We start from the raw sequence: 57,671 nt of genomic DNA, 5'->3' as shown, positions 1-57,671 counted from the left end.
CGTCGACATAGCCGCGCAGCCGCCCGAGCGTAACGGCGAGAATGAACAGCGCGACGAGCTGCGTCGTGAATGCCTTGGTCGACGCGACGCCGATTTCCGGGCCGGCCCGCGTCAGGAAGCGCAGTCCTGCCTGCCGCATCATCGCGCTGGTCGGCACGTTGCAGATCGCCAGCGTATCGATATGGCCGAGCGCCTGCGCATACTTCAGCGCGGCGAGCGTGTCGGCGGTCTCGCCCGATTGCGACACGCTCACCACCAGCGTATTCGGCATCGCGAGCGCGTCGCTGTAACGGTATTCACTCGCGATCTCGACCTGGGCCGGCAAGCGCGCGATCGTTTCGAGCCAGCGGCGCGCGGTCAGGCCGGAATAGTGGCTCGTGCCGCACGCGAGAATCAGCACGTTGTCGATCTGCTCGAACGCGCGCGCGGCGTCGGGGCCGAATACGGCCGGATCGAACAGCCCCGCATCCGGAATGGTCGCGGCCACGGCCTGCGGTTGCTCGAATATCTCCTTCTGCATGAAATGCCGGTACGGCCCGAGTTCGACCGCGGCCTGCGCGGACGAAATGGTCTGTACCGCACGCTCGACCGGTGCGCCGCCGCGATCGAGTATGCGCACGCCGCCCGGCGTCAACTCGACGATGTCGCCTTCCTCGAGAAAGATGAAGCGGTCGGTGATGCCGGCGAGCGCGAGCGCATCGGATGCAAGAAAGCATTCGCCATCCGTCACGCCGACGACGAGCGGCGAGCCGACCCGTGCGCCGATCAGCCGCTGCGGCTCGTGCTTGCTGAACACCGCGATCGCGTACGCACCGTGAAGTTGCGACGTTGCCGCGCGCACGGCGGCGAGCAGGTCGCCGCGATACTTGCTGTGGATCAGGTGCGCGACGACCTCGGTGTCGGTCTGGCCGTCGAATTCGTAGTGCGCGTCGGAAAGTTGCTTGCGCAACGTTTCGTGGTTCTCGATGATGCCGTTGTGCACGAGCGCGATTTCGTCGCGCGAGAAGATCGGATGCGCGTTGCAGGTGGCCGGCGCGCCGTGCGTCGCCCAGCGCGTGTGCGCGATGCCGGTGCTGCCGGTCAGGCCGGCGGTACGCACGTGCGCGTCGAGATCGGCGACGCGCGACACGCTGCGCTCGCGGCGCGCGTGGCCGTCGACGACCGTCGCCACGCCGCATGAATCGTAGCCGCGATATTCGAGGCGACGCAAACCTTCAATCAGAATCGGGACGATGTCCCGTTGCGCGACTGCGCCGACGATGCCACACATGACACGTCTCCTTCCCGTTTAGTCATCATGGACCGCACGCGCCGTTGCGTCAGCGCGATGCGGTTGCCGTTGCCGTTGCCGCCGCCGTCGTGAGCCCGCATCGAGCGGGTATGACGGGATCGGCCATCCGGCTTTCGAATGCCAGATAAAGCGACTCCTCCAGTACGTTCCAGTGCGCGCCGTGCCGGTATGGCCCCGATCGCGCTTGCCAGCAGGCAACCGTGCTCCAATCGTTCATCTTGACCGCGACCAGCGCGATCAGGCTCCACGGGTAGTCGGTGTTGGCAAGTTGCTGCCAGCTCTTGCCGTACTTCCGAATCCACCGTGCATAGATCGCCTCGCCGGATTGTTCGGGAACCTGAATACCGGACAGGAGCGGGAGGATCTGCGCGATCTTCGCCGGATAAAAACTCGCATCGCTGACCTGCTGCGTGCTGGCGCGAAAACCGGATGCCGTGCCGCGCCAGAACACCTTCAGGATCGCGGAGGCAAGCTGGTCGGCGCGCAGGCTCCACGGGCCCGCATGCGTGTAGTCGGCGCGCCGGACGTAGTACGCCTCGAGTGCCTGGAACGCGCTGTGTACCTCGACGTTGTCCATCAGCAGCGCGACGTGCAGCGAAGACGAGATCTGATACACGCCGGAGGGCTTGTCGAGCAGCGTCTCCAGATGCATGGCGGCGCGGTTCAGGCTGAGTTCCCACGCGGTGGGCAAGCCGCCGGGCGGCGCGAAGCGGGCGAGCAATTCGATCCAGGTCGCCATCATCGCGTCGTCGGTTTCCGCTTCGGCACATGAGCGGTAGCGGCCGTCCTTCACGCAGTAGCGATCGAAGCCGCCATCCGGGCGCTGGCGCGGCAGCAACCATGCGATCCACGCGAGTGCGGCCTGACGGGCGTCGAGTTGCGCGTCGGACGCGGCGAGCAGCGCTTTTGCCGCGAAATACGGATCGATGCCGACGCCGTTCAGGCGCACGGTGATCGCACCGTCGGTGCGCTGGTACAGCCCTTCGAGCCGGAGTTCGGCGGCGCTCGCGTGCAGTGCGAAGCCGCACGCGGCGAGACAGCAGGCGACGTGCCACAGGCGGCACAGCGCGATGGTGGCCGCGACGTGCGAGCGTGCGGTCGGGGAAAGCGCGGGCCGTTTCATGTGCTGGGCTCCTGCGCGGGGTCCTGTGCAATCGTCGCCGGGCGCGGCGTTGGCCGCGTCGCGCCCGGCAAGCGTGTCGATGTTGCGGCTCGGTTCACGGTGATGCGGGTGAACCCGAGGCTCATACCGGGATGTGCGTCCACGAGGCAGTTCCCTGCATCGGAGCCTGAACCTGGCTCGCGGATCGCGCATTGCAACGGGACACGTCGGCACGTGCGGTGCGCGGGAGCGCTGGTCTTTCGCTCCCGGCGGACGTGCCGCGTTTCCTCCCGGCTTCGTTGCTTGGGCGTCCCCGTTCGTCCGCTGTCCGGCGCGTGTTTCGAGGTACACCTGACTGTCATTAAGCAAGGCGTGAGCCATCGGCCGCGATGCCGCGCGCAGCAAGGGGCAGGCACGAAGGCCGGGGGCGTGGCGCGGACGGCGGCGGCGGATTTTGATTCATCGAAGAATCAGCCCGCGTGCGACCGGGATTGCAGCGCGCACATGCGATGCGTCCAGCGAATTGTCTGTCGAACGTGTGCCGCGCTGGCAGCGTGACTGTGCGCGGCGATGCGCGCCGTGTCGTTCGTTGTGTGCGCATCGGCCGGGGTGCCGATGCGACTCATGCAGGCGCATGCGCTGCATGGACCGCGCATCGATGTATCCGCCCCGTTTCGGATCAGCGTTACACATTCGCAACATTTCGCATGCATCGATTCGTGCGACGTGAAGGACGTTGCATGTCGGTTAAATCCCTCGTGCGGGAGCGCGGACGAGCGGCCGATTGCGCCGCCCGCTGCACAGACAAAAGTGGCGGATCGAGTAAGCGCAACGCGCTTCGACAGATCCGCGAGATCCGATGCGAAACGAACGTGCGACACGCGTCCGTGATTCGTCGGACGACGACGCTGAAGGGGCGATGAAACTGCCCGGATTTTTGCCTGTATCGCGCTCGACCGGCGGTGCGACACACGTAGCAGTTGTGAAACATTTCATCGTGCGTCGCGTGTGCGCGGTGCATGCGGTGCGAACCGGACACGGCCGCAGTACGACTGGTTTGAATATTGCTGTAGTGGAGGGGACGTGACGAACGGACGTGACGCCTGGCCAAGCGAGGAACGACTCATGACGTGACTGATCAAGTGCAACGAGACGCCGGTAGTACGACGATTCGCGTGGCGCAGACCACGTGGACAGGGCGGCGCGCTCGCTCCGCGACACTGCAGCGTGTCGATCGCGTGCGAGTACGGAAGGTGCCGTCTGAATACATGCTTCGCGCCACGAGCAGGGTCATTCAGCGCGATATGGGTCAACGAGGATAACGATGAAAAAGATTTTGCTTGTGTTCGGGACTCGGCCGGAGGCCATCAAGATGGCACCGCTGGTGCGTGAATTAAAAGCACAGGCCGGTGTCGACGCCAGGGTATGCGTGACCGCGCAGCACCGCGAAATGCTCGATCAGGTGCTGACGCTGTTCGACATCAAGCCCGACTACGATCTCAACGTGATGCGGCAAAGCCAGACGCTGACCGACGTGACGACCGGCATTCTGCAGGCAATCGGCGTCGTCTTCGACGAGTTGCGCCCGGACGTCGTGCTGGTGCACGGCGATACGACGACCACGCTCGCGGTCAGTCTGGCGGCGTTCTACCGTTATTTGCCGGTCGGGCATGTGGAGGCCGGCCTGCGTAGCGGCGACATCTGGTCGCCGTGGCCGGAGGAGTTGAACCGCCGCGTGACCGACGCCGTATCGTCGTGGCATTTCGCGCCGACCGGGCAGGCACGCGACAACCTGCTCAGCGAGGGCGTGCCGGGCGGGGCGGTCGTGCTGACCGGCAATACCGTGATCGATGCGCTGCACGAGGTCAAGCGCATGCTGGACTGCACGACGGCGCTGACGGAGAAGGTCGCCGGACAGTTTCCTTTTCTCGAGCCGTCGCGGCGCGTGGTGCTGATCACGGGCCATCGACGCGAAAGTTTCGGCGAGCCGTTCCAGAATTTCTGCGAGGCGCTGTGCACGCTCGCGAAGCGCTATCCCGACGCGCAGTTCGTCTATCCGCTGCATATGAATCCGAACGTGCGGGAGCCGGCGCGCGCCCGGCTCGGTCACATGCCGAACATCTACCTGATCGAGCCGCAGGAATATCTTTCGTTCGTATTCCTGATGTCGCGCGCGCATTTCATCATCACCGATTCGGGTGGCATTCAGGAAGAAGGGCCCGCGTTGGGCAAGCCGGTGCTCGTCACGCGCGAGACGACGGAGCGGCCCGAGGCGATCCAGGCCGGTACCGCGCGGCTCGTCGGTACCGATCAGGAGCGGATCGTGTACGAAGCGTCGCGTCTGTTCGACAGCGAGAGCGCTTACGGGGAGATGGCGCGCGCGAGCAATCCGTACGGCGACGGCCATGCGAGCGAGCGGATCGTTCACGCGCTGATGCGGAATTCGGGCGTACCCACGAAAGCGACGAGTTTTTCGATGGGGGCGGCGGAAATGCCGTTCAACGCGCTCACGCTGGGGTTGCAGGCGTTGAGGTCGCGGTGAGCATCGCGGCGCGCTAGCGTTCGAACCACGCGTTGCAATCGCGGGACGATCCGGTCCGGCCGGGAGGCCGGCCGGACGTTTGCGTTTGCGCGCTCGATCATTTCCGGTTTCTCGGCCCGCTGATTGCACAGGGCGGGTCTGGTCGTCCGGTTTTTGCTACCGTCGTACCGAAGCGCCCGGCGAACGTGGACAGTCGCTGCGCAAGAACGGGAGCGAACCGCCTGCGGCCGCGCATCGAAACATCGATACCTGAGAATCACCCGCCCGCCTCTCCGGCAAGCGTGACCGGTCGCGACCCGCCATCTCCGGGCAAATTTCCCGCTCCGATTACCTGAAACGCCCGAATCCCCGCGATCCGACGGCAAATCCGAAATGGTTCGATAATGCGGATCGGCGATCCATGCGGACGAGCGAGCGGCCGGGAATTCGTTGCCACGTTGCGCAGGCAACCGGGCCGCAGCATCGTTTGCAGCATCCGCCGGGCCGTGCCTGCAGGCAACACGGCCCACGACACGGCGCCCTGCCTGGTTGTTCGGAATGTGCGCCGCGCCGTTCGAATCCCCACCCGATGCCTGCCCGAAGCGGGCATCGCAACCAGGAGGTGAACGATGATCACGCTGACCGTCAACGGTAGCGAGCAGCACTTCGACGGCAATCCCGACATGCCGTTGCTCTGGTATCTGCGCGATGTTCTCGGCCACACCGGCACCAAGTTCGGCTGCGGGATGGCACTGTGCGGCGCGTGCACCGTGCACGTCGACGGCGTCGCGATCCGGTCGTGCATCACCCCGGTCGCGGCCGCTTCCGGCAAGCGCGTGACGACGATCGAGGGCCTGTCGACCGATCTGACCCATCCGCTGCAGCAGGCGTGGCAGGAACTGAACGTCGCGCAGTGCGGCTACTGCCAGTCCGGGCAGATCATGCAGGCCGCGTCGTTGCTGAAGACGAATCCCCATCCGACCGACGCCGACATCGACGATGCGATGTCCGGCAACATCTGTCGCTGCGGCACCTACACGCGCATACGCGCGGCGATCCGCCTGGCCGTGCGCCGCGGAGGTGCCGCATGAGCGCGCCCGAACTCTCCGTCCGTAACGAAAGCCGTCGCGCGCTGCTGCTCGGCTTTGCGTCCGGCGGGTTGCTGCTCGTGTTCGGCGTGCCGTCGCTCGTGCGCGCGGCCGTGCCGAACCAGCCGCCCGTCAGTGCAGATCCGCGATATGGCGGCGCGGGAATGCCGCACGGGTTGCGCGACGATCCGCACCTGTTCGTCGCGATTGCACCCGACGGCACGGTCACGGTGACCTGCATCCGCTCCGAGATGGGGCAGGGTGTGCGCACGAGCGTCGCGCTCGTGGTGGCGGACGAACTGGGCGCGGACTGGGCGCGCGTGAAGGTCGCACAGGCCGTCGGCGACGAGCCGCGCTACGGCAACCAGAACACCGACGGCTCGCGCAGCCTGCGCCAGAGCTTCGCCGCGTTGCGCCGCGCGGGCGCGGCGGCGCGCACGATGCTCGAACAGGCTGCCGCCGCGGCGTGGGGCGTCGATGCGCGGCAGGTCAAGGCAACCGTGCATGAGGTCGTCGACATGAAGAGCGGACGCAAGCTCGGCTTCGGCGAACTGGCGGCGAAAGCGGCCGCGTTGCCGGCACCCGATACGGCGACGGTGCCGCTGAAAGCGCCAGCCGAATTCCGCTATATCGGCAAGGGCGAAACGGCGTTGATCGACGGATGCGACATCGTCGCCGGCCGCGCGCACTACGGGATCGACACGCGGCTCGACGGCATGCTGTACGCGGTCGTCGCGCGCCCGCCGGCCTACGGGGACACGATGGCGTCGTTCGACGCGTCGGCGGCGGAGAATCTGCCGGGTGTCGTCAAGGTCGTGCTGCTCGCGTCGACGCCGCTGCCGTCCGGCTTCCAGCCGCTCGGCGGCGTGGCCGTCGTCGCGCGCGACACGTGGACGGCGATCCAGGCACGCGCGCAACTGAAGATCGACTGGAAGCACGGGCCCAATGCGAACTACGATTCGGCCGCGTACCGGAAGACGCTGGAAGCGGCTGCGGCGCAACCGGGCGACGTGATCCGCAACGACGGCGACGCGGCGGCGGCGCTGGCCGGCGCCGCGAAACGCGTGCGTGCGACCTACTACATCCCGCATCTCGCACACGCGACGATGGAGCCGCCCGCGGCCGTCGCGCGCGTGGCGGACGGCCGATGCGAAGTGTGGACCTGTACGCAGGCGCCGCAGACCACGCGCGACGAGGTCGCGAAGGCGCTCGGGTTGCCGGGCGAGCGCGTGACGGTCAACGTGACGCTGCTCGGCGGCGGTTTCGGCCGCAAGTCGAAGCCCGACTACGTGGTGGAGGCGGCGCTGCTGTCGAAGGCGGTTGGTGCGCCGGTCAAGCTGACGTTCACGCGCGAGGACGACCTTGCGCACGACTACTTCCATGCCGTGTCGCTCGAAGCGTTCGACGGCGGGATCGATGCGTCGGGGAAAGTGGTCGCGTGGCAGCATCGCACGGTTGCGCCGTCGATCCAGTCGACCTTTAGGGCCGGCGTCGTGCACGAGCAGCCGGGCGAGCTGGCGCAGGGGATCGCGGACCTGCCGTTCGCGATCCCGAACGTGCGGATCGAGAATCCGGCCTCGCAGGCGCACACGCGGATCGGCTGGTTCCGCTCGGTCTACAACATCCCGCATGCGTTCGGAATCCAGAGTTTCGTGTCGGAGCTGGCGCACGCGGCCGGTCGCGACCCGAAGGATTTCCTGCTCGAACTGATCGGGCCCGCGCGGCGTTTCGAGCCGCACATCACGGTGAAGAACGTGAACTACGGCGAGGATCCGGCGCTGTATCCGGTCGACACAGGGCGGCTGCGGCGCGTGGTCGAGACGGTCGCGCGCGAGGCGGGCTGGGGGCGCAGGCTGCCGAAGGGGCACGGGCTCGGGATCGCCGCGCACCGCAGCTTCGTGTCGTACACGGCGGCGGTGTGCGAGGTGCAGGTCGATGCCGACGGCAAGATCACGGTGCCGCGGGTCGACATCGCGATCGACTGCGGGCCGCAGGTCAATCCGGAGCGCGTACGCTCGCAGCTCGAGGGGGCAGTGGTGATGGGGCTCGGCATCGCGCTGCACGGCGAGATCACGTTCAAGGACGGCCATCCGGAGCAGAGCAACTTCAACGGTTTCCAGGTGCTGAGAATGAACGAGGCGCCGCGTGAAATCCGCGTGCATCTCGTCGCGCCCGACGATTTCGCGACACCGCTCGGCGGCGTGGGCGAGCCGGGCCTGCCGCCCGTCGCGCCCGCGCTGACCAATGCGATCTTCGCGGCGACCGGCACGCGCATCCGCAGCCTGCCGGTTGCCGATCAGCTTGCGAAGCCCCGCGCGGGGTGACGCAATCCCCGGGCCGGGCCGTATCGTGCGGCCCGGTACGCATCCATCCTTGAACAAGGAGTGTCGACGTGGCCTCATCCGATATCAGCGTGAAGCAGGCAGTTTCCCCGACCGAATGGGACGCGCGAGTCAACCTGGCGGCGGCTTACCGCCTCACCGCGCTGTTCGGCTGGGACGATCTCGTGTTCACCCATATTTCCGCGCGCGTCCCCGGCCCGGAGCATCATTTCCTGATCAACCCGTACGGCATGATGTTCGACGAGATCACGGCATCGTCGCTGGTGAAGGTGGATCTCGAAGGACGCAAGGTGTCCGAATCGCCGTACGAGATCAACCCGGCCGGCTTCACCATCCACAGCGCGGTGCACGCGGCCCGCGACGACGCGCTGTGCGTGATGCATACGCATTCGGTCAACGGCGTCGCCGTGTCGGCACAGGAGGGCGGGTTGCTGCCGCTGTCGCAGCAGTCGCTCGGCGTGCTGGCGTCGCTCGGCTATCACGACTACGAGGGCATTGCGCTCAACGAAGGCGAAAAGGCGCGCCTCGTGCGCGACCTCGGCGCCCACACGAACCTGATGCTGCGCAACCACGGCCTGCTGACCGTCGGGGCGACGCCGGCAGACGCGTTCGTCGCGATGTACTTCTTCGAAGCGGCCTGCATGATCCAGGTGCGCGCGCAGGCCGGCGGCACCGCGCTGCTGCCGATCGCACAGCCGATTCTCGACGGCATCAAGCAGCAGATCGCCGCGGTGACGCGCGGCATGGGGGCCGGCGCGCTCGTCTGGCCCGGGCTGCTGCGCCGGCTCGATCGGCGCAATCCGGGGTACACGGACTAGCGCATCCGTCGTTGTTGTTTGCGAACGACCGTGCTAAATTCCTGCCAGCATTCGCAATCACGGAACCCTTCATTCGGCTGACGAAGCCGGCCCCCGGGAGGCAGCACGATGAGCTTGTTGATGTCGCGACGCGATCTCGCGTTCCTGTTGTACGACTGGCTCGATGCGGAGGCGCTCGTCGCGCTGCCGCGCTACGCGGAGCACAGTCGCGAGACGTTCGACGCGGTGCTCGATACCAGCGAGCGGATTGCCGAAGACCTGTTCGCGCCGCATGCGGCACGAGGCGATCGCGAGGAACCGCACTTCGACGGCGAGCGCGTGACGCTGATCCCGGACGTCGAACCGGCCGTGCGCGCCTTCGCGGACGCCGGCCTGATCGCCGCGGGCCACGACGAAGCGCTCGGCGGCATGCGCTTGCCGAAGCTGGTCGAAGCCGCGTCGTTCCTGTTCTTCCAGGCCGCGAACATCGCGACCGCCGCCTATCCGTTCCTGACCGTCGCCAACGCGAACCTGCTCGTCGCGCATGGCACCCCCGCGCAGATCGACGCGTTCGCGCGCCCGGAGCTGGAAGGGCGCTACTTCGGCACCATGTGCCTGTCGGAGCCGCAAGCCGGGTCGTCGCTGTCCGACATCGCGACGCGCGCGGATTTCGAGTGCGACTCGCCGCTCGGCCCGCGCTACCGGCTGACCGGCAACAAGATGTGGATCTCGGGCGGCGAACACGAGTTGACGGAGAACATCGTCCACCTCGTGCTTGCGAAGATCCCCGACGAACACGGCCGGCTGCTGCCCGGCACGCGCGGCATCTCGCTGTTCATCGTGCCCAAGTACCTGCCCGGTACCGACGGCGCCGCGCAGGGCGAGCACAACGACGTGGTGCTCGCCGGGCTGAACCACAAGATGGGCTACCGGGGCACCACCAATTGCCTGCTGAACTTCGGCGAAGGCACGCGCTACCGGCCGGAAGGGCGGGCGGGTGCGATCGGTTATCTGGTCGGCCAGCCGAACCACGGCCTCGCGTACATGTTCCACATGATGAACGAGGCGCGCATCGGCGTCGGCGCGGGCGCGGTGGCGCTCGGCTACACGGGTTATCTGCATGCGCTCGACTACGCGCGGAACCGGCCTCAAGGGCGTCCGCTGGGGCCGGCGGGCAAGGATGCCGCCGCGCCGCAGGCGCCGATCGTCGAGCATCCGGACGTGCGGCGCATGCTGCTCGCGCAGAAGGCCTATGTCGAAGGCGGTCTCGCGCTGATCCTGTACTGCGCGAAGCTGGTCGACGAAGCGCGCGCGCACGACGACGCGACCGTGCGCGCCCAGGCCGGGCGGCTGCTCGACATCCTGACGCCGATCGCGAAAAGCTGGCCGTCGCAGTGGTGTCTCGCGGCGAACGACCTCGCGATCCAGGTGCACGGCGGCTACGGCTACACGCGCGATTACGCGGTCGAGCGGCTCTATCGCGACAATCGGCTCAACCCGATACACGAAGGCACGCACGGAATCCAGGCGCTCGACCTGCTGGGCCGCAAGGTCGCGCAGGACGATGGCGCGCTGCTGCGCGCACTCGACGGGAGAATCGGCACGAGCGTCGAACGCGCGCGGGCGCTCGATGCCGGCCTGCGGGAGCAGGCCGATGCGCTGGCGCGGCGCTGGTCGCGGCTGGTCGACGTCACGCGACAGCTCGGCGCGATCGGCGATCAGCAGGCGCGGCTCGCGAACGCGAGTGTCTATCTGGAAGCGTTCGGCCATCTCGTCGTCGCGTGGCTGTGGCTCGACGTGACGCTCGCCGCGCACGGGCAAGCCGGCGATTTCCACGACGGCAAGCGTGCGGCCGCCCGCTACTTCTTCCGCTGGGAGTTGCCGAAAGTGGACGCACAGCTCGATCTGCTGTCGAGCGTCGACACGACGACGCTCGACATGCACGACGCGTGGTTCTGAACGTAGCCGCACCGACATTCCGGAATGCTGACGATATCGCGAAGGCCGGTTCGGATGGCCGTCGCCCACGCGTCGTGAACCGGGCGCGCGGGAGTATCCCGCAAACCGCATCGATGCGCGGCCACGCCGCGCAAGGAGAGAGAAGCGCATGAAAGCCCTGTTGTGTACCGCATTTGGCCCGATCGACAGCCTGCGCATCGAAGACGTCGCGATTCCCGAACCGGCGGCCGGCCAGGTCCGGGTCAACGTGAAGGCCGCGTCGCTCAATTTCCCCGACGCGCTGATCGTCCAGGGGTTGTATCAGGTGAAGCCGGCGTTGCCGTTTTCGCCGGGCGCCGAGTTTGCCGGCGTGATCGACGCGGTCGGCGACGGCGTTACCGCATGGCGGCCCGGCGATTCGGTGGTCGCGTTCACGGGGCACGGCGGGTTCGCGCAGCAGTGCGTGGCCGATGTGCGCCAGATCGCCCCGTTGCCGCCGGGGATGACGTTCGAGCAGGGCGCGGCGCTCGTGCTCGCGTACGGCACGTCGCTGCACGCGTTGCAGCAGCGTGCGCGACTGCAGGCGGGCGAGACGCTGCTCGTCCTGGGCGCGGCGGGTGGCGTCGGGCTCGCTGCGATCGAGATCGCGAAGGCGCTCGGCGCGCGCGTGATCGCGGCGGCGTCGAGCGCGGACAAGCTCGCGCTCTGCCGCGAAGCCGGCGCGGACGAGACGATTGACTATGCGACCGAAGACCTGCGCCGCCGCGTGGACGAACTGACCGGCGGGCGTGGCGCCGATGTCGTCTACGATCCGGTGGGCGGCGCCTACACCGAGGCGGCGCTGCGCGCGACCGCGTGGCGCGGCCGGTTCCTCGTCGTCGGGTTCGCGGCCGGCGAGATTCCGAAGATCGCGCTGAACCTCGCGCTGCTCAAGGAGCGCGACATCCTCGGCGTGTTCTGGGGCGATGCGGTGCGCCGCGACCCGGCGCAGCATGTCGCGAACATGCGCTTGCTGGCGGAATGGTTCGCGGCCGGCAAGGTGCGGCCCGCGATCACCGAGCGCGTGCCGCTGGCCGGCGCGACCGACGCGATCGCGCGGATGGCGAACCGGCAGGTGAAGGGCAAGGTGGTGATTCTGCCGGACGCGTGACTACGGTATGGCGCGTCGCGGCGAAATGCGCGCCACGACGGCCGCGTGCGCCGGCGCGACCCCCGGTGCAGCCGAGCCGGTGGCCGCCGCGCGCACCCGGCTCAGTCCTTCGGCAGGCGCAGCGTGTCGAGCGCATGCTGAGAAAACTCGACCCAGAACCGCTCGTTCGCAATGCCGGCCTGCAGCACCAGATGCTGCAGGCGCTTCGTGCGTGAATCGTCGGGCGTCGAAAAATCGCGCGCCTCGATCTGCAGATAGAGATCGAGCTTTTCCTGGTGAAGCGCGATGCGCCGCCTGATTTCGTCCTCGAGGCCGGCCGGCCCGAGCACCGCTTCCGCGCGCAGGCGCACCATCAACGCTTCGCGCAGCGGCGTCGGATCTTCCGGTTCGGCGATCCAGCGCCGCAGCTCCTTTTTGCCGGCCGGCAGGATCCGGTACGCGCGCTTGCGGCCGCGCCCCGATTCGGCGGGCAGCGATTCGATCCAGCCCGTTTCCTCGAGGCGCCCCAGTTCGCGGTAGATCTGCTGGTGCGTGGCCTGCCAGAAATAGCCGATCGAGCGATCGAAGCGGTCGGCGAGCTCGGACCCCGAACCGGGACGTTCGGCGAGCGCGGTGAGGAGTGCGTGAGGCAGGGACATGTCGGATCGGCGGAGGCAGCGGAATGAACCGCATCTTGCCATATCGGGGCCACAGTACAAGTCGCGGGTCACGTTTATGCAACTTGTTGCGTAAACGAACGCGGTGAACTACCATCTGTGCAACTTGTTGCATAAAAATGGAGACGCCCGATGGCATCCCGCTATCCGCATTTGACGACCCCGCTCGAACTGGGCTTCACGTCGCTCAGGAACCGAGTACTGATGGGGTCGATGCATGTCGGCCTCGAAGAGGCGCCGCACGGATTCGAGCGAATGGCGGCGTTCTATGCGGAGCGCGCGCGAGGCGAGGCCGGCCTGATCGTCACGGGTGGTTTCGCGCCGAACGAGCGCGGCCGTCCGGCGCCGGGCGGCGCGATGCTGACGACCGAAGCGGAAGCCGAACGCCATCGCGTCGTGACGCGCGCGGTGCATGCGGAGGGCGGCAGGATCGCGCTGCAGATCCTCCACTTCGGGCGCTACGCATATCACCCGGCGCTCGCCGCGCCCAGTGCGCTGAAAGCGCCGATCAACCGGTTCACGCCGCATGCGCTGAGCGGCGACGAAGTCGACGAGACGATCGCCGATTTCGTCCGATGCGCGGCGCTTGCGCAGCATGCGGGCTACGACGGTGTCGAGATCATGGGGTCCGAGGGTTACCTGATCAACGAGTTCATTGCCGCGCGCACGAACCATCGCGACGACGCGTGGGGCGGTGCCTACGAGAATCGCATCCGTTTCGCGGTCGAGATCGTGCGGCGCGTGCGCGAGCGGGTGGGCAAGAACTTCATCGTCATCTACCGGCTGTCGATGCTCGATCTCGTCGAAGGCGGCTCGACGCTCGACGAGGTGATCCGGCTCGCGCAGGCGATCGAGGCGGCCGGCGCGACGATCATCAATACCGGCATCGGCTGGCACGAGGCGCGCATACCGACCATCGCGACCAAGGTGCCGCGCGCCGCGTACGCATGGGTCACGCGGCAATTGATGGGCAAGGTCGGCATCCCGCTCGTGGCGACCAACCGGATCAACACGCCGGAAGTCGCCGAACAGCTGCTCGCCGACGGCTATTGCGACATGGTGTCGATGGCGCGGCCATTCCTCGCCGACGCCGAATTCGTGCGCAAGGCGCGGGAAGGGCGCGCGGACGAAATCAACACGTGCATCGGCTGCAACCAGGCGTGCCTCGACCATACGTTCAGCGGCAGGATCACGTCCTGCCTCGTGAATCCGCGCGCCTGCCACGAAACCGAGCTCGTGATCCGCCCCGCACGGCAGCGCAAGCGCATCGCGGTGGTCGGTGCCGGCCCGGCGGGCCTCGGTTTCGCGGTCACGGCGGCCGAGCGCGGCCACGCGGTGACGCTGTACGAAGCGGGTGCCGAGATCGGCGGCCAGTTCAACATCGCGAAGAAGGTGCCCGGCAAGGAAGAGTTCAACGAAACGCTTCGTTACTTCCGCCGGCAGATCGAGCTGCGCGGCATCACGCTGCACGTCAATACGCGCGCGAGCGCCGAGATGCTGCTGCAGGGCGAATTCGACGAGGTGGTGATCGCGACGGGCATCGTGCCGCGCACGCCGCCGATCGACGGCGTCGGGCATCCGAAGACGCTCGGTTATCTCGACGTGCTGCGCGACGACAAGGCCGTGGGCCGCAGCGTCGCGATCGTCGGCGCCGGCGGCATCGGTTTCGACGTCGCGGAATATCTGGTTCATCGCGATGGCGGCGAACAGGTGGACGCCGACCGGTTCTTCAACGAATGGGGCGTCGATCGATCGTATGCGAGCGCCGGCGGGCTGGGCCGTGCGCAACCCGAGCCGGCCGCGCGGCAGGTGCATCTGCTGCAGCGCAAGGCATCGAAGATCGGCGACGGGCTCGGCAAGACCACCGGGTGGATCCACCGCACGGCGCTGAAGGCGCGCGGCGTCGGCATGTCGACGGCGGTGACGTACCGTCGCATCGACGACGAAGGATTGCACGTGACGATCGACGGCGTCGAACAGACGCTGCCGGTCGACAACGTGGTGATCTGCGCGGGGCAGGAGCCGTCGCGCGAACTGGCGGAGCAACTGCAGGCCGCGGGATGCCGCGTGCATCTGATCGGCGGCGCACACGAGGCCGCCGAACTCGATGCGAAGCGTGCGATTCACCAGGGCACGACGCTGGCCGCGACGCTTTGACGCCGATTCGTTTCTTTTCCGTCCGATGAGTCAGGAGACTTCGATGACACACGCACCGCTGCAAGTTCATCCCGCCGTCGCGAAATCGCTCGACGCGTGGCATGCGATGATCGACAACAAGGATTTCAGTACACTCGAATCGATCGTTCACCCGGATGCGGTGTTCCGTTCGCCAATGGCGTTCAAGCCGTACGGGCCGGCACCCGCGCTGTTGATGGCGCTACGCACGGTGATCACGATCCTCGAGAATTTCGTCTATTACCGCCCGTTCGTCACCGACGACGGCCTGAGCGTGGTGCTGGAATTCAGCGCGAGCGTCGGCGACAAGGCGCTGAAGGGGATCGACATGATCCGCTTCGACGAAGAAGGGCGGATCGTGGAATTCGAAGTGATGATCCGGCCGTTCAATGCGCTGCAGGCGCTCGGTACGGAAATGGGCGCGCGGGTCGGGCAGCAGTTGCCGGCGTTCAAGGTTGGCAGTTGAAGCGGGTCATGATTGCGCAACTGCGCGCGTATCCCGGTTCGGCCGGCCGTCGTGAACGGATGGCGAAGTACGCCTTCACGCACGTGGAAATCGACGGCGTCGCGGCAAGCGGCGACGCGACGTCGTCATGCCTGATGCCCCGCGCGGTGTCGACCGTCGGCACGGCCGGCACCGCATGCGTCTTCACACCACTGCCGCCCGCGCCAGCCGCTCGGCGAACCAGTCGCAGACGAGCGCGGTGCGCTCGGACGCGTGGTTGTAGATCGTGTGCTCGCCGTCCGGCCAGACCTTGAGCGTCGCATCGCCGGACGTCGCGGCATCGAGAAACGGCTGTTGATCGTCGATCCGGATCAGCGGATCTTCACCGCCGTGCAGCACCAGCAGCGGACACACGATACGGTCGCGTTCGGACGAGAAACTCATCCGCGCGAAGTTCGCCGCCACGGCATCGGGATCGTCGTTGCCGAGCATCGCCGCGGCCTGCTCGACGAACGTGCGGAACGGCAGCAGCGTCGGCGCCGCGAGCGCGCCGTTCACGCAGCAGGCCGCGATCCGTCGGTCACTCGCGGCAGTCGACGCCGCCCACAACCCGCCGATGCTGTTCCCCCAGATACCGATCGGCCCGGGCACATGATCGGCGACGTGATCGACGAAGCGCCGATAGGCGGCGCTCATGTCGACGTCGACGAAGATCCGCTGTTCGAGCCGCGTCTCGCCCTGGCCCGGCCCCTCGGCGAGCAGCGTGGCGAGGCCGCGTGCCGCGAGTGCGCGCGCGATCGGCCAGTACGCGAAGCCCCAGCCGCTCTGGCCGCCGAACACGATCACGGTGCCGCGTACGTGCTCCGCCGGCGGCCGCACCAGCCAGCCGATCAGGCGCGCATCGCCGAACGGCGCTTCGACACGTTCGATGCGCTTGTCGGACCAGCGCGCGAGGCCGTGCGATGCGTCGACGAGCCGCGCATAGAGCGCGCGCTTGCGCGGCACGTCGTGGTTGAACGCCATCTGCGCGAACAGCAGGTTCGCGATGGCCATCGCCTGCGCGTCGGCGGCCGTGACCCGGTGGCCGGCATCCGCCGCCTGCGCGGCGCGCGCGAGCTGCGCGTCGGCCAGCGCTTCGGCCGCGACGTCCCAGGGTTCGCCGGTGGACGTGCGGGCGTGCAGCGCGGTTGCGTCCGCGTAGTCCATCCCGCAATCGAGCAGGCGCGTGACGGGCATCGCGCGCTGCAGCGACAGCGCGAACGGTGACAGTTCGGTCGTCATGCGTCGGTCTCCTTCACGATGCGTGGGTGACGGCTGCCGAAGCTGCCGAAGCCGCGGCAGGCTCGCTCGAAACGGCGGACCAGTGCAGTGTGTCGCGCAGCGCGTCGACGAGCGCTCCGAGATCGCGCAGGTCGGTCACCGAACCGAACACGATGAAATCGGGCCGCTTGATATACGCGGCGATGCCGTGCGCGTGCATGAACGCGTGCTGCTCGCCGTCGAGATCGACCACGGCATCCGGCGCGCACACGTCGTCGGCCAGCACGGCCACGTGACAGCCGAGCTGCGCGAGGAATGCGCGTTGCGCGTCGTCGAGATGGCGGGCAGGGTGCTCGCGCGTGACGAGCTGGAAACCCTGGCCGACCACGTCGTCGAAACGGCCCTCGGCCGCGCCGCGCCTCGCGCGGCCTTGCGGGGCCGGTGCACCCGTCGACGGCAGCAGCGTGCCGTCGGCTTGCGCGTGCACGATGCCGTGGCCGAGCTTCGGGAACGGCGGCATCGGCGGCATGTTGCCGGAGCGGAACGCCGCGTCCCGTTCGGCGACCTTGTGCGGATCGTCCTCGTTGACGACCTGCCCGAGAAACAGCGACATCTGCGTGATCGCCGTCACGTGCGGGCGGCGCTCGGCTTCGTAGGTGTCGAGCAGGTCGGCGGACGCGCGCCCGGTCAGCACCAGGTCGAGTTTCCACGCGAGGTTGATGCCGTCGCGCATGCCGGAGCACGCGCCTTGTCCCATGTACGGCATCATCGTGTGCGCCGCATCGCCCGCGAGCAGCACGCGGCCGGCGCGCCAGCGTTCGGCCATGCGCGTCTCGAACGTGTAGACGACGTGCCGCAGCAGCTTCAGGTCGTCCGGGCCGTAGCCGTAGTGGTCGTTGAGCCACTTCCAGCCGGCTTCTTCCGTTTCCCATTCGGCCGTCGATTCGTTCGGCAGCACGCGCAGCTCGAAACGCGTGCGCTTCGTGCCGATCGGCATGTGCATGTACGCGCGCGCCGGATCGCAGTAGATCGTCGTGCGCGCGCAGCCGTCGCCGAGATCGCGCTTGTTTTCCGAATCGAGATTGAGCCAGCGTTCGTTGTAGCCGAAATCGGAGCGTTCGATGCCGAGCGTGCGGCGCACGAGGCTGTTCGCGCCGTCGGCGCCGATCACGTAGCGCGCACGAAAAACGCGCGGCCTGTCGGTCCATTGCGCGTCCTGGGCGCAGCGAGACGGATGCGCGGTCAGCGTCACGCCGTCGTCGTCCTGCTGCAGCGTATCGACTTCCCAGCCGCGCAGGATCGTCACGTTCCTGAAGGCGCTGGCGCGTGTATCGATCGCGTCCTCGATGTCGGGCTGGTAGATCGAGATGTGCGCGGGATAACCGCATGCGCGGCCGGTCCAGTTCAGTTCGAGCAGCAGGTCGCCGTTCGCGTCGCAGTAGTGATAGGTGTCGACTGCCTTCGCGTTGCGCAGCGCGTGATCGACGTCGGCACTGGCCTGCACGATGCGGGCGGTTTCGCCGTCGATGTGCGTGAGGCGCGGCAGGCCGTAGGGCGTCGGCCAGCGTTCGAGGACGATCACGCGATGGCCGGCGCGGCCCAGCATCGATGCGGCGACGAGGCCGGTCGGGCCGTAGCCGACGATCGCGACGTCGCAGTGTTCGGCGGTGCTGTCGCCGTGCGCGCTCGATTCGGTATTCATGTGGGGTGTCTCCATGACTGTGGCGTTTGTTGGATTGTCGTGTGTTCGATTCAGCGCGCGGTCGTGCCGGGCAGGTTGCCGTCGAACGCGTCCTGCAGCAGCGCGCGCAGGCCGTCGCGTTCGATCGGGCGAGGGTTCCAGTACGGATTGGCGGTCGCGAGATCGGCCGCGCGATCGAGATCGGCTTCCTGCATGCCGATCGCCTTCAACGAGACGGGCGCGCCGTTGTCGAGCGCCAGTGCATAGAGGCCGCGCGCCGCGTCGTTCGTGCCGATCGCGCGGGCGATGCGCTGCATCGCGTCCGGCGCGTGCGCCGCGTTGTACGCGAGCGCATGCGGCAGCACGACCGTATGGGTCGGCGCGTGCGGCAGGTTGAAGCTGCCGCCGAGCGTATGACAGAGCTTGTGGTGCAGCGCCATGCCGACGTTGCCGAGCACCATCCCGCACAGCCACGCGCCGTAAAGCGCGTCGCCGCGTGCGCCGAGATCGGCGGTGTCGCGACGCACGCCGGGCAGGCCGCGCGCCAGCGCGCGGATTCCTTCCTCGGCGACGAGGCTCATCACCGGGTTCGCGTTGTTCGCGTAGAGACCTTCCGCTGCGTGCGCGATCGCATTGAGCCCGCTCGTCACGGACAGCTCGACGGGCAGCGTGACGGTGAGCGCGGGATCGTAGATCACCGTTTTCGGCAGGACGCGCGCGTCGGAGCCCGTGCGCTTGATGCCGCCTTCCGTCAGGCCGTAGATCGGGGTCATCTCGCTGCCCGCATACGTCGTCGGGATGGCGAGGATAGGCAGGCTGCTTTCGAGCGCGATCGCCTTGCCGAGGCCGATCGTCGAGCCGCCGCCGATCGCGATCGCGCAATCCGCACCGCACGACCGGGCGAACGCCTGCGCATCGCGGGCGATTTCGATCGGCACGTGCATCGTCGCCCGATCGTACAACCCGGCCGCGCGCGCGCCGAGCCGCTCGACGATGTATTGCGCGAGGTCGCGCTGCTCCGGCGTGCAGAGCACGAGCGCACGCTGCGCGCCCAGTTCCAGCACTTCGCGTTCGAGATGGTCGAGGCTGCCTGCGCCGAAGATCACGCGTGCGGGGCGTGCGTGGTAAATGAAATTCATGTCGTCGTCACTCCATTGCGTAGTCGACCTGGTGGCGCGCGATGCGCAGGCCGGCCAGTGTGTCGCGTACGCGTGCGTGTTCGGGATGCGTCGTGTATCCGTCGAGCGCTTCGCGCGACTCGAATTCGGCGACGAGTATCAGGTCGCACGCGTAATCGGCCGCGCTGAAATCCGCGCCGACCTCGAGGTGCGTCATGCCTGGAATCCGGCCGCGCAGGCTTTCGAATGCACGCTTCACGCTGACGCGTGCCGCCGCGCGTTCGCTGTCGGTTTCGCCTGCGACGTTCCACATCACGACGTGCCGGATCATGCGCCGCGCCCGGCGGGATTGAGCACGAAGTCGTAATCGAGCGTGTAGAACGGCGTGTCCATGCGCGAACCGTCCGGCGCGATGCCGGGCGCGTGCCGCACCCAGTCGGCGACGAGCGTCGACCGTACGCCGAATACCGCGTCGGAGTCGAGATAACGATCGCCGTCGCGAAACACGTGCGTGATCAGCGTTTCGTAACCGCGCGCCGCGATCATGAAGTGCAGGTGCGCCGGGCGCCACGGATGACGGCCGAGCGCGTCGAGCATGGCGCCGACGGGGCCGTCGTGCGGAATCGGATACGGTTCGGCGAGGATCGAGCGGAACGCGTAACGGCCGTCGGCGCCGGTGTGCAGCCGGCCGCGCGCGCGATGCGTGACCGAACCGTCGTCGGCCGGCAGTTGGACGTCGTAGCGCCCGTCCTCATCGGCTTGCCAGACTTCCAGCGACGCGTGCGCGACCGGCATGCCGTCGATGCTGCGCACATGGCCGGAGACGAAGCAGGGTTCGCCGCATGCGCCGTTCGCGATGTCGTCGAACATCCCGAAGTCGCGGCTGCCTTCGACGTAGAACGGGCCGAATACGGTCGCCTCCGTGCAGCCGGCCGGCTTCGCATGGTTCTGCGCGGTGACGAGGGTCGACAGCCCGAGCACGTCGGAAAGCAGGATGAATTCCTGGCGCTTGTCGTCGGTAATGTGGCCGACCGCGGTCAGGAAGCCTATCGCGGCCTGCCATTCGGCCTCGGTGAGCCGGGTCTCCCGCGCAAACGAATGCAGGTGCTGGACGAGGCTGGTCATGACCGTGCGCAACCGCTCGTCGCGACAGCCGGAGAGCGATGCGATCACGGCCTGCGTGATGGTGTCTTCGTTGAGATTGCGCATGGGGTTGTCTCCTGATGTCGTTGGATGGCGCGTTGACGTAACATTAATTCCTCCCCGGATCGTAAAAAAGATGGTTTGGAGGAGTTTTGTTCTCCGCCAAGTGGAAGAATCCAACGCATGGACAAGTGGACGCAGATCGAATTTTTCGTGCAGGTCGCCGAGCTGGGGAGCCTGTCGAAGGCCGCCGAGCGGCTCGGCATGTCGAGCGCGGCGGCGAGCCGCTGCCTGAATGCGCTGGAGGAGCGGCTGGGGGCGCGGCTCGTCGAGCGGACCACGCGCCGCCTGTGGCTGACCGACGCGGGGCACGAATACCACCGGCGCTGTGTCGCAATCCTGACGGAGCTGTCGGAGGCCGATGCGGCCGTCAACGAAACGAGCGTCAATCCGGCCGGCACGCTGCGCGTGACCGCTTCCGTATCGTTCGCGTCGATCTATATCGCGCCGGCGTTGCCGGAGTTTCACCGGCGCTACCCGAACCTGAAGGTGCAGATCATCGCGGCGAACCGCTACCCGGATTTCATCGAGGCGGGCATCGACGTGGCGATCCGCACGCGCGAGCATGAAGCGGATTCGGGCATCACCGTGCGCAAGCTCGCCGAGACACGGCGCGTGCTGGCCGCGTCGCCCGGGTATCTGGCGAAGCACGGCGCGCCGGCGACACCCGATGCGCTGTGCGACCACCGGTTGCTGGTCTACAACCTTGCGAACGATCCGTACGCGCTGCATTTCCGCCGCGGCGCGAAGAAGCAGTCGGTCACGATCAAGAGCGTGCTCGATGCGAACGAAGGGCAGGTGATCCGCGCGGCGGCGCTTGCCGGGCTCGGCATCCTGATCCAGCCGCTCTACATCATCCACGAGGATATCGTCGCGGGGAAGCTGGTGCCGGTGCTCACCGACTGGCAACTGCCGGCACTCACCGTCAACATCGCGTACCAGAGCCGTCGTCACCAGCCGGCGAAGATCCGTGTCTTCACCGAATTCCTGATCGAGCGTTTCGAACGCCTCGGGCTCGCGCGCAAATGGAAGGAAGTCGGCCGCTGATCGCGGGTCGTCGCCGCACCGCCGCGCATTTCTCCGTGTAACGAAGAACTGTTCTCCTGAAGGTCGTCTTTTTCGCCGCTGTCGTGCGCTTTACATTGCGTCTCCCCGGGCCTGCGATGCCCGGCCCGCGATGACACGATAACAATCCGGTCTGGAGACGACATGAAATTCACCTTGCGACGGGTACCCTTGGCATTCCTGATCGTCGGCGCCATGCAGGTTCCGGCGTCGGCCACGGAGAACGGGCAGATCAGCTATCCGTTCGGCGTCAACACCGTGCTGAACGGGCTGCTTCCGCCGCCCGGCAACACGCAGTACTTCAACTACGCGCTGTACTCGGTATCGAACCGGTTTGCCGGGCCGGACGGCGGCAGCGCGGTGCCGGGCTTCCACCTGAGCGTCGTCGCGGAAACGCCGCGCGTGGTCCACACCTGGGGCGCGACGTTCGGGCCGTTCTCGCTGTCGAGCAGCGCGATCGTGCCGATCGTGCACCTGCACCTGTCGACGCCGAGCGGTACGGGAAACCGCACGTCGCTCGGTGACGTGATCCTCGAGCCGTTCATGATCAACTACGCAAACGCATCGAAGACCTTCTTCGCGTTCTTCTCGCCGTCGTTCGCGGTGCCGAGCGGCGCGTATGCGGCGAACCGGATCGCGAACACGGGGTTGAACACGTATGCGTTCCTGCCGTACGTCAGCACGACCTGGTTTCCGGGTCGCGACTGGGAGATCTCGACGACCACGCTGCTGGAGCTGAATTCGCCGAACCATGCGACGCGGTACCACTCGGGTGCGGTGGCCGTGCTCGATTACCTGGTCGGCTATTCGATCGACCGGCGCGTGCAGGTCGGCGTGCAGGGCACGTTCCTGAAGCAGTTCACCGACGATACGCAGGACGGCATCAAGGTCGCGTCGGACGGTTTTCGCGGGCAGTCGGTCGCGCTCGGCCCGCAGCTGCGTTACATGTGGGGGCCGGCGTCGGGCGTGGTCGTGAAATACCAGCACGAGTTCGCGGTGCGCAACCGGCCGCAGGGCGACAAGCTGTGGGTGCAGTTCAGTTTTCCGATCTAGGCGGCGACGTTGCGCCGGCCGGTCGCGGCGTGCGTCATGGGCGCGAGTGGCCGGTCGACGAGGGCCGGCGCGCTTTTGCGATTGCGTTCGCATCGCGGCGTCGAAACCGGCATGCCTCGGGCAACTGCCTTCCCGGCGGCCGACGCGGTCGTGTCGTCGCCACGTGAGCCGGAGTACCGGCCGATTTATCCAGGGATGCTGCCGCTGCGACCCGTCGCGGGTCCCAGCCGCGAGCCGGGCGTACTGATCCACGAATCCTGACAAAACCCTGACGGGATAAATTGATATAACGTATCATCCGACGTTTGGATCGACGGCTGTCCGAGGCTGTCGGGCAAGCCACGTGCGACGAAACCACACGAAGACCGATACGAAGTGACGAAGACGAAACACAGGCGGGCGCGCGACGCGCGGCTGCACGCCGGCTCGCGCCGGTACGACGGGGGATGGCGCTCGCGTGCCGCGTATGGTTGCGCAACCTGGGTGGGGTGTGCGATGGCGACGTCCGCCGCGCTTGCCGCGGAAGCGGCCGCACCTGCACCCGACGACCGCCATGCGCTGCCGGCGATCAACGTCAGCGCGCGATCCGCACCGGCCGACCCGCTGACCCGACCGCTCGAGACGGGCTCGCGGCTCGGGCTGGCAAGTCTCGATACGCCGGCAAGCGTCGAGTCGGTCACGGCCGACACGATCGAGGCGCGCGGCGATCGCACGGTGCTCGACGCGGTGACGCGCACCGCGGGGTTCGCGAGTGCGATGGCGCCCGGTACCGGCGGCACTGCCTTGAGCGTGCGCGGTTTCAGTGGGCAGGAATCCGTGATGACGCTGCTCGACGGCGTGCGGCTGATGCCGGCGGCCGGCACGATCACCTTTCCGTTCGACACGTGGTCGGTCGAGCGCATCGAGGTGCTGCGCGGCCCGGCGTCGGTGCTGTATGGCGAAGGAGCGATCGGCGGCGTCGTCAACGTGGTGCCGAAGCGGCCGCAGCGCACGCGCGAGACGACGCTGCAGGCCGGCGTCGGTGCCGACGGCGCGAAGCGCTTTGCGTTCGATACGACAGGTGCGCTCGGCCCGCGGCTGTCATATCGCTTCTACGCGAGCGATGCACGCGCGAACGGCCTCGCCGAGCGGGCCGATACGCATGCGACGGCCGTCGGCGGCGCGCTGAAATTCGACGTGAGCCCGAAGCTCACGCTGACGCTCGACTTCGACTACGGCCGCCAGATGCCGGCGACCTACCATGGCGTGCCGGCACCGAACGGCGTGCTCGATCCGTCGCTGCGCAAGCTCAACTACAACGTCGGCGATGCGACGATTGCCTACTACGACCAGTGGACGCGCCTGTCGGCCCGCTACCGGCCGACGGCCGGCGTGACGATCGACAACCAGCTCTACTACCTGACGTCGAACCGTCACTGGCGCAATGCCGAATCGTATGCGCTCGACACCGCGACGGGTCTCGTCACGCGCGGCGACTATCTCGACATCGGCCATCACCAGCGGCAGATCGGCGATCGGCTGAGCGCACGCTTTGACGGCACGCTGTTCGGCCGCGCGAACCGTTTCGTCGTCGGCACCGAATTCAGCCAGGTCACGTTCAGTGGTACCAACAATTCGCCGTATGGCGGCGAATCGACGGTGCCCGCGCACGGCTTCGATCCCGGCGTGTTCACGAGCCCCGACCCGACGGTGCCGCAGTTCAGCACGCGGGCACGGCAGGCGGCGGTGTTCGCTGAGAACCGGCTCGACGTGCTGCCGCGGCTCGCGTGGGTGAGCGGCCTGCGCTACGACCACATCGCGTTCAGCCGCGAGCAGGCCGCGACCGGCGCCGGCTTCGACAAGCGCTTCGCGAACGTCGGCTGGCGCACGGGCTTCGTGTTCGAAGTCGCGCCGACGCTCAGCGCGTATGCGCAGTACACGACGGGCGCGGAAGGGCTCGGCTCGCTGTTGACGCTGTCCGCGTCGCAGGCGAACTACCGGCTCGCCACCGGCGAACAGTGGGAGGCCGGCGTCAAGCAGACGCTGCTCGACGGCCGCGCCTACTGGACCTTCGCCGTGTACGACATCACGAAGCGCAACCTGCTCGGCACCGATCCGTTCAATCCCGCGCTGCGCCAGCAGGTCGGCCGGCAATCGTCGCGCGGCATCGAGCTGACGGGCGGCGCGCGGCTGCCGCACGGCTGGACGGTCGACGCGAACGTCGCGCTGCTGCGCGCGCGTTATGACGAGTTCAGCCAGAAGGTCGGCAGCGCGACGGTGTCGCGCGCCGGCAATGCGCCGGCCAACGTGCCGCAGCAGACGGCGAACCTGTGGCTCGGCTGGGCGTTTGCCGAGCGCTGGCAGGCGAATGCGGGCATGCGTTACGTCGGCGCGACGTACGGCGACGACGCGAACCGCATACAGGTGCCGTCGTACACGGTGTTCGATGCGTCGCTGCGCTGGCAGCCGACGGCGCGCACCGAGCTTGCGCTGTACCTGCGCAATCTCGCGAACCGCACGTACGCGGTGACGACGTCGAACGGCGGCGAGCAATGGCTGCTCGGCCCGTCGCGCTCGGCGGAGCTCGTCGCGACGATGCGCTTCTAGTGCGGCGCGGCGAGCCTCCCGTGGCGCACATGCTCGACATCGAACGCGTGAGCTGGTCTCCCGGCGGCGCGATCGCCGTGCTCGATTCGGTGACGCTGAGCGTGGCCGACGGCGAGTTCGTCGGGCTGGTCGGCCCGAACGGCAGCGGCAAGACGAGCCTGCTGCGCTGTGTGTTCCGTTACGCACGGCCCGATGCGGGCCGTGTCGCGCTCGACGCGCAGGACGTGTGGCGCATGCGGCCGCGCGCGGTCGCGCAGCGCATCGCGGTGCTGCAGCAGGAGACGCCCGACGATTTCGGGCTGACGGTCGACGAACTGGTCGGCATGGGGCGCACGCCGCACAAGCGGCCGTTCGACGCGGAGACGGCGGACGATCGCCGGATCGTCGAATCCGCACTGCACGACGTCGGCCTCGTCGAGCGCCGCGCGCAACGCTTCGCGTCGCTGTCGGGCGGCGAGAAGCAGCGCGCGCTGCTGGCTCGTGCGCTCGCGCAGCAGCCCGAACTACTGCTGCTCGACGAACCGACCAACCATCTCGACCTGCGCCATCAGCTCGAACTGCTCGCACGTGTGCGGCGCCTCGGCATCGCGACGCTCGCCACGATTCACGATCTCAATCTCGCGGCCGCGTATTGCGACCGGCTCCACGTGCTCGCGCACGGCAGGGTCGTCGCATCGGGCGCGCCGGCCGACGTGCTGACCGACGCGCTGCTGCGCGACGTGTTCGGCGTCGTCGCGCTCGTCGATCGCCATCCGGTCACGGGCCGGCCGCGCATCACGCCGCTTCATCCGGAATGACCGCCATGCCGTTTCCCGTCCTGCCCTCCGCGTTGCAGTCTGCGTCGTCGTCCGCATTCCGCCGGCTGGTTGCCGCGACCCTGCTCGGCTGCGCGGCCGCGCATGCGGGTGCCTATCCCGTCACCGTGCGCAGTTGCGATCGCGACGTGACGTTCGACCGCGCGCCGACGCGCGCGGTGAGCAACGACGTGAACCTGACCGAGATGATGCTCGTGCTCGGCCTGAAGGACCGGCTCGTCGGCTACACCGGCATCGGCGGCTGGAAGACGGGCACGGCGCGCGTGCGCGACGCGCTGCGCGGCGTGCCCGAACTCGCGAGCCAGTATCCGTCGCTCGAGGTGCTGGCGGCCGCGCGTGCCGACTTCTATCTCGCGGGCTGGAACTACGGGATGCATGTCGGCGGTGCGGTGACGCCGGCGACCCTCGCGCCGTTCGGCATCCGGACGTACGAGCTGACCGAATCGTGCTCGCACGTGATGAAGCAGACGGCCGCGTCGTTCGCCGACGTGTTCCGCGACCTGAACAATCTCGGCCGGATCTTCGGTGTCGACGCGCGCGCCGCGCAGGTCGTGGCCGCGATGCGCGCGCGTCTCGCGGCGGTGTCGCGCGCGATCGGGCGTCCGGCGCCGCTGCGCGTGTTCGTCTACGACAGCGGCACCGACAAGCCGATGACGGCCGGCGCGCTCGCGATGCCGACCGCGCTGCTGACGGCGGCCGGGGCGCGCAACGTGATGGCCGACCTGCCGCGCAGCTGGACGCAGGTGAGCTGGGAAAGCGTGGTGGCGCGCGATCCGCAGGTGATCGTGATCGTCGATTATTCGGCCGTGACGGCCGCGCAGAAGCAGCAGTTCCTGCTGAGCCAGCCGTCGCTCGCGCGCGTGGCCGCCATTCGCGACCGGCGCTTCATCGTGATTCCCTACGATGCGGCGACACCGGGCCCCGAGAACGTCGCGGCCGTCGAGACGCTGGCGCGCGCGCTGTATCCGGCCGCGTTCGCGGGGCCGGCGCGATGAGCGGGCACGTGCGTGCGTCGCGGCCCGGCATGCGCACGGTGCTGCCGGCGCTGGCGCTGCTGCTGGTCGTGTCGATCGTCGTATCGGCCGCGTTCGGCCCGGCGCCGATCGCGATGCGGGCCGCAGTGCGGATCGTCGCCGCGCACATCGTGCCGGCGTTCGGCGAGGCCGGCGCGTTCGCGGCGGGGGCGGGCGACGACAGCATCGTCTGGCTGATCCGGATGCCGCGCGCGCTGCTCGCCGCGATCGTCGGCGCGACGCTGGCAGCGGTGGGCGTCGCGTTGCAGGCGGCGACCGCGAACCGCCTGGCCGATCCGCACCTGCTCGGCGTGAGCGCGGGCGCGATGCTCGGCGCCGTCGCGGTCACCGTGCTGGCCGGCGCGGCACTCGGCCCGTTCACGCTGTCGGCTGCCGCGTTCGCCGGCGCGCTCGCGGCGACCGCCTGCGTCATCGCGCTCGCTTACCGGCGCGGCCGGCTCGAATCGGACCGGCTGCTGCTCGCGGGCGTATCGGTGTCGTTCATGATGGCCGCGTTCGGCAACCTGCTGCTGTATCTCGGCGATCAGCGCGCCGCGTCGTCGGTGCTGTTCTGGATGCTCGGCGGCGTCGGGCTCGCGCGCTGGGATCTGCTGCCGGTGCCGGCCGTGTGCGCGACGCTTGCCGGCGGCGCGCTGTACGCGCGCCGGCGCGAACTGAATGCGCTGATGTCGGGCGACGTGGCCGCGGCCGCGCTCGGGGTGCCGAGCGCGCGGATGCGGCGCGAGGTGTTCGTCGTCGCGTCGTTCGCGACCGGTGCGATGGTGGCGGTGAGCGGGGCGATCGGCTTCGTCGGGCTCGTGACGCCGCATCTGTGCCGCCGCGTCGTCGGTGCCGAGCACGGCAGGCTGCTGCCGGTTGCCGCGCTGACCGGCGCGATCCTGCTCGTGTGGGCCGATGTGGCGGCCCGCACGCTCGCGGCGCCGGAGGATCTGCCGATCGGGATCGTGACCGCGATGTTCGGCAGCCTGTTCTTCGTCGCGCTGTTGCGCCGCCGCTGAGCGACGCGTGTGCCCCGGCGGCGGGCGCTCAGGCGAGGGCGCCTGCGGCGCGCGTCATTGCCGCGGGACGGCCATGCCCGTGCCGCGGCCGGATGCGTCGCCCTGCGCGACGGTATCCGGCACGTCGAACAGGTTGTCCGGCAGCGTCCGCACGGGCAGTGTGATCACGAAGCGTGCGCCGCCGAGCGGTGAATCCTCGAGCCGCACGTCGCCGCCGTGCACCAGCGCAACGCGTCTCACGATCGCGAGCCCGAGCCCGAAGCCGCCGGTCTGTCGGTCGCGGCTGGAGTCGAGCCGCTGGAACGGTTCGAACACGCGGGCGCGTTCGGCGGCCGGAATGCCGGGGCCGTCGTCGTCGACGCTCAGCACGAGCGCGCCGGATGCGTCGCGTGCAGCGGCGAGCAGCACGGTGCGCGAGGCATAGCGTGCGCCGTTGCGGATCAGGTTCAGCAACGCGCGGGCAACCAGCTTCGGGTCGCACACGTGGGTCGCGGGGGCACCGAGCGTCGATACGTCGAGCGAGATGCCGCGATCGGCGACATCGTTCGAGACGTTGCCGGCGACGCTGTCGATCAACGCGTCGACGACGACTTCCATCGGCGCGAGCTGGCTTGCGCCCTGTTCGAGCCGGCCGATCGTCAGCAGCTCGGTGACGAGCTCGTCGAGTTCGCGCACGTCGCGGCGCAGCGCGTCGCGGCGTTCGCGCATCCGGCCCGTTTCATCCGGCTCGGCGAGCAGCGCGAGGCCGAACTCGAGCCGCGCGAGCGGCGTCTTCAGTTCGTGCGAGATGCCGTGCATCATTTCGCGCTGCTGCTTGATCGACGCCTCGATGCGCTCGGCCATGTCGTTGAACTGTTGCGACAGTTCGTCGATGTTCGACTTGCCCGACAGCTTCACGCGCGTCGACAGCGTGCCGGAGCCGAATGCGCGTGCGGCGTCCTGCAGCTTGCGCAGGTCGCGCCAGTGATAGTGAACCCACAGCACCACCGCGAGCAGTGCGCTGAGCGCGAGCAGCATGTATGCATAGATCTTGATGTCGAGGCTGAATGCTTCGATCGGCCGCGCATGCAGTACCGAACCATCCGCGAGCGGCATGTAGTAATCCTTGCGGTCGTAGCTGATCGAGATTCGGCCGGCGTCGAGATCGCGCAGCGGCTCGCCGCTCAATTGCGCGCGGGCGGTGGCCATCGGCATGAAGTCGAACCTTTCGTTGCCGTGTTTCGCGAGCTCGCGCAGCGCGAACTTGCGCTGCTCGCCCGGGTGGCGTTCGAGGTAATCGTTGAGCACGAACGCGTAGGTCGTCAACGACTCCCGCTCCGCCTGCGCGGTGCGATCGTAGAAGATCCGGTCGAACGACAGCTGGACGAAGATGATCGACGCGGCGACGAACAGGATCACGACGAGGTACAGCCTGATCAACGGACGCAGCATTTATTCGTCCCACGCGGAAGGGCTGAACAGGTAGCCGCGGCCCCAGATCGTCTTGATCTTGTGCGGCTCCGACGACGCATCCTCGAAGCGGCGGCGCAGCTTCGAGATGCCGGAATCGACCGAGCGGTCGAGCCCGTCGAACTCGATCCCGCGCAGCTGCTTCAGGATGTCGTCGCGGCTCAGCACGGTGCCGGCCGCGCGCGCGAGGATCAGCAGCAGGTTGAATTCGGCAGTCTTGAGGTCGACCGGCTCGCCGCGCCAGGTCACGGTGCGGTTCGGCGGCGAGATCGCCAGCTCGCCGAACACGAGCGCTTCGGGGGCGGCCACGGGCGTGTCGGCGGCTGCCGGCTGCGCACGGCGCAGCAGCGCGCGGGCGCGCGCGACCAGCACGCGCGGCTCGATCGGCTTCGTCACGTAGTCGTCGGCACCCGTCTCGAGGCCCGCGACCTGGTCGTAGACGTCCAGGCGCGCGGTCAGGATCAGCACGGGGACGTTGGTGAACGCGCGGATGCGCCGGCAGACTTCCATGCCGTCGAGGTTCGGCAGCATCAGGTCGAGTATCACGAGGGCCGGCTGGTGCTCGCGCACCGCCGCGACGGCGAGGTCGCCGCGCCGCACGACCGTCACCGCGAATTCATAGCCGTCGAGGTATTCGCGGACGAGCTGCGCCAGGCGGTCGTCGTCTTCGATCAGCAGTACGCGGTATTTGAGTGGATCTTCGTTCATGGTCTCCTCTTGACGCACGCGTCAACTCACGCCCCGGCAAGCCGGTGCGTGGCGCGGCACGCGAATTCTATCCGGCGCGCCGAAGGCCGGGGGAGCGGGGCGACAATCTCGAACAATCGAACACAATTGAGCACAGATTTTCCGAAGATTCAGGACAGTCTCGGCGCGGGGCGGCACCTAGACTGCGGGCTCCGTCACTTCTATCTCAATATTGTGCGCCCAATACTTCGCCGCTACCGCTATTGCATGCCGCTCGCCGGCCTGACCCTCGCCGCCGCCGCCCACGCGGAAAACCAGTATTCGCTGTCGCTCGGCGGTGGTTTCGCACCGCGCTATCCGGGCAGCAACCAGTATCGCGGTGTCGTTGCGCCGGGGCTCTCCGCGAAGTTCGGTAACGGCTTCTTCATCGACAGCACCGAGGGTGCCGGCTACCGGCTCGACCTGCCGCACGGCGTGTTCCTGTCGGCGGCCGTGAGTTACGACGCGGGCCGTGCGGACGAGAACCGCTTCGACCTGCCGGGCTCCGACTACCTGAAGGGCATGGGCCGGATTCCGGGCTCGGTGCTCGTGGGCGTGCGCGCGGGCGTGACGCTCTTCAACGCGGCGGAGCTGAGCGTCACGATCGACACACCGGTGACGCACACGTCGCGCGGCGTGTCGGGGCACATGGATCTCGCGGTGCCCGTGTTCAAGACCTCGCAGCACGAGGTCATCGTGACGGGAACCGTGCACGCGGGCTCGGGGCGCTACACGCAGACGTTCTACGGCGTGACCGACGCACAGTCGATGACGAGCCGGTTCCGGCCGTATTCGACGAGCGGCGGGATCGACAGCGCGTCGATGGCGATCGCGTGGAACTGGACGCTGTCGCGGCACTGGTCGGTGCTCGCGACGGGTGGCGTGACGCGCTTGCTCGGTCGCTACGGTGACAGTCCGATCGTCCAGTCACGCAGCAACTATTACGGCATCGCGGGCGTGACCTACAAGTTCTGAGTGAGTTGCCGGCGCGCGCATGCCGCACGCGCGGGCGTCGGTGCCGGCGCCGGTGTTGCAGCCGTCGCGGCGAATCGCGTGCGGTAACATGCAGGCGGGTCCGGCGCCGTGCCGGACTTGCGACCCGGTTCGCCGATACGGCCGGACCGTATCGCGTCACCGCCGGCATTCGCCGGCCGGCCTTCGTCGGGGAACGGTCGGCGGCGCGCGGCACCGATCATTCATGCGGCGCCGGGCCGTGCACGAAGGCCGTACACGTCACACCGGGGCGCGACAGGGAGAAACCGATGAAGAACACGATCGCGATACTCGTTGCACTCGTTGCGAGCGCAACCTTTGCAGGATGTGCGGACATGGACACGAAGCACCCCAACGCCACCGCCGGCGGCGCGGTGATGAACCCCGCGCCGTCGGGCGCCGCGAGCGCGTGCAAGGCGGACGCCGCGCCGGACGACGCGCTGGTCGGAAAAACCGAGGCCGATGCGGCCGCGCTGCTCGACGGCTGCCTGTGGCGCGTGCTCGAGCGTGACGGCAAATCGCTGCCGGGCACGATGGACTATCGCCAGGAGCGACGCGACCTCGGCATTCGCGACGGCAAGGTGATCTGGGTGCGGCGCGGGTGAGGGACTCGGCCGCTGTGTCCGGTTATGCGGTGGCCGTCCCGGATTGCCGCGCGGGAGCGGCAGTGTCGGCCGTCGTCGCGGGGGTGACGAGCATCACGCCGCGTGCGAGCGGATCGCTGACCGATGCCGCGAATACCGCTTGCCGCTCCTCCGTCGCGCGATCGGCGGCGACCGCAAGCGCCGCCAGCGCGAGCGCCGCGCCGCTTGCGCCGTTGGCGAGCCCGAGGTGGCGGCTGCGTTCGGCGGCCTCGGCGCCCCAGGTCTGTTCGCCGACCGTCACGACTTCGGTGCGACGACTGCCGCGCTGATCGGCGTCGGTGACGAATCCGGGTGCCGTCAGGTCGGGGTGCAGCATCGACAAGCGTGTACTCGCCGCAGTGAGCAGTTGCCCGAGCGTCGTCGAATCAGCCTTGCCGTGATCGGCGGAACCCGCGCGGCGCGCGGAAGCGAGGCGATGGAGCGACGGCACGGGCGTCGCATGCGGGGCGTCGGGATGAGCGAGCAGCAGCGCGCAGGCGCCTTCGCCGGGCGTTACGCCGTCCGGCCGATCCCGGCCGTAGAGCCGGCCCGCGCGATCCAGCGCGTCGACGGCATCCTGGCTTGCGGTGGAGTCGAATGCGAGCACGACGTGCAGATCGGCGGACGGTTGCAGGTGCAGCGCCTGGATCAGTTCGTCGATGACCGCCCACGCTTGTACGGGATCGGCGACCGTGCGCAGTTGCGCGCGAACGATGCCCGGCGCGACGGCTTCGCGTGCCGTGTGCGCATCGAGCCATGCGGCGAGCGTGGCGGCGACCGGTTGCCAGCGGTCCGGCATCAGCAGGTGGAGCCTGAGCGGCGACGCGTTCGCGCCGGACAGCACGGCATGCCGCTCGCGCAATTCGTCGAGTGCATCGGCGGCCAGCAGCAGCCCGCGCCAGTGCTCGTCCTGAAGTGTTTCCTGCGCGCCCGGCGCGAGGAGGCTCGCATCGAACCGGTCGGGCGACACCGAATCGACCGTGCTGGCGAATACACCGGTTCCGTCCGGGCGTTGCAGTTCGGGATGAAGCGCGACGGGGTGCTCTTCCCGGGCCGCCGCATCGATTTCCGCGGTCGTCGCACCCGTCGGCAGCCGGACGCTGCTGTCGAGCAGAAGGGCCGACCACGTGTGCGACTCGGCATCCTGCGTGGCCGTCGCGTCCTTCGACGCGGACGACGTCGCCGGTGCGGCCGCCGCGGGTGCCGGGCGCTGGCCGAGCCCCCGGCGCAACCATGCCACGCAAACGGCGAGCGCCGCCGGCAGCACGAGCCCGCACAGCAGGAGGTCTCCGGTGGTCGGTGCATGTCGGGTCGTCTTCCACCAGACGAACACGGCGACCCACACCGCAACGAATAGCGCGGCGACGAATGCCGTTTTGCGCAACCCCGTGATCATTTCCTTCCATTCCCCCGTGGCTTGCCGACGCGTGTGTCAGTTGCCGTCACTGCCTGCCGTTCTGCTTGCGACCAGCACGGCGCCGCAGGCCGTCTTGTAGCCGTCGCGTGCGACGCCTTCGCCTTGCACGATCATCGTGTCGTCGCCGTCGACGATGTGATTCGGGCCGTGTACCGGACACGTCACCGTGTCGTTGCGGCGAGCGATGCCGCGACCGTCGACCGACGACAGCGTCGATGCACTGGTCACGGTGCCGCCATGGCTGTGCTTGTCACCAAGGACGATGAAGGGTTGGGTCATCCGGATAGGCCTCCTTGCTGGATCGTCGTCGATGCATCCGGATTTCCCGATCCCGGATGTCATCGGCGACGCTTTTCGAATCCATTTCGACTGAATCAGGTATTTATTACCTTTCGGAAATAATTGCCTGATTCGGCTGGATAGTCAGGTAGCTGTCGAACTGAAAGCAGCCATTATCGCGTGTGAAGCCCGCGCGTCAAGGTTTCGCGTTTTTTTGTCAGGTGTTTTCCTGTAGCGGAGTCTGACTGTGTAATTTAAAATAGCAAGCTTCAAAAAAAGGGTGCATCCATTCAGCCGGCCAGTTGGCTGCGCTTCGCCTGATGGCGGGGCAGGTGCCCGTAGCGGGCAGTGCTGCAGGGGAATTCCGTGTGTTTCCTGCCGGTTCGGCGTGGCGATTGCGGTGCCGGCAATCGTGCATCGTCCCGTGTTCGTCGCAGCCTATGCACTTAAAAACGTCGAAATCCTGAGAGAGCGGGAATCGCATGAGCGTCATCAAGGAATTTGCGTCTCTATTCGGCGCATTCAATCGCCTGTATTCGCTGGACGGATCCGGCGCGCTTGCTGCATTTCAAATCGAGCGCTGGACCGGTCGTGAATCGCTCTCCGATCTCTTTCAATGGAACGTCGATGCGCTGTCGACGGATCCCGCGCTGGATCTCGACGCGATGCTCGGGCAGCGTGTCGCGATCCGCACTACGCTCGCGAACGGTACGACGACGCTGCGAAGCGGACTCGTCGCCGAGGCCGAGTGCATCGGCTACGACGCCGGCCTCGCTCGCTACCATCTCCAGATCGTGCCGTGGCTCGCGGCGCTCACGCATGCGCGTGACGAACGAACCTTCGTGAATCAGACGCTCGCCGACGTGCTCGACACGGTGTTCGCGCCGTACGCCGGGATCGCGCGGTGGCGCCTCACGCCGGATGCGGGCCGGCGTCTCGACGCGCTGGCGCCGGTTGCGTATCGCGTGCAGTACCGCACTCATACGCACTATGAATTCGTGCAGCATCTGCTGGCCGAGGCCGGCCTCGGGTTCTGCTTCGTCGAGGACGAGGACGCGCCCGCCGGGCATGCGATGCTGGTCTTCGACGACAGCGCGCAACTGGCCGAGGACGAGACGTCGGCGCGACGCGGCGGGGTGCCGCGCCGCTCGAGCGGGACAGCGACCGACGCCGACGACGTGATCCTCGGGATCGGGCAGTCGCTGTCGCTGACGGCCGATCGTGTCACGCTGATCAGCAGCGACTACCGCGCGAACCGCGCGACCACCGCGAGCACGGCTCTCGGCCGGCCGAACGGCCCGCGCGAGCTCTACGACGACGTCGGGCCGGAAGCGTTCGATACCCTGCGCGACGCGGAAGACACGGCCCGGCGCCAGGCCGACGCGATCGTGTCGCGCGCATGTTTCTGGACCGGCTACGGCACGCTGCGCACGGCGCGCGCCGGGCGTGCGCTGAAGCTCGTCGATGCCGGCTGGCAAGCCGTGCGCGGTGCCGCGGCGCCCGAGGATTTTCTGCTGACGCACGTCGAGCACGTCGGGATCAACAATCTCCCGCCGACCGTCATGGAAACCATCGAGCGGCAACTCGGGCCGCTGCCGGCGGCGAAGGTCGATCCGCGCGTGCTCCGGCAAGCGCAGGCCGGCGGTTACGCGAACCGGTTCGATGCGGTGCCGCGTACGCAAGTCTGGCGGCCCACGCTGGCGGACGGGACCGGGCAGCGGCTCAATCCGGTTGCGACGGCGCTGGGCGCGCAGACGGCGATCGTCGTCGGTCCGACCGGCAGCGCGCAGCCCGGTTCGACAGGGCCGGTGCATGCCGACGCGCAGGGGCGCTTGCGCATCCGGTTCCACTGGCAGGCGGAAGACGATACGGGCACCTATCCGACGCGCGCGATTCAACGGCTCGCGAGCGACGGGCACGGGCTTCAGCAGGTGCCGCGCATCGGCCATGAAGTTCTCGTGCAGTTTCACCACGGGCTGATTCACCGGCCGATCGTGCTCGGCGGCCTGTTCAACGGCCGCGGTGAAGGCGGTGAGTCGCCTTCGCCGGGCGGCGCGACCGGGAAACCGCTCGACGCATCGATCTACGCGCAGGCGGGCGACCATGCGCCGAGCGCGCAGGGCAATCTCGCGAACGGGCTGAGCCCCGCGTGGCACGGCGCCGGCGGCGGCGCGGATCGCCACAATCACGCCGGCGCGCTGTCGGGCTTCAAGAGCCAGGGGTTCGACGGGCAAGGCCACAACCAACTGGTCGCGGACGATTCCGACGGCATGGGGCGCCTGCAGATGGCGACCACGCATGCGGCGACACAACTGAACCTCGGCCATCTGCGTCATCAGTCCGATAACTATCTCGGCAGTTTTCGCGGCCAGGGCGTCGAATTGCGCTCGGACGCGTACGGTGCGATGCGTGCGACGCGCGGCTTGCTGGTGTCGAGTTATGCGCCCTCCGGCGCCGCACAGCCGGCGGGCGACGCCTCCGCGCTGCGGGCGCTGCTCGCGCGGCACGCCGCGCTGGTCGGCCGGTTCGACAAGACTGCCGATACGCACGGGACGCTGCCGTTCGCCGCGCAGCGCGGCGTGGAGCAGGCGGGCCAGTCGTCGCTGAACGGCAAGGCCGCGCCGCTCGACGCGCTCGCGCAGAGCTTCGCAACGACGGTCGGCGTGAACGGCTACGCACAGGCATCGGCCGATGCCGCGCAGCGATCGACGGGCAACGCATTGCCGCATACGGGCGACGCGGTGCTCGGGATCGAGGCACGGGGCGGACAGGGGTTGATCGCCGGGCAGGCGCTGCAATGGGCGGCCGGCGAAACGCTGTCGCTCGGCAGCGGTGCCGACTTCAATCTCGCCGCCGCGCAGCAGCTGCGCATTCACAGCGGGCAGGGCATCGGCTGGCTGGGCGGCGCGAGCCATGCGGACGGCGTCGGCATGAGCCTGATCTCCGGCAGGGACGGGCTGACGCTGCAGGCGCAGCGCGACGTGCTGGGCCTGCGTGCGCGCGACGGCCTGAAGGTCGCGTCCGCGAGCGCGGATGTCGAGATCGCCGCGAAGAAGACGGTGCATCTCGCGGTGAGCGGTGGCGCGCATGTGACGATCGAAGGCGGCGACGTCACGTTCGGCTGCCCGGGCAAATTCGTCGTGTATGCCGCGCAGCATGCTTTCGTGGGCCCTGATCAAATGAGTACGCCGTTGCCGCAGTTTCCCGAGAAGGTGTGCGTCGAATGCCTGCTGCACGCGATGCAGTCGGGCAGCGCGCTGGCGGGCAAGGCAATCTGAGCATGAAGATCGAACCGACCGACTGGATCGACCGCTATCCCGACGACACGCCGGATCGGCTGAACGCGCTGTTCGAGCACGCGCCGGCCGGCGGCCGCTGGCATCTGCTGCTCGACATGGGTTTCGCACCGGCGCTGCGTGACCGGATGCCCGCGGTCGACCGCAACGATGCCGTCGTCGTGCTGTACGAAGGCGTGTACGACGGCGACGACCTGGCGGCGATCTCGCCGTGCCTCGCGCCGTTGCCTGTCGACGCGGCAGCGCGCGCGGCGATGCTCGGGACCGTGCTGCGCGAGACGTCCGGACGTCCGATGGTGAGCCTGTTGCGCGGTGCGCGCGATACGGGCGCGCTTGCCGCGCATCTGCGCGGGCAGATGGAGGCAAGCGCGGCGGCCGACGGCGAAGCGTTCCTGGTGCGTTTCGCCGATACGCGTTGCCTGCCGGCCTGGCTCGAGGCGCTCACGCCCGCGCAGCGTCGCCGCTTCACGGACGGCATCGACGCGTGGCATGTGTTCGATCGCACCGGGGCGCTCGTGGCGCTCGATGTCGACACCGCACGCGAAGCGGTGGCCGGCGAAGCGGGTGCCGGGCGCAGCGGTGAGCCCTACGTGCTCGACGGGGACCAGGTCGAACGACTGCGGCAAGCCGCGAAGATCGACACGCTGCTTTTTCATGTCCGCCAGCGTCCGGAGAGTTTCGGCCGGCTGCTCGCAACGCCGTCGCAAGCCCATGCGTGCGTGAGCGCGGCGTGGGCGCGGCACGACGGGCCGCCTGCGGCAGCGTCGCGGGTCGCGCTCGATGCGCTCGTGGCGGCCGGGTACCTGGCGACGGAGCGGGCGCCTGCCGCGTCGTCCGCGTAGAACAATGCGGGTTCGCGCGCATGCGAACGGCGACACGGACGTGTCTGCGCGGCATGCGACGGAGCACACTGTTGATAGCGATCCGCGCCGGACGGCGTCGGACAAGAGGATCAAGAAATGAGTCTGAATGCCGGTTCCACGACGTTTGCCGCTCGGCTGCTGATGTTCATGGCCATCCTGCTGGGGACGGCAGGATGCTCGCGTGCCACCGATGTGTCGTTTGCGGCGTCGGGTGTGGCGGGGCGGGCGAGCGCGCCGGCCGAGCCCGACACGATGGGCTTGAAGCTGAATGCCCTCAACTACACCGACGTTCCGATCGGCGCGTTCTACGTCGACGGCACCTGGGGCGGGGCGGTTCCGGCTCGCGTCGGCAGCGGCGGCGGCGCGATCATCTGCTGCGTCGCGTTACCGAAGCAATGGCATCCGGGGTTGACCGTCAACCTGCAGTGGCGGGACGACAACCTGTACAGGAAGGATCCGAAGGCGCTCGCGAGCCGCGTCGTGCCGGTCGAGCGCTACGACGCGTTCTCGGACGGCTTCCTGTGGGTCCTGTTCTTTCCGCACGATCGAATCAAGGTCTATGCGTCGCAGTGGATGCCCGGCTACCGCGGTTTTCCCGAAAATCTTCAGGCGCCCGCCGAAGCGTGTCCGGGACACTTCACGTTGCGCAATGGCGATCCGCAGTGCCCGAATCCCGACAAGAGGATCACGCGATGAGTTTCCGCTTCGCGAGCGCTGACCGGCCCGACGTTGCGGTCGTCACCCCGGAGGAGCAGGACGCGATCATGCGCCGCCTGCACGACGACGACGGGATGAGTTGCTGCAAGACGCTGCACGTCGGCATCTTCTTTGACGGCACGCGCAACAACGCCGATCGCGATCGCGCCGGCGGCAAGCACAGCAACGTCGCACGCCTGTTCGACGTGTTTCCCCGCGACAAGTATCACAGCGCCATCTACGTGGCGGGCGTCGGCACGCCCTTCGTCGACGAGGTCGGCGACCAGGGTGTCGGGCTACAGGCCGCGGCGGGCGCCGCGACGGGGTGGGCCGGCGAGGGGCGCATCAACTGGGCGCTGCTGCAGATCCACAACGTCGTGCATGCGCACGCGTTCGGCAATTCGCTGTCCGCGGCGCTCGGCAAGAGCGACAAGGCGCTCGCGAAGGCCGTCAGCGTCGACCTGAATTTCAAGGGCATCGATCTCGGCGGCACGCCGCCGAAGCCGGGCAGTCTCGGCGACATCAACGCGCGAGGCAGTTCGAGCGCCGGCGCGCTCAAGCTGATGGCGGCCGAGCAGAACGGGATCGAACTCACCTGGGATCGCGACACGATCTGGGCACAGCTCAAGGGCGAAGTCGATACGGCGAACTGGACCGCGACCATGCGCGCATGGGACGACAAGCGGCGCGCCGCGTTGCGGGCCCGTTGCGCGCAGTTGAAGGAGCGCGTCGGCGATCTGCTGGTCAAGGGCAAGCCGAAACTGCAGCGCATCCGCCTGTATGTGTTCGGCTTTTCGCGCGGCGCGGCTGAAGCGCGCACGTTCTCGAATTGGCTGAACGATGCACTCGACGCCGATTTCAGCCTGTGCGGCGTGCCGGTGTCGTACGACTTTCTCGGCCTGTTCGATACGGTCGCGTCGGTCGGCATCGCGCAAAGCACGGCCGCGACGTTGTTCGACGGGCACGGCGGCTGGGGACGCAAGGAACTGATGAGGGTGCCGTATTCCGTCCGCCGCTGCGTCCACATGGTCGCAGCACACGAGCCGCGCGGATCGTTCCCGCTCGACCTGATCGATGCGTCGATCGACGGGCGCGAGGAGATCGTCTATCCGGGCGTCCATTCGGACGTCGGCGGCGGTTATGGACCGGGCGAGCAAGGGCGTGGCACGAGCGATGCGGACAAGCTGTCGCAGATACCGCTGCTCGACATGTATCGCGAAGCGCGCAAGGCCGGTGTTCCGCTCGACATCAACGGGCCCGGTGTCGCCGCCGAAGCGGCTGCGGCGTTCGCGATCTCGCCCGCGCTCAAGCGCGCGTTTTCCGCCTACGTGAGAACGAGCGCGGACTACTACTACGCCAGGGAGCACGGCACGCCGGGGCTGATGCGCGCGCACTACGGGCTGTACCTGCGCTGGCGCAAGATGCGCCTCGACAACTTGCGTACGCAACCATCGTTCCTGGCCGCCAAGGCCGCGTATCCTCAGGATGCCGTCGACCTCGACAGCGCGAACGAGGAACTGCGGCTCGAATGGCACGACCTGCTCGAGTGCGAGAAGCAGGGCGGCCCGACCGTGGGACGCTACGCGGGCAACGCGGTCAGCAAGAAGCTCACGCAGAATCCGAAGGCGGCAGCCGTCATTTCCCCGGCCGTGCTGCCGATCGTCCAGGGCCTGCAGTCCGCGCTTCCGCTCGTCGGTCCGGTGGTACGCGCGAGTGCGAAGCGCGCCGAGGATTTTTTCCAGTTGCAGCTCGACGAGAAGTGGCAACAGTGGCTCGAGGTGCGGGGCGACTGGAACATGGGGCCGCCGGAGGCACCGATCAGCGCGCTGTACGACAACTTCATGCACGACTCGCGCGCGTGGTTCAAGCCGCTCGGCGACGACGACGACGTCTGGAACTACAACCAGATCAAGGCGCTGAAAACCCGTCAGGCGGAATTCGAGCGCGAGCACGCGGCGTGGCGGAAGCGTCGGCAGCTTGGCCAGCCGGGGCCGTCGCAGATCATGCAGGTGATGGGCGCGAGTGCGCTCGGGCTCGGGCCCGGGGTCAGCGCGGTGCAGGAGCCCGAACCGCGTTCGCCGCTGAGCGCACGGCAGGCCGATATCCTGAAGCGCTACGACGCCGCGCAGCAGGCCGCGCAGAAGGCACGCGCGGCCAAGGACGCGAATGCGCCGACCGACAGCGCCGTGCTGACCGATCCTAATGTCACGGGCGGTCTCGCGTTGCAGGATTCGGGGCGCGAGTTTTCGTTCGTCTGGGGTTACCTGCGCTGGCGCACCGTCTACGTGAACGGCGTGCGCTGGGATGCGCCCCACGTACCGAGCGTGCAGGAAGAAATGGAGGCGCAGCGCAAGATGCTGCAGTACAAGGTCAACATGAACGGGATCTTCCCGCAATGATGCGGCGTACTGTCTCCCGCGTGCGGCGGCCGCTCGCCGTTGCACCGCAGAACCGATTCGATACGAACCAGCCGACGCGAAACGCATTCGCGCGCGATTGCCGAGAAACGACATGGATCTTGTTGCCGCATTAACGGGGTACGGGCAAGCGACCCGCCATATCCAGATCGATACCGCGATGCCGGGGGCATTCGTGGTCGAGCGCTTTCACGGTCGTGAAGGGATCAGCGAATCGTTCCGGTTCGAGATCGACGTGCTGTCGAGCGAGCCGTTTCTCGATCTGGCGCCGCTGATCGGCAGCGCCGTGCGGCTGCGCGTTGCGACGGCGGTGGGCGAGCGCTGCTGGAACGGCTACGTCACGCATGCCGCGTATGCGGAGAGCGACGGCGAGTTCACGCGCTACCGGCTCACGATGGAATCGTGGCTCGCGCTGCTGCAGCTGCGCCGCAATTGCCTGTATTTCGTCGATCTCGACGTCGAGGGCATCTGCGAGCAGGTGTTCGGCGATTACCCGGAAGCGCATCGGCGCTACGAGCGAGTCGAGCCACTGCGTGCGTTCCGCCTGCGCGGCCAGTACCGGGAAACCGATCTCGATTTCGTGTTGCGGCAGCTGTCGGAAGCCGGGTTGTCGTTTCGCATCGAGCACGGGCAGGACACGGGGAACGCACCGTCGGGCGATCATACGGTCGTCGTGTTCGACCGCCACGCACGGCTGCCCGACGGCAGCGCGATCGCTTTCAATGCGCAGGACGTCGGCGATCCGGACGGCGTGATGACGCAATTCTCCGATCGGCGTCAGCTCGTGCCGGATCGCGTGGTGACGACGAGCTGGAAAGCCAGCGAGCTCGTTGCGCTGGCCGGCCAGGCGCAGCAGCCGGCCGACGCCGACGCGCCGCTGCTGCCGGTGCGGGAGGTCTACGACGGCCAGCGTGCCGGCCGCTTCGACACGAGCGGCGACGCGCAGCGTTACGCCGAGCAGCGTCTCGACGCGCTGCAGCTCGCCAAACGGGTTTACCGTGGCGGCGGATCGTCGCGCACGCTCGAGGTCGGCAGGGTGCATACGCTGAACGATTATCTGAGCGGCCCCGTGCGGTTCGTGCCGCTGTCGATCGAGCATGAGGCCGTCAACAATCTCGGCGCGCAGATCGGGCAGCTGTTCGGACGCGGCGAGCTCGAGAAGGGCCTGTATCGCAACCGCTTCATCGCGGTGCCGGAAGGCACGCCGATCGTGCCGCCGCATCGCGACCGGCCGACGGTGCATGGCGTGCAGACCGCGATCGTGGTCGGCGAGCCGGGCGGCCGCGTCAGCAGCACGCGCGATCACCAGGTCCGCATCCAGTTTCCGTGGATGCGCGGTGTCGCGCCGCTGCCTGGCGGGCTGACCGATACGGCGAGCCGCTCCAATCCGGCCGGCCATGCGCCGGGCGACCATCGGTCGGGCATCCTGGTCCGCGTCGCCGAACAGGCCGCCGGGCCGAATTTCGGCCATGCGTTCGCGCCGCGCGTGGGGGCGGAGGTGGTGGTCGGCTTCGAGTCCGGCAACATCGACGCGCCCGTCGTCCTCGGCCAGGTATACGGCGGCCGGGTGCGACCGCCGTTCTCGGCCGGCGAAGGCAGCGACGCGAATCATTCAGGATCGCTGACGGGCTTGCAGACGCAAACACTCGACGGGCAACCGGGCAGCCGCTGGGTGATGGACGATGCGGCCGGGCAATTGCGCCACGAGCTGAACAATTCGACTGCCGGCACGCGCCTCGCGCAGGGTTATCTGATCGACCAGCAGGGCACGATGCGCGGCGCCTATCGCGGCGAGGGTTTCGAACTGGCGACGCAGGGCTGGGGCGTCGTGCGGGCCGGCGCGGGCGTGCTGGTATCGAGTACCGCGCGTCAGTTCGGTGCGTCGACGCAGATGGACGTCGCCGAACGCGTGGAGCAGTTGAAGGACGCCGAGAAAACCGCGCAGGAACTCGACCGGGCGGCCACCGGCGCGCTGGCAGTCGGCCTGAGCGCGAACGCGGCGCTGACGGATTTCCTGAAGGCGATCGATCCCGCGCAGGACGGCAAGTATGCGGGGAGCGTGGGCGGCCAGAGCGCGACCAAGCCGAGCGGCACGCAGCGCGACGGAGGCGATCCCGTCGAGCGATTCGCGACACCCGCGGTGCTGATGGAGTCGCCGGAGAACATCGTGGTGACGACGCCAGACAGCGCGGTGTCGTATGCGGCGCAGCATGTTCATGTGACGTCGCAAGGCGACGCACACGTGGGCGCCGGTGCGACCGTGGCCGCGGCGACGGGCGATGCAGCAAGCCTGTACAGCGTGGCGGGCGGGCTCAAGGCGATCGCGGGCGAAGGGCCGGTGAGCGTCGAGGCGCACGCGTCGACGATGGAGATTCTCGCGGACCAGACCGTGCGCGTGACGTCGACCGACGAGCGCGTCGACGTGCTCGCGCAGGATGCGATCGTGCTGCAGCAGGGGCCGAACCGGATCACGCTGAAGGGCGGCGACATCATCGTCGAGACGCCGGGGCAGTTCGCGGTGAAGTCGGGCGGGCATCCGTTCCCGGGGCCGCGCGCCGCGAGCGTGAAGCTTCCGGCGCTGCCGGTGTTGCCGCAGGGCGATCCGTGCGACTTCCTCGTACAGGCGCTGGCGGCGAGCCCGGCGGGGAGAGGGGCGGTGGCGGCGGGGGGCAGTGCGGCGGGGGCGGCAGGCGGGGCGGCATGGAGCGGGGCAGCGTCGGGCGCGACGGTTTTGATGGCCGACATGCCGGCTCCGGGAGCAGGTAGCTTGCCGCTTGTCCCGCAGGCGTTGGCAGATGAGTCGAGTCGATCCATGCCTGCACCGGTACCCGCTTCGTCGGGACAAAATGCGGCGCCCGGCCCGTCGCTCGGTTATTCGACTCCGCCGCCGGTGTCCAGCGAACTGGAGGGCATGCCGAAGAAAGGCCCGGCTGCGCAAAGCGGGCCCTGCAATCTTCACGTCCCCGCGATTCCCACCGAGCTTCATACCGTTGATGCCGGATGCGTCAGCTATTTCCAGACGGGAGAGGACGGCAAGGCGGTACTCAAGGACAAGAAGCGAATCTGGCTGAATTTTTCCGGCACGGAGGATTCGTACGACATCGGATACGCGCCCGCGACGGCGACCGTGACGGCGACCGTCTATATCAAGGTCAACCTGAAGGACCAGTACTGGATCAATAACGGGGCCGTCTACATGGATCCATCGACGGGCAAACCGTTCTCGGTACCGTTCAATAGCGATGGAAACCGTAAAGACCTGGTGATTAAGATCGTGGACCGGCCGGGTGGTCTGGGTCCCATATCGTCGAGCTTCAAGAAGCGCATCGAGGACGGGCTGAATAGAGGGAACTATTCGATGCAGCCGAAAGAATGCCCGCTGGGTAGTGCATGTACGTGCAAGGTCAAGCTGAGACTGGAAGTCGAACTGGTTCAAATTGGGCGATGCCATGCGGAGGTCAATCTGTTTCCGATGGCGACCCGGGCGGATTCGGGGAACTGGGGGGAAGTGAACGTCCAGTGGAACGGCCGGGAGAATCGGTACGTGCCGCTGAAAACGCAACATACGATCGTGCACGAGGCCGGCCACCTGTTCGGCTGGCCCGATGAGTATTTCCTGGATGGCGGGTCGGTGTATGGCAAATACATCAACTCGCAACACCTGGTCGACGTGAAGATTGCCCAGCTTGTCGACAACTGGCAGCGCGAGACCCCCACGAACTTGATGGGCCGGGGGGTGTACACGGAGAAGCCGGAAATTGCGAAGTACTACATGTACGGCTTCCGCAACTGGTTCAACAAGAAAACCGGGATTGAATGGGAGGTGCTGAAATGAAGCGCTCGATCTTGTTCCTGGTGATGTCAACGATTTCTTTCGGGGTGGCGGAAATGACGCTTGCACATGATCGTCCGGATTATTTCGAGATTCGTAGCGGACAGGGACAGCTCAATCCTTCGCCATCGATGGTCTTCACGGCCGATGGTCGAACGGTGTCGTACTTTTCGCGTGGGCGGGACATCGACCCGCTGCCGCCATCGAGTTACGTCGGAATCGGGAAATATACGGCGGATCTCACGGGAACCTATCGCCAGCATGTCGATATGGTCAAGGCGACGTTGAGCAGCAGGACAATCCCCCAGATCCGCGAAATCAACAAGGGGTCCGTGCTCGTCTATTCGTTCAACAAGGACGGCCACCATTACGAGGGCACGTACAACTATCAGTTCGACGATCAATTCAACGAGAACCTTTCGGTGCTTTATGACCTTGCCCACGATTTGCTGGCGCGTGGTACGCACGAGATCAATTTTCGTCCGGAATTTTCGGTGCGATCCACCGCCGACTATCTTGTCGTCGACGTGACGTTCGCAAACGATGGCAAGCAGGATGTGGCGATCGACGGTCCTGATCGTTGGTCGCCAGATCTGGCGAGGCCCGATGTGCAATACATGGAGATCAGCGGCGGCAACAAACTCGTGGGTTTCGACGTCAGGCTGGTCAGCAAATATCTGAACGACACATCGCGTCGTAATCGGCGCGAAATCGTCGTCAAGCCTGGCCACCCCGAGAAGATGGAATTCCTCGTGCCTTACGCCGATCTGACCTATGACGCCAATTCGCCGATGCGCCGTGTCGAGCCCGGCACCTACGTGTTCGCCGGCAAGATGAACGTCGATATCCTGCGTCCGCAGGAAATGGACGGACGGATCTTCACGCCGACGAATCGGTTGGAAAACGTGAACCTGACGGGGAAGTGACCCTGACGTGATGCGCGTTATACGAATCCTGGTGTTGGTGGCATTGCTTCCCTGCGCGACGGACATGGCGTCTGCGTGCGACGAGCATGGTCATTTCGAAATCCGGAGCAGCCCGGGGCAGATCAAGCCTGCGCCTCCATTGGGTTTCACGTTTGACGGCAATCGTGTCGCCTACTATTCGCATGGGCTGGATCTTGATCTCATGCCGCCGGCGAAGTATGTGGGAGTCGGAAAATACACGGGAGAACTGAACGATCGTTACCGGCCGGAAATCGAGCAGATGCAGCGGATTCTGGCCAATAACGAGATCGCTTCGGTTCCGGGCCGGAATGTCGGATCGGTCCTCGCATATTCGTTCGATCGGAATGGAACGCATTACCAGGGGCAGCTTCAATATCGATCCGGCGACGAGATCAACGGAAAGCTGTCGTTTCTTTACGAACTTGCGCAGGATCTGCTGGATCACGGCACGCCGGAAATCAATCTGCACCCGACGTTCGCCGCGCGTTCCGAAGCGGGGAATCTGGTGGTCGATGTCGTGTTCGGGAACGACGGGACGCAGGAAGTGGTCATCGATGGCCCGGAGAAGTGGTTGCCGCGGCGCGCGCTCCTGAACGGGCAATACTTTCTGACCAGCGCGCGCAACGACGCTGGCGCGCGCTTCCAGGTCGCACTGGTCGAGAAGTACCTGAGTGCCGCTTCCCGCGCCTATGCGTCGGTGATTTCGGTCAAACCGGGGCAGTCGGTGAAGGTCGAATTCGTCGTGCCGCACGATGCGTTGACGTTCGATCCGGGCGCATCGCGGCAACAGATCCGCGGGGGCACCTACCGGATGTCTGGCGAAGCGAATGTCAACATCCAGTCGCCCTCGGAAATGAAAGGCAAAGCATTCATACGGATGGACAAACTGTCCGACGTCGATTTGACCGAACGGTAATGCGTAACCCGATGCTTCGACTCCAGGAACTGAACGTACCACCCCCCGCGAACCCCGAACCCACCCATCATGTCGACCCAATCTGACCTCATCCAGGCGTTCTTCCGCGGCTGGTCGCAGCACGACCGGTTTCTGTGGCTGACCACGCCGCTCGGCGCGGACAAGCTCGTCGCCGAGAGCCTGCACGGATGGGAGTCGCTCGATCACGGCGGCTTCCGGTTCCAGGTCACCGCGCTGACCGAGCGTCCCGACGTGCCGCTCGACAAGCTGATCGGTGCGCCGATCCTGATCGAATGGCAGGCCGCCGACGGGCAGGACGCACGGCGCCCGTTCCACGGCCATGTGATGGCCGCGGAGCTCGTCGGCTACAACGGCGGGCTCGCGCGCGCGCAGCTCGTCGTCGAACCGTGGCTCGCGCTGCTGCAGCAGCGCGTCGACAGCTACAACTTCGTGAACGCGAGCGTGGTCGAGATCAGTGAACAGGTTTTCTCGCACTACGCGCGTGGCGCGGTCGCGCCGGCCTGGCGCTGGGCGCTCGCCGATCCTGCGCGATATGCGAGCCGCAGCCTGACCGCACAGGCCGGCGAATCGGACTTCGCGTTTCTCGAACGTCTGTGGGCGGAAGAGGGCATCTTCTACTGGTTCGAACACGAGGGCGACGCGCAGTCGACGAACCTCGGCAAGCACACGCTCGTTCTCGCCGATACGAACCAGCGTTTCGACCCGGCTGAACCCGAGGTCGTCGGGTTTCACCAGACGAGCGACGGCGATCCGCGCGGCGGCATCCGGCACTTCCTGAACGCGCGCCGCTGGCGCATCGGCAGCGTCGCGCGCGCCAGCTGGGATCATCGAAGCCTGTCGACTCGTCCATCCGGCGTGCGCGCGAACGGCGCGGTCGTGCCGGGCGAGGATCGCGACGTCGCCGGCCCGTACGCGTTCCAGACCACCGGGATCGGCGAACAGCGCGCACAGCAGCAACTCGACGCGCAGCGCGTGGCGGCGCTGCAGGCCGAAGGCAGCGGTACGCGTCGTGATCTGCGGCCGGGGCTGCACTTCGCGATGTCGCAGCATCCGTCGCTCGATGCATCGCGCACGTTCGTGTGCCTGCGTGTCGAGCACGACGCGCGTGCGAATGTGGGCGCCGACGTGCACGGTGCGATCGCGCAGCGACTGGGCGAGATTCCGTCGATGCCCGACGCCGCACCCGGCGAGGCAGTCGGATACGGCGGCGCGCAGGCGCTGCATGCGGCAATCGACGCCACGACGCACGCTGGCGGCGCGCTCGTGGACGGCAACGAGGTGTACCGGAACCGCTTCGCCGCGTTGCCGTTCGACCAGGCCTATCGGCCGCTGGCGTCGAACGGGCACGGTGCGCGCGTGCATCCGGTCGCGGTGATGCCGGGCGCACAGACAACCGTCGTGGTCGGCGCGGGCGATCCGGTTCACACCGAACGCGACCACCGGATCCGGATCCAGCATCACGCGCAGCGTGGGCAGAATTCCGCGAGTCGCGAAGCGCATCCGCGCGCGGCGAATGCGCCGGCCGATCGTGGCGCCGGCACCTGGACGCGCATGGTGACACCGGTCGGCGGCGACAACTGGGGCGGCGTGAGCGTACCGCGCGTCGGCCAGGAAGTCTGGACCGAGTGGCTGGAAGGCCAGCCGGACCGGCCGGTTGCGGTCGCCGCGCTGTACAACGGGCGGGGCAACGCCGACGCGCAGCACAATGCGCTCGCGGGCGGCCCGAGCGGCAGCACGGCCAATGCGGCGGCCTGGTTTGCCGGCAACGACCATGCGGCCGTGCTGACCGGCTTCAAGACGCAGGACATGAGCGCGAGCCAGACCGGTGCGGGCGGCTCGCGGCAATTCATGCTCGACGATACGGCGGGCCAGTCGAGTGCGCGCCTTTACACGACCGATCACGGCAGTGGCCTGACGCTCGGCCACATCAAGCAGGTGCAGGACAACCGGCGTCTGGCCGATCGCGGCTACGGCGCCGAATTGTCGACGCAGGCGGCCGCTGCGCTGCGCGCCGGTGCCGGCCTGCTGATCAGCACGGCGCCGGGCGTGAACCAGATGGACGCGAGCACGGCGAGCCAGGTGCTCGCGCAGCAACGCGAGATGCTGCAGGGGCTCGCGGATTTCGCGCGCAAGCAGGGGGCGGAGCCGGGTGTGAGCACGGCGCAGCCCGGTGTCGCGAGTGCCGGCGCGAGCGCCGCGTCACCGCTCGCGGCGATCGACGGGCTGCAGCAGAGCGAGGCGTCGATCGGCGCGACGCGCGAAGGCAACGGCGCGGGCGGCGCCGGCGGAGGCGGTGCGGTGGCGTGGCAGCATCCGCATCTCGTCGCGCACGGCGAGGCCGGCGTCGTCGCGATGACCGCGCGAAGCCACGTGTGGGCGTCGGGCACGCAAACCGCGCTGAGCGCAGGACGCGACGTGCAGGTTACGGTCCACGGCAAGTCGAGCATCGTCGCGAAGGAAGGCATCGCGCTGTACACGCACGGCACCTCGGGCGGCAGCCGCCCGGTGCCGGCCGTCGGCATCGCGCTGCACGCGGCGACGGGCGCCGTCACCGTGCAGGCGCAGAACGCCGGGACGCTCGACGCCAATGCGCAGCGCGCGGTGACGGTGTCGAGCGCGCAGGCGAGTGTCGCGCTGCAGTCGCCGAAGCGGCTGCTGCTGACGGCCGCCAACGCGTTCCTGAAGATGGAAGGCAACGACATCGTGATCGGCGCGCCCGGCAAGGCGACGTTTCATGCGGCCCAGCACACGCTGGCCGGGCCGCGTTCCGCGAACGTGCAGTTGCCGTCGATGAACAAGCCCGCGTGCGTCGAATGCATGCGGGATCTCGCGCATCGCCACGAAGCGATCGCCACGCGCGGGTGACGCCGATGACAACGCTGCTTCAGACCTGGGAAACGACGGCCGCCGCGGAGCACACGGCGTTTCCGGATACCCATCGCTATCTGCTGGCCGATGCTTCGCAACTGCCGATCAACGCGGCGCCGTGGCGCGAGCTGATCGCGCAAGGGCAGGTTCACAACCTGCTCGCCGGTCAGCCGGAAGCGAGCAACCCGGAAGTCTGCGCGCTGGTGTGCGACTATCGTGCGCCGCACGTGCCGGCGTTGCTCGAACGGCAGTTCGCGCGGCGGCCGTTCGCGTTTCTGTCGCTGGTCAGCATCTATCCGCTCGACGAACTCGCGCCGAAACTTGGTATCCGGACGCGCGTGACGTTGCCCGACGATCGCGACGGCCTGCTGCGGTTCTACGATGCGGCGGTGTTCCAGACGCTGGCCGGCGCACTGTCCGGGTCGCGCTATCAGGCGCTGTTGTCGCCGTGCGTGTCGTGGACCTGGGTGTGTCGCGATGGAACCGTCGGTACGGTGCGGCATCCGCGCCGGCACGAGCGGATCTTCTACGCGCGCGTGGACGCCCGCGAGCTCGACGCATTGCGCCGCGACAGCCGGCCGGACGCCGTGCTGGCCGAGTTGCGGCGCAACGGCCGGATCCCGGCCGACGCGGATCCGTTCGACACATACGCGCGCATGCTCACACTGTTCGGCATGCTGGATGCACAGGGGCTGAACGACGACAGGCTCGCCTACCGGATTGGCGCGACGCTCGCGATGGTCGGCCACGTGCGGCTCGACGATGCGAGTGTCGCCGAGTGCATCGCCGCGCATCGGCACGATCACGACGCGTTGTGCGACGCATTGCTGGATCGCCTGCTCGAGCACGGCGAGGCAGCGAATGCCGCGACGGAACAGGAGGCGCAGCGATGAACGTGCCCGCGCTGTTTTCGTTGCGCGGCCGGGCCGGGCGCATGCAATGGTGGAGCGTGACGGTGCCGTTGCTGGTCGCCGGTTCGGTGTTCGACGCGCTCGCCGATCTGCCCGCCGCGCAGCGTGCGCAGACGATCGTCGACCTTGCCGGATGGGCATTCGCGATCGTGATGATCTGGCTGCTGGTCGCGGTGTCGGTGCGGCGCTGGCACGACATCGGCAAGTCCGGGTGGTGGACGCTCGTCCATGCAATTCCCGTCGTCGGCGCGTTCGTCGCGATCGCGATGAACGGGTTCATCCGTGGCGACGACGTACATAACCGGTTCGATCCGCCGTCGCGCGGTGAAGGCAACAACGACGCAAGTTTGCGAGGGTATCGATGAAATTCAGGGCAGGGATGCACGTTTTGGCGCTGGTCGGGCTCGGTGTGCTCGCCGCATGCAGCAAGCACGGCGTCGACGTGTCGGCGGAGCCGCATAACGTGTGCGTCACCGGATACAACGAGTACGGCCGTAAGCTGCACGAATTCTGGCTCGACAACGAGCACAAGTCCGGGTGCTTCGGCAATCCGGCGGCGCGCGAGGACGGCGAGGCATTCGGCGGCGGCGGCGGCTTCGCGTGTGGCTGCAAGGTGACGCCGGGGCAGAAGGTGAAGCTGTACTGGGAATTCGCGCAACCGCTGGCCGACATTCAGCGCGGCATCCAGCCGGAGCGCAAGACGATCGACGTGACCATTCCGCAGCCGGAATCGCCGACGTCGCGCTATCTGCGCGTGTATTTCCGCAAGAACGGTACCGCCGAGCTGCAGTGGGTCGACGACATGAACGCACCCGAGCTCAAGCCGACCCAGGAGAAGTGAGCGCCATGGCCGAAATCAACCTGAAGAAGGATGCCGCAAGCGCGGAGACGGATCGCGTCAAGGCGGAAGCCGAGCAGATGTGCCCCGCATGCGAGCACATGCTGTGGGTCAGCTTCTATTTCGACGGATTCGGTTTCGGCGACAAGGAAGGACCACGAACCAACATCCTGAAGCTGTTCAATGCCGCATACGACAAGAAGAACAAGAACATGCGGCGCTTCTACTACCCGGGGCTCGGCGCCGATTTCGACCCGGAAGCCGGCGTGCTTCGGCAGGTGTTGAAGGACAAGGCGCTCGACACCGCCGGCGAAAAGGCCGGCGACAAGCTCAAGGAGATGACCGTCGACAAGGCCAAGGAGAAGGGCATGAAGACGGTCGAGGACGCGTGGAAGCAGAGCGGCAGGAAGGGAAATTCCACGCTGAGCGGCCGCGTCGGCGACACGGTCGGCACGGTGTTCGACAAGGCGAAGGAAGGCGTGGGCGACGCACGGAAGCGGCTCGAGCGAGCGGTCGCGCGGCCGGGTGCGGAAAAGAACCGCGCGTTGCGTTACCTGAAGCGCGAATGGCGAGGGTTCTGGCGCGATGTCGTCAAGTATCCGTACCGGATTCCGAAGACGGTCCTGAAGGAGGTCGGCAAGGAAACGCTCGGCGCGCTGGCCGAGTCGTTCCAGCTCTCGCGCGACACGAAGCTCGGCGCCGCGCTGTTCAATACCGGCGTCGATACGCGCCTGAAGGCGGCGGACGAAGATTTCAAGGCGGCCGTGGCGGGCGCGAAGCAGGCGGGCACGATCAACAAGATTCATGTCGCGATCTTCGGTTACGACATGGGCGGCGGCCTCGCGCTGGCCTTTGCCAAACGGTTGCTCGAGGAAACCTGCAAAGGCGGGAAGTACGACGGTGTGGCGGTCAAGATCAAGTTCATGGGCCTGTTCGACTGCGTGACGAACCGTTTCGACGACAACCTGCTGACGGGCTACATTCCGTTGAGCAACGCGGTGTCGTCGGATCTGATCTTGTCGCCGGACATCGAGAAATGCGTGCACTACGCGGCCGCGCATGAACTGCGCGTGTACAAGCCGTTGACGATGCTCGGCGTCGATCCGGCCGACATGCGCGGCAGGCGGCAGGAGCGCCTCTTTCCCGGCGCGCAGGTGGACGTGGGCGGCGGCGCGATCGAAGGCGAGGACGGCATTTCCGACAAGCTTGCGCGCGTGCCGCTGGAGATGATGTACCACCGCGCATACGGCGCGGGCATTCCAATGCCGAGCCTGACCGCGCTGGCGAACGAGGACGGCGCACTGTATCAGCAGATCGTCGCGCCGCAGGAGGTCCAGGCCTTCCAGCTCGACTACCGGGTGACCGTCAAGAAGCTCGTGGCGACGACGCGCGAGATTCCGCCGCTGTCGCCGCTGGGTGCAGGCATCGGCTATCCGTCGGCGGCGCCCAGGCCGTCGACCGGGCCGCTCGATTTTCTCAATCCGAAGCCGCTGCCCGACATGACGGACGGTTGCCGTGTGCCCGACCGGACGCCGCCGCGCCCTGTCGTCGTGACCGACCTGCCGAAGGACATCCAGGGCGAGCTCAAGGGCCACATGGTCGTGTACATCCAGTGGCTGCGCATGTGGTACGACCGGGCCGAGAATCGCACGGCCGCGACCCAGCGCAAGCCGGGGTGGCTCGGTGGCGCGGCGAATCCGCTGGCGTACGGCCGTTACGAGAAGCTGGTGCGCGAAATCGACTACCAGAAGCAGCACGGCACGCGCCCGGGATACGGGTTCGATCGGAAGCAGGCGATGAAGCAGCTCGACGGCGAGTTGCCGGCGTCGATGTTCAATACCGACCCGCAGGCGCAGGCGCTGTTCTGGCTGTGGAACAATCCTGGCGAGCGCCTGCCGCAAGTCGAAGCGATGTATCCGCTGTTCGTGAAGCACGTACACGACAGCATGGCCGAGAGCGATATCGAGGCCGTGTGGAGCCACCTGGTGTCGATCAAGAACTACATGAATACGCGGGCGATGCAGAAGATCGCGACCGCGCCCGACAAGTCCTTCCTGGATCGCGTCGCGGACGTGTACCACTCGCTGGTGTCGACCGTATCCGCACCGTCCGGCACGACGGTCGTTCGATAGTCGGCCGGCCGCCGACCCGCGCCGGCCGCCGACGCGCGGCCGGCCCGTGCGTTACTTCGAGATGTACCAGAGCGCGTCGGTGCTGACGCGCGCGGCCGGCTTCGTCGTGGCCGGCACCTGAGGCGTCGCAACGGGGGGCGGCGTGTTCGACGTCACCGCGGTGGGCCACGTCGCCGGCGTAGTCGACGGGGGCGATGCCGTCGACGCATTGGCTGTACTCGCGGTCGGTGCCGAACCCGACGTCGACGCCGTGTCGATGTACCAGAGCGCATCGGACGATGCGGTCCGCCTGGTCGACGCATTCGCTGCCGCCTGTTTCGCAGCCGGCGCGGCGGCAGCCGTTGCCGCCGTCGCGCCCGAACGCGGCGTTCCCGCCGCAGCCGTTGCCTGCGCCGTCGTCCCGGCTCCGCCACGCTGCGCACGCGCCTCGAACGGCCCGAGCTGGAAGATTAACGTTTGCGCGGGACGCGTCAGGACGGCATACGGGAACTGCAGCTCCCACGACATCAGCACGCGGCCCGACGACGTTTCGGTGAAGATCGCCGGCAGGTGCTTCATGTCGCTGAACTGCACGTAGACCCGTGCGCCGTCGTCGAACACCTGGGTCGGCTTGGCCTGATCGGCCCCGGTGACCGTCCAGCCGAAGTTGTACGTGCCGGCCGGGCCGGCGGGGCCGCCCGGCGGGGGCGCCGGCGGCGGAGCCGACGAGATCGTGCGCGGGCGCGTGACCTGCTGCGGGGCGGACACGCTCAGGCTCGCGAACGGGTTGTACGCCTGGGCCTGTTGCGGCGGCGTAAAGGACGGTGGAAGGATGGGCATGGGAGTATCCGGCGAATCCGGCATGGTCCGGATTGCATCATAGACCTTGCGCGCATACGCGAGGCGCTTGTCGGGCGACGCGGAGTTGTACGCGCCGATCGCGTTCCAGTTGGCGCCGAGCTGGCGGATGTTCTGCGACAGGATCCACGCGCCGACATACGCGTTCGTGCACGCATCGAACAGGCTCTCCCGCGTGATGCCTTCGCGCGCGAGCGTCGGCAGCCAGGTGCTGTTGATCTGCATCAGCCCGATGTCGACCGTGCCGTTCGTGTTGGTGTTGACGGCGTTCGGGTTCATGCCCGACTCGACCTGCGCGATGCCGCGCATCAGGCTGACGCTCACGTGCTGGAACGCGGCCGCGTCGTCGAGGCAATCGGCCCGCGCGACGCCGTGCAGCGCGCACGACAGCGCAATCGTCGAGGCGATTTTCAGCGTTTCTCGGCTGATCGAACGGGTGGTCTGACGCGGCATGGCAGGATGGGGCGGAATCCGGGCGCCCGGTGCAAGGAAATTACGCGAGACGCGAAGTTTGCCATAGCGAGCAGGCAAATGGCTCGCGTCAAACTTTCCTTTGCATTTGCCCATGCGCCCGACACGCCTTTTTATCGTGTCCGATCACGGCGTGCGGCGAAGCATTATCGGTAAATATGGCCGGATTTCCCGGTGAATGCCGGGGCAATGGCGGCGCCGGAATACTGACGCATCGCGTCATTCATCCCGGGAAACCGGTGCTGAATCAAACCGGATGAAAATCGGCAGGCAGCCGATATCCGTGGTGAAACGGGCGATGAAAAGGCGATCGGGAAATACGCCGGCGGCCGGTGCCGCCGTATCGGTCGATGCGGATTCGGCCGGCCGCACGGTGGGCAGCCGGCCGTTCTGCATCAGAAGCGGTGACGCAGGCCGAGGTTGACCATCGTCTGCGAGCTCGTGCCCGCGTAGCCGTACGAACCGATCGACGCCTGCGCGTCCATCGAGCCGCCGTTGCCGTCGCCGGTCCGGCCGCTTGCGTGCTGGTACGCGGCGGTCAGGTAGACGTCGGTGCGCTTCGACAGGTTGTAGTCCGCGCCGGCCGATACCTGGTGATAGGTGGCCGACGTGTCGCCGCCCGAGCGCGTATAGCTGTAGCCGACGCCGACCAGCAGCGCGTTCGTCGCCTGGTAGTTCACGAAGCCTTGCCCGGTGTTGTAGTGCTCGTTCGAGTTGAATACCGAGCTCGCATCGCGGCGGTACTGCGCGTTGCTGTAGCCGACGCCGAACGTGAACGGGCCGGCGACGTACTGGCCCGCGATGCGCGCGATGCCGATCGAGTGCGCGCTCGCATAACCGTTGTTGATCGGGCCGTCGAAGGTGCCGTCCGACGAGCTGGTCCAGCCGTTGCGCAGCGTGTTCGACGCGGGGCTGTTGGTCGCGTGGAAGTACCCGCCCGCGACGCTGAACGGCCCGTTGTTGTACGACACGGCGGCCGAATACGATTGCGCGGCGCCGGTGCTGCCGGCGATGCCGCCGAACGAATACATCGCGGAGAACTGCAGGCCCGCATAGACGGCCGACGTGTACTTCACCGCGTTGTCGACGCGGAAGCTGTTGTCGTAGTTGTCGACGTCGCCGGGCGTCGCGAACACGCTGCCGAGATAATTGTCGGCGGTGATGCCCTGCACGAGATCGACGAGCGGATCGTACTGGCGGCCGAACGTGAGCGTGCCGTAGCGGTCGCTCGTCAGGCCGACGAACGCCTGCCGGCCGAACATGCGGCCGCCCTGGCCCTGCCGGCCGTTGCTCGGGTCGAAGCCGTTCTCGAGCTGGAACAGCGCCTTCAGCCCGCCGCCGAGATCCTCGGTGCCTTTCACGCCAAAGCGGCTGCCGGCCAGGTTGCCCGCGCTGCTGTTGCCGAGCATCCACGCGTTGTCCTTGCCCTGCGCATGGTTCACGTAGGTGATCGACGTGTCGATCACGCCATACAGCGTGACGCTCGACTGCGCATGCGCGACGGGTATCGCCGCGAATGACGCGATCGAAATCAGCGAGAGGGTCGTGCGTTTCATTTCATCTCCTTGCGCATTGGCTTGTGTTCGTGATCCGGAATGGCAGGAGACTACCGAGTGCGATTAAAACGGAAAAACGAAATTCTCTTTTGTGGCTTGAGGCAGACAGGGATGTGCTCCAGTCTCGACGATCGAGGGATTTGAATTATTGAAAATTACGTATCAATTGATTGTCATTTCACGATTTGGCCATTCCGGCTTGCATATCTCGCGATAATTTCGACCGATTCGACGGGGAGTCGAGGTGGTTCGGATATTGTTATCGATCCGTCAAATAACTATTTAATGAATCGATTTGGCCGCGGTGTAATGAATGTGTTAACGACGCGTCGGGCGACGGCATCGCGGCGGCGCCACCCTTCCTGTCGTGTTGTCGCGGCGCGCATGGCACGCCGGTCGTCGACCCAGTTTTGTATATAATAATCATTCTCATTTACAAGATCGTTGACGCCTGCGCACCCCGGAACCCGGCCATGTCTGCTGACCAGCTGTCTCTCCATCGAGAAATCGACGCCCTCTATACCGGCCACCACGCGTGGCTGCGCGGCTGGTTGAGCCGGAAGCTCGGTTGCGCGCACCGCGCGGCCGACCTGGCGCACGACACCTTCATGCGCCTGCTCGCACGCGACGAGCCGATCGGCGCCGACGAGCCGCGCGCGTTCCTGACCACGGTCGCGCAGCGCGTGCTGAGCAACCACTGGCGGCGCGAACTGATCGAGCGCGCGTATCTCGATGCGCTCGCGCAGCGCCCCGAAGCGTATGCGCCGTCGCCGGAGGAGCGGGCCGTCGTGCTCGAGACGCTGCTCGAAATCGACCGGCTGCTCGACGGCCTGCCGCTCGCGGCGAAGCGTGCGTTCCTGCTTGCGCAACTCGACGGGCTCACGCAGGTCGAGATCGCGCGCGAACTCGGCGTGTCGCTCGCGACGGTGAAGCGTTATCTCGTGAAGGCCGGCACGCAGTGTTTCTTCGCGATGGCGGCCTGACCGATGGCCGCCCCGGGAGCGCCGGCGGTGCCGCCGCAGGTTGCGCGTCGCGCGGTCGAATGGTGGGTCGACCGGCAGGCCGGCCGCACCGGCGAAGCGTTCGACGCCGCGCTCGCGCGCTGGCGCGCGGAGGATCCGGCGCACGACGCGGCATGGCGCCATATCGAAACGATGCAGCAGAGGTTGGGCGGGCTCACGGCCGGGCTCGACCCGCAGGCCGCGCACGCGGCGCTAGATCGGAAGAGCGCGGGCCGCCGCCGCGCGGCCGTGAAGGCGCTGGCC

45 protein-coding genes (1 of these 45 running past the window's edge) are annotated in these 57,671 nt (G+C 67.5%); 30 read left to right on the top strand and 15 right to left on the bottom strand.

Annotated elements, in window-relative coordinates; genetic code table 11:
- Positions 1-1,270, bottom strand: partial view of a glutamine--fructose-6-phosphate transaminase (isomerizing) gene (glmS, locus tag L810_RS04830; RefSeq protein ID WP_021157245.1) — the 5' portion only. It extends 548 nt beyond the left edge of the window; the window shows 1,270 of its 1,818 coding nt (coding positions 1-1,270); the start codon lies at positions 1,268-1,270; its stop codon lies off the left edge, out of view.
- A gap of 49 nt (positions 1,271-1,319) precedes the next feature.
- Complete coding sequence (locus L810_RS04825; protein ID WP_021157244.1) at positions 1,320-2,414, bottom strand: hypothetical protein; 1,095 nt, start codon at positions 2,412-2,414, stop codon at positions 1,320-1,322.
- Between the two features lie 1,303 nt (positions 2,415-3,717).
- Here L810_RS04825 and wecB point away from each other — a divergent pair.
- The 6 genes from wecB to L810_RS04795 all read left to right on the top strand — a co-directional run bounded on the left by wecB (position 3,718) and on the right by L810_RS04795 (position 12,229).
- Positions 3,718-4,935, top strand: a complete 1,218-nt coding sequence (gene wecB, locus L810_RS04820; protein ID WP_021157242.1) for a non-hydrolyzing UDP-N-acetylglucosamine 2-epimerase — start codon at positions 3,718-3,720, stop codon at positions 4,933-4,935.
- Between the two features lie 608 nt (positions 4,936-5,543).
- Positions 5,544-6,005: a (2Fe-2S)-binding protein gene (locus L810_RS04815; protein WP_021157241.1), complete on the top strand. Its 462-nt coding sequence runs from the start codon at positions 5,544-5,546 to the stop codon at positions 6,003-6,005.
- Positions 6,002-8,326, top strand: coding sequence for a xanthine dehydrogenase family protein molybdopterin-binding subunit (locus L810_RS04810; RefSeq protein ID WP_021157240.1), 2,325 nt, complete (start codon positions 6,002-6,004; stop codon positions 8,324-8,326). Before L810_RS04815 ends, L810_RS04810 begins: the two co-directional genes overlap by 4 nt.
- Positions 8,327-8,394: 68 nt before the next feature.
- Complete coding sequence (locus L810_RS04805; protein ID WP_021157239.1) at positions 8,395-9,162, top strand: class II aldolase/adducin family protein; 768 nt, start codon at positions 8,395-8,397, stop codon at positions 9,160-9,162.
- A gap of 108 nt (positions 9,163-9,270) precedes the next feature.
- Entirely contained in the window at positions 9,271-11,100 is a 1,830-nt protein-coding gene (locus L810_RS04800) for an acyl-CoA dehydrogenase (protein WP_042973232.1), read from the top strand.
- A gap of 148 nt (positions 11,101-11,248) precedes the next feature.
- Positions 11,249-12,229: an NADPH:quinone oxidoreductase family protein gene (locus L810_RS04795; protein WP_042973230.1), complete on the top strand. Its 981-nt coding sequence runs from the start codon at positions 11,249-11,251 to the stop codon at positions 12,227-12,229.
- A gap of 101 nt (positions 12,230-12,330) precedes the next feature.
- Here L810_RS04795 and L810_RS04790 read toward each other — a convergent pair whose 3' ends face one another.
- Entirely contained in the window at positions 12,331-12,867 is a 537-nt protein-coding gene (locus L810_RS04790) for a PadR family transcriptional regulator (RefSeq protein WP_021157238.1), read from the bottom strand.
- A gap of 150 nt (positions 12,868-13,017) precedes the next feature.
- Between L810_RS04790 and L810_RS04785 the strand changes: the two genes are divergently transcribed.
- Complete coding sequence (locus L810_RS04785; protein WP_021157236.1) at positions 13,018-15,042, top strand: oxidoreductase; 2,025 nt, start codon at positions 13,018-13,020, stop codon at positions 15,040-15,042.
- Positions 15,043-15,085: 43 nt separating this feature from the next.
- Complete coding sequence (locus tag L810_RS04780; RefSeq protein WP_021157235.1) at positions 15,086-15,526, top strand: nuclear transport factor 2 family protein; 441 nt, start codon at positions 15,086-15,088, stop codon at positions 15,524-15,526.
- Positions 15,527-15,709: 183 nt separating this feature from the next.
- Here the strand turns inward: L810_RS04780 and L810_RS04770 are convergent, their stop codons facing one another.
- From L810_RS04770 to L810_RS04750, 5 genes are read right to left on the bottom strand one after another with little or no spacing between them, the layout of a single operon-like run.
- The gene (locus L810_RS04770; protein WP_021157234.1) at positions 15,710-16,786 is read right to left on the bottom strand and encodes an alpha/beta hydrolase family protein; all 1,077 of its coding nucleotides are present in this window, start codon (positions 16,784-16,786) and stop codon (positions 15,710-15,712) included.
- Positions 16,787-16,799: 13 nt separating this feature from the next.
- Positions 16,800-18,467 (bottom strand): bifunctional 3-(3-hydroxy-phenyl)propionate/3-hydroxycinnamic acid hydroxylase MhpA, encoded by a 1,668-nt coding sequence (gene mhpA / locus L810_RS04765; protein ID WP_021157233.1) that lies wholly within the window; start codon positions 18,465-18,467, stop codon positions 16,800-16,802.
- Positions 18,468-18,517: 50 nt separating this feature from the next.
- Entirely contained in the window at positions 18,518-19,585 is a 1,068-nt protein-coding gene (locus L810_RS04760; protein WP_021157232.1) for a maleylacetate reductase, read from the bottom strand.
- Between the two features lie 7 nt (positions 19,586-19,592).
- Positions 19,593-19,895, bottom strand: a complete 303-nt coding sequence (locus L810_RS04755; protein ID WP_021157231.1) for a Dabb family protein — start codon at positions 19,893-19,895, stop codon at positions 19,593-19,595.
- Positions 19,892-20,773 carry an intradiol ring-cleavage dioxygenase gene (locus L810_RS04750; protein ID WP_021157230.1) on the bottom strand — a complete coding sequence of 294 codons (882 nt, stop codon included), beginning with the start codon at positions 20,771-20,773 and terminating at the stop codon, positions 19,892-19,894. The genes L810_RS04755 and L810_RS04750 overlap by 4 nt, the downstream gene beginning before the upstream one ends.
- A 117-nt stretch (positions 20,774-20,890) precedes the next feature.
- Here L810_RS04750 and L810_RS04745 point away from each other — a divergent pair, with 117 nt between their 5' ends.
- The 6 genes from L810_RS04745 (at position 20,891) to L810_RS04720 (ending at position 28,318) form a co-directional block, all read left to right on the top strand.
- Positions 20,891-21,814 carry a LysR family transcriptional regulator gene (locus L810_RS04745; RefSeq protein ID WP_021157229.1) on the top strand — a complete coding sequence of 308 codons (924 nt, stop codon included), beginning with the start codon at positions 20,891-20,893 and terminating at the stop codon, positions 21,812-21,814.
- Positions 21,815-21,976: 162 nt separating this feature from the next.
- Positions 21,977-22,885, top strand: a complete 909-nt coding sequence (locus L810_RS04740) for a SphA family protein (protein ID WP_021157228.1) — start codon at positions 21,977-21,979, stop codon at positions 22,883-22,885.
- Positions 22,886-23,380: 495 nt separating this feature from the next.
- Entirely contained in the window at positions 23,381-25,471 is a 2,091-nt protein-coding gene (locus tag L810_RS04735) for a TonB-dependent receptor (protein WP_021157226.1), read from the top strand.
- A gap of 29 nt (positions 25,472-25,500) precedes the next feature.
- Positions 25,501-26,268: an ABC transporter ATP-binding protein gene (locus tag L810_RS04730; protein ID WP_059627677.1), complete on the top strand. Its 768-nt coding sequence runs from the start codon at positions 25,501-25,503 to the stop codon at positions 26,266-26,268.
- The gene (locus tag L810_RS04725) at positions 26,265-27,281 is read left to right on the top strand and encodes an ABC transporter substrate-binding protein (RefSeq protein ID WP_042973225.1); all 1,017 of its coding nucleotides are present in this window, start codon (positions 26,265-26,267) and stop codon (positions 27,279-27,281) included. Before L810_RS04730 ends, L810_RS04725 begins: the two co-directional genes overlap by 4 nt.
- Positions 27,278-28,318, top strand: a complete 1,041-nt coding sequence (locus L810_RS04720) for a FecCD family ABC transporter permease (protein ID WP_042973222.1) — start codon at positions 27,278-27,280, stop codon at positions 28,316-28,318. Before L810_RS04725 ends, L810_RS04720 begins: the two co-directional genes overlap by 4 nt.
- Before the next feature lie 54 nt (positions 28,319-28,372).
- On the opposite strand, the gene L810_RS04715 is transcribed toward L810_RS04720, so the two are convergent.
- Together L810_RS04715 and L810_RS04710 are read right to left on the bottom strand one after the other, a co-directional pair.
- Positions 28,373-29,749 (bottom strand): ATP-binding protein, encoded by a 1,377-nt coding sequence (locus tag L810_RS04715; RefSeq protein WP_021157222.1) that lies wholly within the window; start codon positions 29,747-29,749, stop codon positions 28,373-28,375.
- A complete protein-coding gene (locus tag L810_RS04710) occupies positions 29,750-30,475 on the bottom strand; it encodes a response regulator (RefSeq protein WP_021157221.1) in 726 nt (241 codons plus the stop codon).
- A 246-nt stretch (positions 30,476-30,721) separates the two neighbouring features.
- Between L810_RS04710 and L810_RS04705 the strand changes: the two genes are divergently transcribed.
- Positions 30,722-31,468 carry a MipA/OmpV family protein gene (locus L810_RS04705; RefSeq protein ID WP_021157220.1) on the top strand — a complete coding sequence of 249 codons (747 nt, stop codon included), beginning with the start codon at positions 30,722-30,724 and terminating at the stop codon, positions 31,466-31,468.
- 287 nt (positions 31,469-31,755) lie between these two features.
- Positions 31,756-32,091, top strand: coding sequence for a hypothetical protein (locus tag L810_RS04695; protein WP_021157219.1), 336 nt, complete (start codon positions 31,756-31,758; stop codon positions 32,089-32,091).
- Positions 32,092-32,113: 22 nt separating this feature from the next.
- On the opposite strand, the gene L810_RS04690 is transcribed toward L810_RS04695, so the two are convergent.
- Together L810_RS04690 and L810_RS04685 are read right to left on the bottom strand one after the other, a co-directional pair.
- Complete coding sequence (locus L810_RS04690; protein ID WP_021157218.1) at positions 32,114-33,505, bottom strand: hypothetical protein; 1,392 nt, start codon at positions 33,503-33,505, stop codon at positions 32,114-32,116.
- A 36-nt stretch (positions 33,506-33,541) separates the two neighbouring features.
- Positions 33,542-33,805: a PAAR domain-containing protein gene (locus L810_RS04685; protein WP_021157217.1), complete on the bottom strand. Its 264-nt coding sequence runs from the start codon at positions 33,803-33,805 to the stop codon at positions 33,542-33,544.
- 482 nt (positions 33,806-34,287) lie between these two features.
- Here L810_RS04685 and L810_RS04680 point away from each other — a divergent pair, with 482 nt between their 5' ends.
- From L810_RS04680 to L810_RS04625, 12 genes are all read left to right on the top strand, one after another.
- Positions 34,288-37,083, top strand: a complete 2,796-nt coding sequence (locus tag L810_RS04680) for a type VI secretion system Vgr family protein (RefSeq protein ID WP_021157216.1) — start codon at positions 34,288-34,290, stop codon at positions 37,081-37,083.
- A 2-nt stretch (positions 37,084-37,085) separates the two neighbouring features.
- Positions 37,086-37,943, top strand: a complete 858-nt coding sequence (locus L810_RS04675; protein WP_021157215.1) for a DUF4123 domain-containing protein — start codon at positions 37,086-37,088, stop codon at positions 37,941-37,943.
- A gap of 117 nt (positions 37,944-38,060) precedes the next feature.
- Positions 38,061-38,660: a DUF3304 domain-containing protein gene (locus tag L810_RS04670; protein ID WP_021157213.1), complete on the top strand. Its 600-nt coding sequence runs from the start codon at positions 38,061-38,063 to the stop codon at positions 38,658-38,660.
- Positions 38,657-41,059, top strand: a complete 2,403-nt coding sequence (locus L810_RS04665) for a T6SS phospholipase effector Tle1-like catalytic domain-containing protein (RefSeq protein ID WP_021157212.1) — start codon at positions 38,657-38,659, stop codon at positions 41,057-41,059. The genes L810_RS04670 and L810_RS04665 overlap by 4 nt, the downstream gene beginning before the upstream one ends.
- A 112-nt stretch (positions 41,060-41,171) precedes the next feature.
- On the top strand, positions 41,172-44,912 hold the full coding sequence (tssI, locus tag L810_RS04660) for a type VI secretion system Vgr family protein (protein WP_021157210.1): 3,741 nt from the start codon (positions 41,172-41,174) through the stop codon (positions 44,910-44,912).
- Positions 44,909-45,835, top strand: a complete 927-nt coding sequence (locus tag L810_RS04655) for a hypothetical protein (RefSeq protein WP_021157209.1) — start codon at positions 44,909-44,911, stop codon at positions 45,833-45,835. The genes tssI and L810_RS04655 overlap by 4 nt, the downstream gene beginning before the upstream one ends.
- A gap of 34 nt (positions 45,836-45,869) precedes the next feature.
- Positions 45,870-46,772, top strand: coding sequence for a hypothetical protein (locus L810_RS04650; protein WP_162175280.1), 903 nt, complete (start codon positions 45,870-45,872; stop codon positions 46,770-46,772).
- Between the two features lie 69 nt (positions 46,773-46,841).
- Positions 46,842-49,658 carry a type VI secretion system Vgr family protein gene (locus L810_RS04645; RefSeq protein ID WP_021157206.1) on the top strand — a complete coding sequence of 939 codons (2,817 nt, stop codon included), beginning with the start codon at positions 46,842-46,844 and terminating at the stop codon, positions 49,656-49,658.
- A 5-nt stretch (positions 49,659-49,663) separates the two neighbouring features.
- Complete coding sequence (locus L810_RS04640) at positions 49,664-50,554, top strand: DUF4123 domain-containing protein (protein WP_230942167.1); 891 nt, start codon at positions 49,664-49,666, stop codon at positions 50,552-50,554.
- Complete coding sequence (locus L810_RS04635) at positions 50,551-50,937, top strand: DUF805 domain-containing protein (protein WP_021157204.1); 387 nt, start codon at positions 50,551-50,553, stop codon at positions 50,935-50,937. The genes L810_RS04640 and L810_RS04635 overlap by 4 nt, the downstream gene beginning before the upstream one ends.
- On the top strand, positions 50,934-51,413 hold the full coding sequence (locus L810_RS04630; protein ID WP_042973214.1) for a DUF3304 domain-containing protein: 480 nt from the start codon (positions 50,934-50,936) through the stop codon (positions 51,411-51,413). Before L810_RS04635 ends, L810_RS04630 begins: the two co-directional genes overlap by 4 nt.
- 5 nt (positions 51,414-51,418) lie before the next feature.
- Complete coding sequence (locus L810_RS04625) at positions 51,419-53,542, top strand: phospholipase effector Tle1 domain-containing protein (RefSeq protein WP_021157202.1); 2,124 nt, start codon at positions 51,419-51,421, stop codon at positions 53,540-53,542.
- A gap of 51 nt (positions 53,543-53,593) precedes the next feature.
- On the opposite strand, the gene L810_RS04620 is transcribed toward L810_RS04625, so the two are convergent.
- The 3 genes from L810_RS04620 to L810_RS04615 all read right to left on the bottom strand — a co-directional run bounded on the left by L810_RS04620 (position 53,594) and on the right by L810_RS04615 (position 56,406).
- A complete protein-coding gene (locus L810_RS04620) occupies positions 53,594-54,832 on the bottom strand; it encodes a transglycosylase SLT domain-containing protein (protein WP_021157201.1) in 1,239 nt (412 codons plus the stop codon).
- A gap of 237 nt (positions 54,833-55,069) precedes the next feature.
- Positions 55,070-55,246, bottom strand: a complete 177-nt coding sequence (locus L810_RS46885) for a hypothetical protein (protein ID WP_021157200.1) — start codon at positions 55,244-55,246, stop codon at positions 55,070-55,072.
- Positions 55,246-56,406, bottom strand: a complete 1,161-nt coding sequence (locus L810_RS04615) for a porin (RefSeq protein WP_021157199.1) — start codon at positions 56,404-56,406, stop codon at positions 55,246-55,248. Before L810_RS04615 ends, L810_RS46885 begins: the two co-directional genes overlap by 1 nt.
- A 473-nt stretch (positions 56,407-56,879) precedes the next feature.
- Between L810_RS04615 and L810_RS04610 the strand changes: the two genes are divergently transcribed.
- Positions 56,880-57,389 (top strand): sigma-70 family RNA polymerase sigma factor, encoded by a 510-nt coding sequence (locus L810_RS04610; protein WP_021157198.1) that lies wholly within the window; start codon positions 56,880-56,882, stop codon positions 57,387-57,389.
- 3 nt (positions 57,390-57,392) lie between these two features.
- The coding region (locus tag L810_RS04605) for a DUF4880 domain-containing protein (protein ID WP_042973211.1) at positions 57,393-57,671 on the top strand (279 nt) is incomplete at its 3' end.

The sequence above is a fragment of the Burkholderia sp. AU4i genome, assembly GCF_000466765.1.
Classification (GTDB): domain Bacteria; phylum Pseudomonadota; class Gammaproteobacteria; order Burkholderiales; family Burkholderiaceae; genus Burkholderia; species Burkholderia cepacia.
Note: the sequence above shows the minus strand (reverse complement) of the source record. Positions and strands in the feature narration are given on the sequence as shown.

Bases quoted from the DNA above. Each gene is read 5' to 3' on its own strand.
- L810_RS04825 (WP_021157244.1), bottom strand. From the start codon at position 2,414: ATGAAACGGCCCGCGCTTTCCCCGACCGCACGCTCGCACGTCGCGGCC.
- wecB (WP_021157242.1), top strand. From the start codon at position 3,718: ATGAAAAAGATTTTGCTTGTGTTCGGGACTCGGCCGGAGGCCATCAAG.
- L810_RS04815 (WP_021157241.1), top strand. From the start codon at position 5,544: ATGATCACGCTGACCGTCAACGGTAGCGAGCAGCACTTCGACGGCAAT.
- L810_RS04810 (WP_021157240.1), top strand. From the start codon at position 6,002: ATGAGCGCGCCCGAACTCTCCGTCCGTAACGAAAGCCGTCGCGCGCTG.
- L810_RS04800 (WP_042973232.1), top strand. From the start codon at position 9,271: ATGAGCTTGTTGATGTCGCGACGCGATCTCGCGTTCCTGTTGTACGAC.
- L810_RS04795 (WP_042973230.1), top strand. From the start codon at position 11,249: ATGAAAGCCCTGTTGTGTACCGCATTTGGCCCGATCGACAGCCTGCGC.
- L810_RS04790 (WP_021157238.1), bottom strand. From the start codon at position 12,867: ATGTCCCTGCCTCACGCACTCCTCACCGCGCTCGCCGAACGTCCCGGT.
- L810_RS04785 (WP_021157236.1), top strand. From the start codon at position 13,018: ATGGCATCCCGCTATCCGCATTTGACGACCCCGCTCGAACTGGGCTTC.
- L810_RS04780 (WP_021157235.1), top strand. From the start codon at position 15,086: ATGACACACGCACCGCTGCAAGTTCATCCCGCCGTCGCGAAATCGCTC.
- L810_RS04770 (WP_021157234.1), bottom strand. From the start codon at position 16,786: ATGACGACCGAACTGTCACCGTTCGCGCTGTCGCTGCAGCGCGCGATG.
- mhpA (WP_021157233.1), bottom strand. From the start codon at position 18,467: ATGAATACCGAATCGAGCGCGCACGGCGACAGCACCGCCGAACACTGC.
- L810_RS04760 (WP_021157232.1), bottom strand. From the start codon at position 19,585: ATGAATTTCATTTACCACGCACGCCCCGCACGCGTGATCTTCGGCGCA.
- L810_RS04755 (WP_021157231.1), bottom strand. From the start codon at position 19,895: ATGATCCGGCACGTCGTGATGTGGAACGTCGCAGGCGAAACCGACAGC.
- L810_RS04750 (WP_021157230.1), bottom strand. From the start codon at position 20,773: ATGCGCAATCTCAACGAAGACACCATCACGCAGGCCGTGATCGCATCG.
- L810_RS04745 (WP_021157229.1), top strand. From the start codon at position 20,891: ATGGACAAGTGGACGCAGATCGAATTTTTCGTGCAGGTCGCCGAGCTG.
- L810_RS04740 (WP_021157228.1), top strand. From the start codon at position 21,977: ATGAAATTCACCTTGCGACGGGTACCCTTGGCATTCCTGATCGTCGGC.
- L810_RS04735 (WP_021157226.1), top strand. From the start codon at position 23,381: ATGGCGACGTCCGCCGCGCTTGCCGCGGAAGCGGCCGCACCTGCACCC.
- L810_RS04730 (WP_059627677.1), top strand. From the start codon at position 25,501: ATGCTCGACATCGAACGCGTGAGCTGGTCTCCCGGCGGCGCGATCGCC.
- L810_RS04725 (WP_042973225.1), top strand. From the start codon at position 26,265: ATGACCGCCATGCCGTTTCCCGTCCTGCCCTCCGCGTTGCAGTCTGCG.
- L810_RS04720 (WP_042973222.1), top strand. From the start codon at position 27,278: ATGAGCGGGCACGTGCGTGCGTCGCGGCCCGGCATGCGCACGGTGCTG.
- L810_RS04715 (WP_021157222.1), bottom strand. From the start codon at position 29,749: ATGCTGCGTCCGTTGATCAGGCTGTACCTCGTCGTGATCCTGTTCGTC.
- L810_RS04710 (WP_021157221.1), bottom strand. From the start codon at position 30,475: ATGAACGAAGATCCACTCAAATACCGCGTACTGCTGATCGAAGACGAC.
- L810_RS04705 (WP_021157220.1), top strand. From the start codon at position 30,722: ATGCCGCTCGCCGGCCTGACCCTCGCCGCCGCCGCCCACGCGGAAAAC.
- L810_RS04695 (WP_021157219.1), top strand. From the start codon at position 31,756: ATGAAGAACACGATCGCGATACTCGTTGCACTCGTTGCGAGCGCAACC.
- L810_RS04690 (WP_021157218.1), bottom strand. From the start codon at position 33,505: ATGATCACGGGGTTGCGCAAAACGGCATTCGTCGCCGCGCTATTCGTT.
- L810_RS04685 (WP_021157217.1), bottom strand. From the start codon at position 33,805: ATGACCCAACCCTTCATCGTCCTTGGTGACAAGCACAGCCATGGCGGC.
- L810_RS04680 (WP_021157216.1), top strand. From the start codon at position 34,288: ATGAGCGTCATCAAGGAATTTGCGTCTCTATTCGGCGCATTCAATCGC.
- L810_RS04675 (WP_021157215.1), top strand. From the start codon at position 37,086: ATGAAGATCGAACCGACCGACTGGATCGACCGCTATCCCGACGACACG.
- L810_RS04670 (WP_021157213.1), top strand. From the start codon at position 38,061: ATGAGTCTGAATGCCGGTTCCACGACGTTTGCCGCTCGGCTGCTGATG.
- L810_RS04665 (WP_021157212.1), top strand. From the start codon at position 38,657: ATGAGTTTCCGCTTCGCGAGCGCTGACCGGCCCGACGTTGCGGTCGTC.
- tssI (WP_021157210.1), top strand. From the start codon at position 41,172: ATGGATCTTGTTGCCGCATTAACGGGGTACGGGCAAGCGACCCGCCAT.
- L810_RS04655 (WP_021157209.1), top strand. From the start codon at position 44,909: ATGAAGCGCTCGATCTTGTTCCTGGTGATGTCAACGATTTCTTTCGGG.
- L810_RS04645 (WP_021157206.1), top strand. From the start codon at position 46,842: ATGTCGACCCAATCTGACCTCATCCAGGCGTTCTTCCGCGGCTGGTCG.
- L810_RS04640 (WP_230942167.1), top strand. From the start codon at position 49,664: ATGACAACGCTGCTTCAGACCTGGGAAACGACGGCCGCCGCGGAGCAC.
- L810_RS04635 (WP_021157204.1), top strand. From the start codon at position 50,551: ATGAACGTGCCCGCGCTGTTTTCGTTGCGCGGCCGGGCCGGGCGCATG.
- L810_RS04630 (WP_042973214.1), top strand. From the start codon at position 50,934: ATGAAATTCAGGGCAGGGATGCACGTTTTGGCGCTGGTCGGGCTCGGT.
- L810_RS04625 (WP_021157202.1), top strand. From the start codon at position 51,419: ATGGCCGAAATCAACCTGAAGAAGGATGCCGCAAGCGCGGAGACGGAT.
- L810_RS04620 (WP_021157201.1), bottom strand. From the start codon at position 54,832: ATGCCGCGTCAGACCACCCGTTCGATCAGCCGAGAAACGCTGAAAATC.
- L810_RS46885 (WP_021157200.1), bottom strand. From the start codon at position 55,246: ATGCAGAACGGCCGGCTGCCCACCGTGCGGCCGGCCGAATCCGCATCG.
- L810_RS04615 (WP_021157199.1), bottom strand. From the start codon at position 56,406: ATGAAACGCACGACCCTCTCGCTGATTTCGATCGCGTCATTCGCGGCG.
- L810_RS04610 (WP_021157198.1), top strand. From the start codon at position 56,880: ATGTCTGCTGACCAGCTGTCTCTCCATCGAGAAATCGACGCCCTCTAT.